Origin of the sequence: Methylobacterium sp. E-016 (genome assembly GCF_022829745.1) — a bacterium.
Classification (GTDB): Bacteria; Pseudomonadota; Alphaproteobacteria; order Rhizobiales; family Beijerinckiaceae; genus Methylobacterium.
On sequence record NZ_JAKSYF010000193.1, the window covers coordinates 1 to 56,671 of the forward strand.

The following is a 56,671-nucleotide window of genomic DNA, read 5'->3' on the forward strand; positions in this document are numbered from 1 at the left end:
CCTTGGCGATGGTCTCCACAATCAACATCCCGGCTGGCTCCCGCCCTGACTGGCTGGGAGCATGGAGGAGAAGCCGGGGGTGGGTCCCGATTGGACGCCGATCAACCCGTCAACCGGGTCCTTCTTCCACGCCGATTCTCAGCCTGCGTCTCGGCGAGCGTCAGCCCCATGCTGACGCGGCCGCAGGACAGGCAGCAGACCGCGCCGGGCATGGGATCGCTGAAGGAGTGATCGCCGCGCATCAGGCCGCCTCCGCCAGGGCGGTCGCCGCGACGGGACCGCCCTCGCGGGCCGCCACGTCGGCGAGGAGCTCCTGGATCTCGGGGATCGTCACGGGGCGGAAGGCCCAGACGTCCACGCCCACGTCGCAGGATATCGACGTTGCCAGGATCGCCCCGTGACTGTGGCCGAACAGGTGGATGCGGCCGCGGAATGCGTCCGGCCACGACAGGTGCGCGTAATGGCTCAGCCAGAGGTCGACGGGACGGCGCATGCCGCTGTCCTGAACGGTGATCCGAGCCACGTCCCGCACCGGCTCGGCCCACGGCAGGTCCTCGGAGCGCTGGTCGTGGTTGCCCCGGATCAGGAGCTTACGCCCGTTCAGCCGCTCGAAGATGGCACGGGCATGCGCCCTGCCGCACCCGTAGGCGAAGTCGCCGATGTGCCAGACCGTGTCGTTCTTGCGAACCCTGTTGTTCCAGGTCGCCACGATATGCTCGTCCATCTCCTCGACGGACCGGAAGGGTCGGGGGCGGCCCATGCGCGGGCTCATCATGCCGCCATGGCCGAAGTGGGTGTCGGATGTGAAGTAGGTCTGCACGGGGAAGCCCCCCTCGATACGAGAACGCGGCCGTCCGGAAAGCCGGACGATGGTGGTTGGCTTAGGCCAACAAGCGTTTCGCAAGAGGATGGGCGGTGCTCATGCCGTCAGCATTGCGGATCGGGGCGGTCCCGGCAAGTGGATCCTGCCGGGATGCTTGAGGCTTCCCTGGCCTTTGCCGTGGAGCCCAGGCGGTTAGAGCCGCCTGCCGTTAACCGAGGAGGTTCTTTGCCATTGCGGCCGGGAGTCCCGTGGGGGAGAATCGGTCATGCCCGAATACGAATTCAACCTCGGTCCGGCCTTCGACGGGCGCCCGCAGATCGCCGAGGAGGCACACCCTGAGGCGCCGCTCGATCTGGAGACGGCGACCTGGATCCCCGAGATCTGCCAGCCGGATCAGACCTTCGGCCGCATTCCGCTCTGGACGGCAGCCGCGCTGCGCGGAGCGATCGATCGTGGCGACCTCACCGTCGAGCGGCACGGTCGCAAGATGTACGTCAGCCGGCGCATGATCGCCGAGTGGAGAGACAGATGCCGGACGACGCCGACGCCCCGAAGCCCAAGCGCGTCCGTGCGCCCCGACGGGACGCCAAGCCACGGACGATCGGCAAGACCGGCCGCGGCGAGCCATACCTCGCATGGCGCCCCGGCCGCGTCGGCCCCGACGGCGCCGAGCGCGCCGGGCTCTGGTTCATCGTCCACAAGGGCCAGCAGCGCGGCACTGGCTGCGGCGCTGGCAAGGACGCGGAGCGTCAAGCGCTCGCTGCGCTAGACGACTACAAGGTCTCCCTCCACGTCGCCGCGACGGAGGCCGCCGGTCCGCGCAAGAACCGCCTCGCCTGCGACGTGCTCGTGGCCGAGGTGCTGGACAGGTATCTCGCCGCCAAGGTCGGAACCGTGTCCCGCGGCGATGAGCTCGCGCAGCGCGTCGAGACGCTCCTGCTCTGGTGGGGCCAGAAGTCCCTCGACCAGATCGACAGCGTCTCCTGCGCCGCCTACGTCGCCTCCCGTGTCGGTACGCCCTGGAAGGCCCATGCCCGGGCCGGGCTCGACCGCGACGGCAACCCGCGGGCCCCCGATGCCGGGCTAGTCCGGCGCGGCCACTCCAAGCCAGCCAAGCAGCGGGTCGTCACCGTGGGCGGGGCACGGCGGGAGCTGGAAGACCTGCGCGCCGCCGTCAACGTCGCGATCGGAGACGGCCTGACGCGCGAGATCGTCAAGGTGACGCTACCGCAGAAGGGCGAGGCCCGGGACCGCTGGCTGACCAAGGCCGAGGCCGCGCGCATCCTCATCGCCGCCTGGCGGAAGCGGGAGGTGCAGACGGTCCATAAGGGCGGGCGCAAGGGCGAGGAGGTTATCGGCCGCCGGTGTGCGCAGCACCTGGCGAGGTTCGTTCTGGTGGCGCTCCAGACCGGATCACGCTCCGGCCCGATCTGTAACGCCAGCTTCCTGCCCGAAGTCGGTCGGCCCTGGGTCGAACTGCGCATGGTCGGCGGCCGCCCGACGGCGACGTTCTACCGTAAGGCGCTCGGGGCGAAGGAGGCCAAGAACAAGAAGGCGCCGACGGTGCCGCTGCCCGACAAGCTGGCCGCGATGCTCTGGCGCTGGCACCACAAGCTCGGCCAGCGCTACGTCATCGAGTGGCGGGGCGAGCCGGTGAAGACGACCCGGCGCGCCTTCGCCAACCTCTGCTACGACCTCGGGTTCGGGGACGACGTCGTCCGGCACAGTCTCAGGCACACCGCGGTCACGTGGGGCATGCAGGAGGGGATCCCGATCTGGGAGCTCGCCGGCTACGTCGGCATGACGGTCGAAATGATCGAGCGCCGGTACGGCCACCACAGCCCGAAGCACATGGAGGAGGCGCGCGCTGGCCTCGGCCGGAGCCGCAAAAAAGCGGCCTAGCGGGAGTTCTTCCTCAACAGTTCGATCTCTTCCTTGATTGCCGTGCCGCACATCCAGACGAGCCGGCTGTACTTGGCCCATTCGGAGTGTGACAGGCGGGTCTTGCCCGAGTGGACGATCTCGGACCGGACCGCGTAGAGCCCCCGGAAATCGGACAGGACTTGCTCGCGGTCGGCTTGGCTCGTCCCGATGAGGTAGGCGAGGCGATTGCTAAGGAGCTCGCCGATGCCGACCATGTCGGTGGTCTTCTTGTCCCCGAGCAGGATCTCGACGGCGACCATCGCCTGGACGAAGGCCATGGTGCCGTTACGGCTCATGGAGCTCGTGGCCAGCCACTGCGCCGCCCGGTTGATCCGGGTAGCCTCCTTCGGGTGGGTGAAGCAGATACGCATCCTCTCGATGACGTCCGCGACGAGCATCTCCATTGGGAAGGCGGGGCCGTACTCCACGAACGCGAAGCCCTCCATGCCCATCAGCATGCTGGCCTCCAGGCCGAAGGCGGTGTCGTGGACGGCGCCCTCCCCGGCGTCGTGGCGATGGACGTGGTGGACGATCGCGGGCTGCGCGAACCCAAGCGGCGTGTAGCTCGGATCGTAGCGGAAGATCCGCAGCGCGATCCCCAGGCCGATGAAGGTCTGCATCGTCTCCACGGCCAAGCGCGCCGTACCGGACATGCCGTACTTGTCGGCGTACCCCTCCAGCGGGACCTGCAGGTAGACGGTGTCGCTCCCCCAACCGTGACCGCCCCCGAGGAGCGCGAGCCGGTTCAAGCCCTCGGGCAGAGGGAGGTAGCCGTCGAGCGCACGCTCGTCCGCGAGGGCGAGGCCGCCACCGATGTCCCGGCGCCCGGTGGCGTCGATCATCGCCCGCAGGACGGAACCGATCTTGTGGGGGAGCCGGAGACTGAAGGTGTAGCGCCAAGGGAGGCTGTTGAGCTCGCCGACGACCTCCCGCGCAAACCTGGCGGCGTCGGCGAACCGCGGCAGGTTGGTCAGCGGCTCTGGGGACGCATCGTCCTTCCAGTCCGCGCCGCCCTCCATCAGGATCCGCCCGATGCGGTCGGCCGCGAAGTCGGAGGCCGGGCGGTCGTCGATCATCGCCGTCAGGGACACGGGCTGCTTGTCCTGCCGGGGGAGCGCGTCGTCCAGCGAGGCCAAGGTGGCCAGGCTATGCCAGTCGAGGAACATGCCGTGGGTCACCCGCAGGTGTCCGAGGGCATCCCGCAGGACCTCAACCATGCGATCCTGGCATTGCGCATGCAGCTTCAACGGCACGAAGGGCCCCACGATTGACTGTGTGGCTTATCGGCAGATCCGCGGAATGGCTACGATTTTGTGGTCGAACTTGTGGTCGAGATTTTCCTCTGCGCCTCGGGAAGGCATTCTGCAGAGGGGAAAACTGGTCGGAGTGGCAGGATTTGAACCTGCGACCCCCACGTCCCGAACGTGGTGCGCTACCAGACTGCGCTACACTCCGAAGGCCGGCGGCTTCGCCAGCGAGCGGGGGTATAGCCGGCACCCGGGCGGGCCGCAAGCGGCATCTCGCGGAGCAGTGCGTTTCGCGGGCGATCAGCACGGGGGGCGGTCCGGCCAATCCGGCGGCAGGGCGCAGCGGGCGATGGCCGCGCCCGGCGCCCGGATCGCCGCGGCGCCGACCGTGCCGGGTCCGGGTTCGAGGTGGTGGAGGCTCCAGGCCTCCGGGTCGTCGCCGGCGATCGCGACGAGGCGGGGCGGCGCCGGCGGCAGGGTCAGGACGAAGCGGTCCAGCGGCAGCGACAGGCCGGCACCCAGCGCCTTCACCACCGCCTCCTTGCGCGTCCACAAACCGGTGAAGGCGAGACCGAGCGCCTCCGGCGGCAGGGCCGCCAGCGCCTCGGCTTCCCAGGGCGCGAAGTGCGCGCGGGCGATGCGCAGGACGTCCGGGATCGGGCGGACCGCCTCGACATCGACGCCGATCGCGGCCGTGGGCGAGACCCCGACGAGGGCGCGGGTGCCCGAATGCGACAGGTTGAAGCGCAGGCTCCCGGCCAGCGCGCCGGCCAGCTCCGGCTTGCCGGCCGGCCCCGCCGTAAAGGCGAGCGCGTCGCCCCCCAAGCCGAGGGCCGGGGCGAGGATCAGGCGCAGCGCCGCGTGGCTCGCGCGAAAACGGTCGCGGTCCTCCGCACGCAGGAAGCGATCCGCCCGGGCGGCCTCGTCGGGCGAGAGCCGCGCGTCGCAGCGCGCGAGCTGGCGCGCCGACAGGGCGAGATCGATGCTCCACACCCGGATCGCCATGCTGGGTCCGGGTTCGGTGACGACCCAGGCACCGTTCACAAGACATACGCCGAAGCCGGCAACGCGTACTTCCCTCCCCCCTCTGCGGGGGAGGGTGGCCCGCGAAGCGGGTCGGGAGAGGGGAGCGCCGTATCCGGTAAGGTCGCTCCCCTCTTCCGACCCTCGCTGACGCGAGGCCCTCCCTCCCCCGCAGAGGGGGGAGGGAGAAGCGCGCGTGCCTTGCCGCGCGTTATCGTATGGTCGGGGCCGGACGAGCGGGGCGGATCTGCGCGCAATGAGGAGCCTTCGGGAATGAGCGGCGCGGAGGATCCACCGGCGCGGGCGGCCCCGCAAGCCGGAAGCGCCGTCGCGATCGCAAGCTTCGGCATGCGGCTGCCGACCCTGCAAGATCGCGGCGCCCGCTACGGCGTGTTCTTCGCCACCTATCTCTACCAGGGGCTGGTCGCCGGGTTCTCGCTGACCGCGCTCGCCAACCATCTCGCGGCGCAGGGCGTGTCGAGCGCCGAGGTGGGCGTCCACTTCGCCATCGCCGGCCTGCCCTGGACAGTGCAGCCGATCCTGTGGGGGCCGCTGGTCGACCGGGCGAGCGGGTTCGCGATGGGGCGGCGCCGGGCCTGGAGCGTGCTCGCGATCCTCGGCTGCCACGCGGCGCTCGCCGGGCTGCTGCTGGTGCCGGACGCCCGCGCGCTCGGCGCTCTGGGGGGCGTCTTCCTCGTGCACAGCACCTTCGCCGCCCTGCTCGACACCGCCTGCGACCGGATGGTGATGGACCATGTCCCGCCGGGCGAGCTCGGGCGGATGAGCGCCTGCACGCGGGCCGGCTTCGTCGCCGGCACCAGCCTCGGCGCCGGCCTGTTCGGCTGGCTGCTCGCCGCCTACGGGTTCGGGTTCAGCACCGCCTGCCTGCTCGCGACCGCCATCCTCGCCGGTCTGCCGATCCTGCTGGTGCGCGAGGCGCCGGGCGACGCCCTGCTCTCGCCGGCGCGGCGGCCGAGCGCGGGGGGCGGGCGGAAGGTCCCGTTCGCGCGGTTCCTGCGCCGGCTGGCCCTGGGCCTGCGCCGGCCGAACGCCCTCCGGCTCGTCGCCCTGTGCTTCTCGGTCGACGGGGCGCTCGCGCTGTTCGAGCTGCCGTTCTCGGTCGATCTCGTCCAGGCGCAGGGCTGGGATGCCGCCGGGCTGTCGCGGCTCCAGGCCGGCATCGCCTTCGCCGGCGGAACCCTGGGAGCGCTCGGCATCGGCCTGTGGTGCGACCGCGCCGGGCCGTTGCCGGCCCTGCGCACCCTGTTCGCGGCGAGTGCCGCCGCGTTCTTCGCCACCGCGTGCCTGATCGCGGGCGGCTTCGCCGGATCGGCCGGCCCGCTGATCCTAGGCTTCACCAACGTCCTGCCCGGCCTGCTGATCGTCGCCCTGGTGCCGGCGCTGATGCAGGCGAGCCGAGGCCGGGCCGGCGCGGCGACGCAGTTCGAGGTGTTCATGGCGGTGATGAACCTCGGCTCCGTCGCGGGCGGGGCGGCCTCGGGTGTGCTGGCGCCGGTGCTGCCGCTGTCGGGGGTCGCCCTCCTTGCCGGGCTGGTCCTCGTCGGCGCGGCGGCGCTGGTCCGGCGCCCGGACCTGATCCTGCCGCGGCAACGGCCCGGCGATGCACGATCGCTGTGAATCGCGACGCTTCGGCTCGGTCTCCAAGTGATCCCGGCCGGGGGGAAATCGGTTAGAAGCCCGATCGCCCCCTGCGGAAGTCTCGAGCCCGATGCCGAAGCCCCAGCCTGCCGCCTCGAAGTCTGCCGCCCCGAAATCGGCCGGCGTCGAATCCGTCGCGCCGGAGGCCGACACGCTCACCGCCGAGGCGGCGCGGGCGCGCCACGCCGCGCTCTCCGCCGAGATCGCCGAGGCCGACCGGCTCTACCACCAGGAGGACGCGCCCGAGATCTCGGACGCCGCCTACGACGCCCTGCGCCGGGAACTGGAGACGCTGGAAGCGCAGGTCCCCGACCTTGCCGGCACCGGCATCGCCAGCGCGTCGGTGGGCGCGAAGCCCTCCGAGAAGTTCGCCAAGGTGCGCCATGCGGTGCCGATGCTCTCCCTCGGCAACGCCTTCGCCGACGCCGAGGTCGAGGAGTTCGTCGCCCGCGTGCGCCGCTTCCTCAACCGCCCGGAGGAACCGCTCGCCTTCACGGCCGAGCCGAAGATCGACGGTCTTTCGCTGTCGCTGCGCTACGAGGACGGGCGCCTCGTCACCGCCGCCACCCGCGGCGACGGGGAGACCGGCGAGAACGTCACGGCCAACGCCCGCACGGTCGAGGACATCCCCCAGGCGCTCGCCGGCAGCGGCTGGCCGGCGGTCTGCGAGGTGCGCGGCGAGGTCTACCTCTCGCACGCGGATTTCGCCGCGATCAACGCCCGCCAGGAGGCGGCGGGCAAGCCGCTTTTCGCCAACCCGCGCAACGCCGCCGCCGGCTCGCTGCGCCAGCTCGATCCGTCGATCACCGCCGCGCGGCCGCTGAAGTTCTTCGCCTACGCCTGGGGCGAGGTGGTGCCGCCGTTCGAGGGAACGCAATCGGGGGTGATGGACCGGTTCCGCGCGTGGGGCCTGCCGGTGAACCCGCTGACCGTCACCTGCACGGATGCGGCCGGCATGATCGCGCATTACCGCCGGATCGAGGCCGACCGGCCGACGCTGGGCTACGACATCGACGGCGTCGTCTACAAGGTCGACGACCTCGCCCTGCAGAAGCGGCTCGGCTTCGTGTCGCGGAGCCCGCGCTGGGCCCTGGCGCACAAGTTCGCGGCGCAGGAGGCGTTCACGGTGGTCGAGGGCATCGACATCAACGTCGGCCGCACCGGCTCGCTCAACCCGCTCGCGCGCCTGCGCCCGGTGACGGTCGGCGGCGTCGTGGTCTCGAACGCGACGCTGCACAACGAGGGCTACGTCAAGGGCGTCGGCGGCGACGGCGAGCCGATCCGCGACGGCCGCGACATCCGCGTCGGCGACACCGTGGTGGTGCTGCGGGCCGGCGACGTGATCCCGAAGGTGATGGACGTGGTGCTGGAGAAGCGCCCGGCCGACGCGAAGCCCTTCGACTTTCCCGAGACCTGCCCGGCCTGCGGCAGCAAGGCGGTCCGCGAGATCAACCCGCGCACCGGCAAGCCCGACGCGGTGCGGCGCTGCACCGGCGGGCTGATCTGCCCGGCCCAAGGGGTCGAGCGGCTGAAGCACTTCGTCTCGCGCAACGGCTTCGACCTCGAAGGCTTCGGGCAGACCTACATCGAGGTGCTGTTCGAGGCCGGGCTCGTGACACAACCGGCCGACCTGTTCACCCTCGAATTCGATCCGCTGAAGGCGGCGATCGTCGCGCGGCGCGAGGCCCTGTCGGCGGAGCGCCGGGCGGAGGGGGCGCCGGCGCCGAAGAAGCCGACCAAGAAGAAGGGCGAGGAGGAGGACAAGGCGATCCACAACCTGCTCGCGGCGGTCGCCGAGCGCCGCAGCTTGCCGATGAACCGCTTCCTGTTCGCCCTCGGCATCCCCGACATCGGCGAATCGACCGCCAAGGCCCTGGCCAAGCGGTTTTCGGACTTTTCGGAGCTGAAGGCGGCGCTGCGGGCGGCGGCCGACGCGCAGGCCGGGCCGGACTGGATCGAGCTCTCCGCGGTGCCGCGGATCGGGCCGACCACCCGCGACCGGCTGCTCGAGGCCGGCCTGCCGGGCGAAGCGGCACATTCGGCTGACGCAGAACCTCCGGCGGAAGCGGGCGATGCCGAGGAGGGCGAAGCCCCGCCGGCGGACGCCGGCAGGATCCGGTTCAGCACCAGCCAGCGCGCCAGCCTGATCGCCCATTACGGCAGCCTGGACGCCGCTCGGGCGGCGATCGCGCGCGCGGCCGAGCAGCGACCCGGGGACGCCTACCGGGTCTTCGCCGACGACGGCGAGATCGGCCCGGTGGCGACCGACTCGCTGATCGCGTTCTTCTCCGAGCCGCACAACGACGCCGCGGTCTCGGCGCTGCTCGCCGAGGTGACGGTGGCGCCGATGGAGGCGGCCGCGCGCACGGCGGCGTTCTCGGGCAAGACCGTGGTCTTCACCGGAACGCTGGAGAAGATGACCCGCAACGAGGCCAAGGCCACCGCGGAACGTCTCGGGGCGAAGGTCTCGGGCTCGGTCTCGGCGAAGACCGACCTCGTCGTCGCCGGCCCCGGCGCCGGCTCGAAGCTGAAGGATGCCGAGAAGCACGGGGTGCGCGTCGTCTCGGAAGACGAATGGCTCGCGATGGTCGCAGGCGCTTGAAGCGCGAGTCCGCGGGTCATAGACCTGGGTCATGACACCCCCGCGGCCGTCCCGTTCAGGCACATGACCGTCGTCGCCCTCGATTTCGAGACCGCCAACGAGCGGCGCGACAGCGCCTGCGCGATCGGGCTCGCCTGGATCGAGGGGGGCCGCGTGGTCCGGCGCGCGTCCCGGCTGATCCGGCCGCCGGAGCTGCGGTTCTCGCCCGGCAACATCCGCGTCCACGGGATCGTCCCGGCCGACGTGCGCGACAAGCCGAATTTCGGCGAGGCGGTCGCCGAGTTCCTGCCCGACCTCGCCGGCGGGCTGATCCTCGCCCACAACGCGAGCTTCGACATCGGCGTGCTGCGGGCCTCGCTCCAGGCCTGCGGGCTGCCGGCGCCCCCCTTGCGCTACCTCTGCACGGTGCAGGTCGCCCGCCGCGTGTTCCCGGACCCGGAGGGCTGCGGCCTCGGCAAGGTCGCCCGCCGCCTCGGCATCCGGTTCGAGCACCACGACGCCGGCGAGGACGCCTATGCCTGCGCCGAGATCGCGCTCGCGGCCGTCCGGCAGACGGAGGCCGCGGACGTGCCCGACCTGTCGCGGGTGCTGTCGCTGCCGGCGACGCGGATCGACGGGACCGCCGCGATCCCGCGGGCGGGCGCCGGCGCGATCAGCGGCCGCATCCTGCGGGCGCTCAAGCCGGCCGAGCCGGACGCGCTGCGCTTCGCCATGCGCGGCAGCACCGGCAACCGCTACGAGGTCTCGCTGGAGGACCGCAGGAGCGGCTTGATGCTGCGCTGCACCTGCATGGCCGGCCGCCACGGAGTGCGCTGCCGCCACGTGAAGGCGCTCGTCGTCGGCGACATCACCGACCTGCTGTCGAACAACCACGCCGACGTCGAGGTGCTGCGGCGCCGGCTGGCCGCGGTGGGGTGAGACGGGACGCCGTCTTGAATCCAAACGCCCACGATGCCGTGAGCTCCCTCCCCCTGAAGTGGGGGAGGGAAAGGGCGATCACGCCGCCTGCTTCGCCGCCTCGCCGTAGAACGTGCCGCCGCTCTCGGCCATGGCGCGCAGGTTGTCGGGCACCGCGAAGCGCGGGCCGTGCTTGGCCTCAAGCCCCTCGGCCAGGGCGACGAAGTCCTTCGCGCCCATGAAGTCGATGTAGGACAACGCGCCGCCGGTGAACGGGGCGAAGCCGAAGCCGAGGATCGAGCCGACGTCGGCCTCGCGCGGATCGGTGATGACGCCCTCGCCCACCGTGCGCGCGGCCTCCAGCGCCTGAACCACGAGGAGCCGGTGCTTCAGCTCGGCGATGTCGAGGGTGTCCGGGTCGAGGTGGGTCGGCTGCAGGTCCTTCAGCCCGGGCCATAGGCGCTTCGGCGCGCCCTCCGGGTAGTCGTAGAAGCCCTTCCGGTTCTTGCGCCCGAGCCGCCCCTGGTTCTCGACGAGCTCGACGAGCAGCGCCTTCTGCGCCGGGTCGACCGCGTCCGGGCCGAGCTGCGCCTCCGTCGCCTTGGCGATCTTCAGGCCGAGGTCGAGGGCGACCTCGTCGTTGAGCGAGAGCGGGCCGACCGGCATGCCGGCCATCTTGCCGGCGTTCTCGATCATCGCGGGCGGCACGCCCTCGTTGAGCATCTTGTGCCCTTCCAGGATGTAGGCGCCGACGCAGCGGTTGGCGAAGAAGCCACGGGCGTCGTTCACGACGATCGGCGTCTTCTTCACCGTGCGGACGTAGTCCAGCGCGGTGGCGAGCGCCCGGTCGCCGGTGGCCTCGCCCTTGATGATCTCGACGAGCATCATCTTCTCGACCGGCGAGAAGAAGTGGATGCCGACGAAGGCTTCCGGGCGCGAGGACGCCTTGGCGAGGCCGGAGATCGGCAGCGTCGAGGTGTTGGAGGCGAAGATCGTGTCGGGGCCGATCACCGCCTCGACCTTGGCGATCACCTCGGCCTTCACCTTCGGGTCCTCGAACACCGCCTCGATGACGAGGTCGCAATCGGCGAGATCCGCGTAGTCGGCCGACGCCTGGATGCGGGCGAGCAGCGCGTCGCGGTCGGCGGTCTTGGCGCGACCCTTGTTGATCTGCCCGGTGATCAGCGCGTGGGCGTAGGCCTTGCCCTTCTCGGCCGCCTCGGTCGACTGGTCGACGAGCACCACCTCGAGGCCGGCATTGGCGGTAACGTAGGCGACGCCGGCGCCCATGAAGCCGGCGCCGACCACGCCGACCTTGCGCAGGCTGGTGGCGGGCACGTCCTTCGGGCGGCGCGCGCCCTTGTTCAGCTCGCCCATCGAGATGAACAGCGTGCGGATCATCGCCGCCGCCTCCTTGGTGCGCAGGATCATCGCGAAGTAGCGGCTCTCGACCTTGAGGCCGAGGTCCATCGGCAGCTGCAGGCCCTCGTAGACCGAGGCCAGGATCGCCTTCGCCGCCGGGTAGTTGTCGTGCGTCTCGCGCCGGTAGATCGCGTTGGCCGGGGGCCAGATCATCATGCCGGCCGGCGAATAGACCTTGCCCGACGGGGCCTTGAACTTCGGCACATCCCAGGGCGCCACCGCCGAGCCGCCGGCGAGGATCCAGGCCTTGGCCTTGGCCACGATCTCGTCCTTGCCCGCGACCTCGTGGACGAGGCCCATGCTCCTGGCCATCGCCGGGCGGATCTGCTCGCCCTTGAACAGCATCTGCAGGGCGTCGCCGGTCTGCATCAGCCGCGCCACGCGCTGGGTGCCGCCGCCGCCGGGAAACAGCCCGACCTTGATCTCGGGCAGGCCGACCCGGGTCTTCGGGTCGGCCGAGACCACGCGGTGATGGCAGGACAGCGCCAGCTCGAACGCGCCGCCGAGGCAGAGCCCGCTCACCGCCGCCGCGAAGGGCTTGCCGCAGGTCTCGAGCTTGCGGAACACCAGCGAGAGCCGGCGCGACGCCTCGAAGAAGTGGCGCATGGCGGGCTCCTCGCCCTGCTCGCGCTTGAGCTTCTCGTATTCGAGCCCGAGGCCCTGCAGCATCGTAAGGTCGGCGCCGCCCGAGAAGTTGTCCTTGCCCGAGGTGATGACGCAGCCCTTCACGGCCGGATCGGCGACGACCGCGTCGACGATCGCCTCGATCTCGTCGATCACGGCCTGCGTGATGACGTTCATCGAGCGGCCGGGGCAATCCCAGACGGCCAGGGCGACGCCGTCGGCATCGGTCTCGAAGCGAAAGTTCTGGAGATTCATCGCTGATCCTCGGATGACCGAACGCATGTAGTCCGGCGCGTTAACAGTGTGGAGATACTTGCTCTTCAGAAGGCTTGAGGGGGTCGAGCAACGGAAACTAGCCCATGATCGTCGATGCCGAGCGTGCCGATGCCAGACCAGCCGACGCCGCGCCGGCCGACGGGAAGGCGACCGCCGGGAAGTGCCGGGCCTGCCGCAACGGCGAGGAACTCGGCTTCGCCTTCACCATGGCGTTCCAGCCGATCCTGGACACGGTCGACGGCCGCGTCTGGGGCTACGAGGCCCTGGTCCGCGGGCCGGAAGGACAGTCGGCGGCCTCGATCCTCGACCGCGTGACCGACGAGACGCGCTACCGCTTCGACCAGGCGGCCCGGGTCAAGGCGATCGAGCTCGCCGGGCGCCTGTTCCCGAAGGACGACCGGACGCGCCTGTCGATCAACTTCATGCCCAACGCCGTGTACGAGCCGGCGGCCTGCATCCGCGCCTCGCTCGAGGCCGCGCGCCGGGTCGGCTTCGAGCACCGCCGGATCATGTTCGAGTTCACCGAGAACGAGCGCTTCCGCGACATCGCCCACGTGAAGCGCATCATCGCCGAGTACCGGCGCCAGGGCTTCCTCACCGCGCTGGACGATTTCGGCGCCGGCTATGCCGGGCTGAGCCTGCTGGCGAACTTCCGCACCGACCTGATCAAGATCGACATGGACCTGCTGCGCGGCATCGACGCCGATGCCGGGCGCGGCGCGATCGTGGCGGGCCTCGTCGCCATCGCGCGCGGCCTCGACGTCTCGGTGCTGGCCGAGGGCGTCGAGACGCAAGCCGAGTTCGACGCCCTGCGCCACCTCGGGATCACGCTGTTCCAGGGCTATCACTTCGCCAAGCCCCGGTTCGAAGGCCTGCCGGAGGTGGCGGGCTTTCCCGGGTCGGAGCGATCCGCGCAGGCCGCCTGAGCTGGGCTGGGGGGCCATGCCCGGATCGCTCCGCCGCCGACGTCAGCGCGCCGGGGCCGGCGCGGGCGCCGGGGCGGGTGCCGGAGTCGGCGCAGGCATCGGAGCCCCGGCCTTCGGCGTGTTGTCGCCGGCCGCCGCGATCGCCAGCATGTTGAGCAGCTTCGTCACCGAGGCCTGCGAGATCGCCGTCACCGACGAGGATGGGTCGGCGTTGATGGCCTGGAACTTGAGGTAGGTCTTGTCCTCGTAGATCTCGTTGAGGTGTTTGAGCTCGGCCAGCGTGAACTTGGTCGCGTATTCCTTCGACAGGCCCTCGACCATGATGCCGCTCTGCTTGTCGAACTCGGCCATCAGCTCCTTGCGGACGGAGTCCGACTTGTCGTCCGGCATCGCGGCGACGGTCTTCTCGAGCGCGGCGTCGAAGCCGGTCTTCAGGTTCTTGATCAGCGTCTTGCTGACGAGCGTCTTGGCCTCGGCGACCTTGTCGGCCGCCTCGTCCGCGCGGGCGGCGATGGGCAGGGCGAGCGCGGTCGTCAGGCACAGGGTGGCGAGAAGGCGGGTCATCGTTTCTCCCAAAAGTTCGTGTCGTCCCCGCCGTTTCCCGGCACGGGTCGGGGCCGGCTCTAGCAGCGTTCGCGCCGAATAGGGAACGCGCCGGCCGGTTCGAGACCGCGTCAGACCCGCTCGATGATCGTCGCCGTGCCCATGCCGGCGCCGATGCACAGGGTCACCAGGGCGCGCTCCTTGCCGGTGCGCTCCAGCTCGTCGAGGACGGTGCCCAGGATCATCGCGCCGGTGGCGCCGAGCGGATGGCCCATGGCGATGGCGCCGCCGTTGACGTTGACCTTGGCCGGATCGAGGTCGAACGCCTGCTGGAAGCGCAGGACCACGGCGGCGAAGGCCTCGTTGACCTCGAACAGGTCGATGTCGGAGAGCTGCATCCCGGCCCGCGCCAGCACCTTCCTCGTCACGTCGACCGGGCCGGTCAGCATCAGCGCCGGATCGGAGCCGATGTTGGCGAAGGCGCGGATTCGTGCACGCGGCTTCAGGCCCGCGGCGACGCCCGCCTCTCGCGAGCCGATCAGCACCGCGGCGGCGCCGTCGACGATGCCCGACGAGTTGCCGGCATGGTGGACGTGGTCGACCGTCTCGACGTCCGGATGCGCGTCGACTGCCACCGCGTCGAAGCCGCCCATCTGGCCCATCTGCACGAACGAGGCCTTCAGCTGCCCGAGCGACTGCATGTCGGTCGCGGGCCGCATGTGCTCGTCGCGATCGAGCAGGGTGATGCCGTTCACGTCGCGCACCGGCACGACCGAATCCTTGAACAGGCCGTCGGCCCAGGATCTGCCCGAGCGGGTCTGGGACTGCACGGCGTAGGCGTCGCAATCGTCGCGGCTGAACCCGTACTTGGTGGCGATCAGGTCGGCGGAGACGCCCTGGGGCATGAAGTAGGACTTGATCGCGATCGCCGGGTCGACCGGCCAGGCGCCGCCCGAGGCGCCGAGGCCGACGCGGCTCATCGACTCGACGCCCCCGCCCACCGTCATGTCGTGCTGGCCGGCCATGACCTGGGCGGCGGCGAAGTTGATCGCGTCGAGGCCCGAGGCGCAGAAGCGGTTGATCTGCACGCCCGGCACGTGGTTGCCGTAGTCGGCGACCAGCGCCGCGGCCCGGGCGATGTCGCCGCCGGCCTCGCCGACCGGGTCGACGCAGCCGAGCACCACGTCGTCGACCTTCCGGGTGTCGAGGCCGTTGCGGTCCTTGAGCGCGCGCAACGCCGTCTCGGCCAGGCGGAGCGCCGTGACCTCGTGCAGCGAACCGTCCGGCTTGCCGCGGCCGCGGGGGGTGCGGACGTGGTCGTAGATGAAGGCCTCAGTCATGGCGTTTCCCTTGATTTTTCCTGCTTGCGCAGCCGCACCGCGAACCCTCTCCCCTCTGCGGGAGAGGGTGGCCCGCGAAGCGGGTCGGGAGAGGGGAGCGCGTTGTCCGGAGAGGTCGCTCCCCTCTACCGACCCTCGCTGACGCGAGGCCCACCCTCCACCGCGAAGGGGGGAGGGAAGATGCGTTGCACCGTCGCGCTCGACCGGAGGCCGCATGAGCCCGAACGCCAAACCGCTCTGGAGGGCGGCCGAACTTGAGGCCGCCACCGGGGGAACGCTCCAGGGCGAGCGCGGCGCCGTCACCGGCGCTTCGATCGACACCCGCACGCTGCAGCCGGGCGACTTGTTCTTCGCGATCCGGGGCGAGGCTCGCGACGGGCACGACTTCGTCCGCGCGGCGCTCGACAAGGGCGCGGGCGCAGCGGTGGTCGCCGCCGACCGCGCCGCGTCGTTCGACGGACCCGTCCTGGCCGTGCCGGGGGAGGGCCCCGATCCGGTCCTCGACGCGATGACGCGCCTCGGCCGCGCGGCCCGCGCCCGCACCGCGGCCCAGGTCGTGGCCGTGACCGGCTCGGTCGGCAAGACCGGCACCAAGGAGGCCCTGCGCCACGTGCTGTCGGCGCAAGGGCAGACCCACGCCTCCGTCGCCTCCTACAACAACCACTGGGGCGTGCCGCTGACGCTGGCGCGGATGCCGGCCGAGAGCCGCTTCGGCGTGTTCGAGATCGGCATGAACCACCCGCGGGAGATCGTGCCGCTCGTCGCGCAGGTCCGCCCGGAGGTGGCCCTCGTCACCACCGTCGAGCCGGTCCACATCGAGCACTTCGCCTCGCTGTCGGCGATCGCCGACGCCAAGGGCGAGATCTTCTCGGGCCTCGCGCCCGGCGGCGTCGCGGTGCTCAACCGCGACAACCCGAGCTTCGCCCGCATCCACGCCCATGCCCTCGCCTCGTCGGCCGGGCGCATCGTCACCTTCGGCGAGCACGAGGAGGCCGACGTGCGTGCGCGCCGGATCGTGCTGCGCCCCGACCTCTCGGTGGTCGACGCCGTGGTGATGGGCCAGCCGGTGACCTACCAGCTCGGCACCCCCGGCCGGCACACCGCGATGAACTCGCTCGGCGTGATGGCGGTGATCCACAGCCTCGGCGCCGACCTCGCGCGCGCCGCCCTGTCGCTCGCGGCCCTGCGGCCGCCGGTCGGGCGCGGCGAGCGCACCGCGCTCCAGCTTCGCGACGGCGAGGCCTTCCTCGTCGACGAGAGCTACAACGCCAACCCGGCCTCCGTGCGCGCCGCGCTCTCGACGCTGGCGGCGATCGAGACCGGTCCGCGCGGGCGCCGCATCGCCGTGCTCGGCGACATGCTGGAGCTCGGGGCGGCCGCGGACGCGCACCACCGCGACCTCGCCGGCGCCGTCGCCGACCACGGCGTCGACCTCGTCTTCACCGCCGGCGCCCTGATGGGCCACCTGTTCGAGGCGCTGCCGGTCGCGCGCCGGGGCATCGCGGCGGCCGCCTCGGCCGACCTCGTCGAGCCGCTGGCCGCGATCCTGCGGCCGGGCGACGCCGTGATGGTCAAGGGCTCGAACAGTATTCGCATGGGTCGGATTGTCGAGGCGCTCAAAGCCCGCTACGCGAACCCCCCGGCGCGCCACGACGCGTCGGCCCTGTCCGCCGGGCCGTGACCGGCACCTGATCGTCCGCCGAGGCCCCGGGACCGTTCGCGTCCCGCCGGCGCCCTTTCTTCGTGTGAGCCAAGCCGCCGAGCCCCCGGATGCTGTATCTCCTGTCGGACCTGAGCGGCACGCTCTCGGCCCTCAACGTCTTCCGCTACATCACCTTCCGGACGGGAGGCGCGCTGTTCACGGCGGGCCTGTTCGTGTTCTGGTTCGGGCCGCTGATCATCTCGCTGCTGCGCCTGCGCCAGGGCAAGGGCCAGCCGATCCGCGAGGACGGGCCGCAGACCCACCTGCTGACCAAGCGCGGCACCCCGACCATGGGCGGCCTGATGATCCTGGCCGGCGCCATCGTCGCGATCCTGCTCTGGGCCAACCCGCGCAACCACTACGTCTGGATCACCCTCACGGTGACGCTGGGCTTCGGCGCGATCGGCTTCTACGACGACTACCTCAAGGTGACGAAGCAGTCGCACAAGGGCTTCTCGGGCAAGCTCCGCCTCGGGCTCGAGGCCCTGATCGCGATCACGGCCTGCTACGCGATCTCGTACTTCTCGCCGTCCACGCTGCAGAACCAGCTCGCCTTCCCGGTGTTCAAGGACGCGCTGCTGAATCTCGGCTGGTTCTACGTGCTGTTCGGCGGCTTCGTCATCGTCGGCGCGGGCAACGCGGTGAACATGACCGACGGCCTCGACGGGCTCGCCATCGTCCCCGTGATGATCGCCTGCGGCACCTTCGGCGTCATCGCCTACCTCGTCGGCAACTCGTTCACCGCGAGCTACCTCCAGGTGAACTACGTGCGCGACACCGGCGAGCTCGCGGTGGTGGCCGGCGCGGTGATCGGGGCGGGGCTCGGCTTCCTGTGGTTCAACGCGCCGCCGGCGCAGATCTTCATGGGCGACACCGGCTCGCTCGCGCTGGGCGGCCTCCTCGGCGTCGTCGCGGTGGCCACCAAGCACGAGATCGTCCTGGCGATCGTCGGCGGCCTGTTCGTCCTCGAGATCATGTCGGTGATCATCCAGGTCGCGTCGTTCAAGCTCACGGGCAAGCGCGTCTTCCGCATGGCGCCGATCCATCACCACTTCGAGCAGAAGGGCTGGAAGGAGCCGCAGGTCGTGATCCGGTTCTGGATCATCGCCGTCATCCTGGCGCTCGCCGGCCTGGCGACGCTCAAGCTGCGGTGAGCTGTGGTAGACTTTGCGCAACCGACGCTTGTCCCGCCCCCGCCCTCATCCTGAGATGCGCCCGCGAAGCGGGCGCCTCGAAGGAGTCCTCCAGCGACCGCCATGTGTTCTGGAGGTCGCCTTCGAGGCTCGCCGACGCGGGCACCCCAGGATGAGGGGGGAGGGGCGGGACAACCCCGATTGCCGACCTGTTCCGAGTTTCCGATGACCCCAGCCACAACCTACGCCGGCCGCGCTGTCGCCCTGTTCGGGCTCGGCGCCTCCGGCCTCGCCACCGCGCTCGCCCTGAAGGAAGGCGGCGCCCGCGTGATCGCCTGGGACGACAACGCCGAGGGCGTCGCCAGGGCCGCCGCGCAGGGGATCGAGACCGCGGACCTGCGCGCGGCCGACTGGTCGGGCTTCGCGGCGCTGATCCTCTCGCCCGGCGTGCCGCTGACCCATCCGGTGCCGCACTGGACGGTCGCGCTCGCCAAGGCGGCCGGCATCGAGATCGTCGGCGACATCGAGCTGTTCTGCCGGGAGCGGCGTGCGATCGCGCCGGGCGCGCCGTTCGTCGCGATCACCGGCACCAACGGCAAGTCGACCACCACGGCGCTGATCGCGCACATCCTGCGCGCGGCCGGGCGCGACGTGCAGATGGGCGGCAACATCGGCACCGCGATCCTGTCGCTGGCGCCCCCGGCGCCCGATCGCATCCACGTCGTCGAGCTGTCCTCGTTCCAGATCGACCTGACGCCCTCGCTCGATCCGAGCGTCGGCGTGCTCCTCAACATCACCCCCGATCACCTCGACCGCCACGGCACCTTCGCGCAATACGCCGCGATCAAGGAGCGGCTGATCCAGGGCTCGGACCGCGCGGTCGTCGGCGTCGACGACGGGCCGAGCCGCGCCATCGCGGACCGGTTCGCGGAACGGGGCGGCGACCGGCTGACCCGCATCCACGTGCCCCGCGACGCGGCGCTCACCGCCGACGCCGTCACCGTCCGCGACGGGGTGATCGCGGACCGTGATGGTGCGCCGATCGCCGACGTGTCCGCGATCCGGTCTCTGCGCGGCGCGCACAACTGGCAGAACGCGGCCGTGGCGGTCGCGGTCGCCCGCGCGCTCGGGCTCTCGCCCGACGACATCCAGGCCGGACTCGCGAGCTTTCCCGGCCTGCCGCACCGGATGGAGGAGGTCCGGGTCCACGGCGGCGTGCTGTTCGTCAACGATTCCAAGGCGACCAACGCCGATTCCACCGAGAAGGCGCTCACCGCCTTCCGCGACATCCACTGGATCCTCGGCGGCAAGGCGAAGGACGGCGGCATCTTCCCGCTGGTCCCGTATTTCGAGCGCATCGCGCACGCCTACCTGATCGGCGCCGCCTCCGACGCCTTCGCCGCGACGCTGGAAGGCGCCGTGCCCTACACCCGCTGCGAGACGCTCGACATCGCCGTCCGGGCGGCGGCAGAGGGCGCGGCGGCCTCGGGCGCGCCCGAGCCGGTGGTGCTGCTCTCGCCGGCCTGCGCCTCCTACGACCAGTTCCGCAGCTTCGAGCAGCGCGGCGACGTGTTTCGCGAGCTGGTGCGCGCGCTGCCCTGAACGGCCGGACGCCGGCGCCGGCGGGCGAGCCCCGCGCCGGACGTCGCCCTACCGGGCGAGCACGCGAGCCGCTTCGCGCGTCGTCGCCACCGCGACGGAGACCTCCGTCACCGAGCCCGAGATCGTGCTGATGTTGGCCGTGATCGCCGCGACGGCCTGGGCCGCCGCCTGCATGCTCTGCGACAGGTCGCGCGTGACGATGCTCTGCTCCTCGACCGCGCTCGCCGTGGCGACGACGTTCTCGCGCATGATGTCGACCGAGCCGCTGATCGAATCGAGGGCGCCGACCACCTCGCTCGACAGGCCCTGCAGGCCGTTGATCTCGGCGCCGATCTGCTCCGTCGCACGGGCGGCTTGGTTGGCGAGGTTCTTGACCTCGCTCGCGACGACCGCGAAGCCGCGTCCGGCTTCTCCGGCACGCGCCGCCTCGATGGTGGCGTTGAGCGCGAGCAGGTTGATCTGTGCGGCGATCGACTGGATCAGCCCGACGATGCCGCTCATCGACCCGGCAGCCTCCGAGAGGCGCTGGGTGAACCCGCCGGCCGCCTGGACCCGCTCGAAGGCGGCGTCGGTCGCGCCGCGCGAATATCCCATGCTCTGGGAGATCTCGGCGACGGAGGCGGCCAGTTCCTCCGCCGCCGCCGCCATCGTCGCCACATTGCCCGACGTCGTCTCCGCGGCCGCGAATGCCGCGCCCGACCCGTCCGCCGAGCGGGTGATCGCCTGGTCGATCTCGGAGAAGTTGCGCTCGATCAGCCTGCGGAGGTTGGCCAGCAGCATGACCTGATCGGTGATGTCGGTGGCGAGCTTCACGACCTTGTAGGGGCGGTTCGAGGCGTCGAAGATCGGATTGTAGGTCGCCTGGATCCAGACCTCGCGGCCGCCCTTCGCGATGCGCTTGTACTGCGCCGCCTGGTACTCGCCGCGCTTCAGCGCCGCCCAGAACGCCGCGTAGTCCGCGCTCTGCCCGTAGGCCGGCTCGACGAACATGCTGTGCGGGCGGCCGCGGACCTCGGACAGGTCGTAGCCCACCACGGCGAGGAAGTTCGCGTTGGCCTCGAGGATGGTGCCGTCGAGATCGAAGGCGATCACCCCTTGCGCCTTGTCGATCGCCGCGATCTGGCCGGCCCGGTCGGCATCCTCGGCCTTCTGCCGCGTGATGTCGGTGGCGAACTTCACCACCTTGTAGGGCTTGCCGTCACGCCCGATCATCGGGTTGTAGGAGGCCTCGATCCAGATGTCGCGGCCGCCCTTCGCCATCCGCCGGAACTGGCCCGCGCTGAACGCGCCGCTGCGGAGACGCTCCCAGAACGCCTTGTACTCCGCCGAGTCCCGGTACTGCGGATCGACCAGCATCGCATGCGGCTGCCCGACCAGCTCGGGCAGGCTGTAGCCCACAGCTGCGAGAAAATTCGCGTTGGCGTCGAGGATGCGGCCCGAGAGGTCGAACTCGATCACCCCCTGCACCCGGTCGAGGGCGGCAAGCTTGGCGGCGGCTTCGACAGTCTTGCGTGCAGCGAACATGGGCGGATCGTCCCGGCGCGGCATCTTCGCAATGCGATGCCGAAGTGAACACAATCCAAGATTGCGTTTTTGCTGTTAAGATTTCGTATTCGGTCGACCGTGGCGCGACCGATCGGCGAGGAGGCGCCGGGGGTTGACGGGACGGGCGGCGGCTCCGGCGCGGTTTCGCAAGGATGCGTTTACCATTCGCGGACAGGATCGCTCTCGACCGTCGCGTGCCCCTGCGCGACCGCTCGCAAGGCCGTCGCACGCCCATGATCTCCCGCGCGGAACGCACGCCCCTGACCGACTGGTGGTGGACGGTCGACCGCGGCCTGCTCGCGGCGCTCGCCGCCCTGATGGTCGCCGGCCTCGTCTTCCTGATGGGCGGCGGGCCGCCGGTGGCCGAGCGCATCGGCCTGCCGACCTTCTACTTTCTCAACCGCCAGGCGATGTACCTCGCGCCGACGATCCTGCTGATCTGCGCGGTCTCGTTCCTGAGCTTGCGCGGCATCCGCCGGCTGGCGCTCGGCACCTGGCTCGCGGGCGTCGCGCTGTGCCTCCTCGCCGGCAAGTTCGGGCCGGAGATCAAGGGCGCCCACCGCTGGATCCAGTTCGGCTCGTTCGGCCTGCAGCCCTCGGAGTTCGTCAAGCCCGCCTTCGTCGTGGTCGCCGCCTGGGCGTTCTCGGAGGGCGCGCAGCGCCGCGACATGCCGGGCGGCTTCCTTGCGATCCTGCTCCTGCCGATCACCATCGTCCCGCTGCTGCTGCAGCCCGATTTCGGCCAGACGATGCTGATCACGCTGGTGTGGTGCGCGCTGTTCTTCGTCGCCGGCCTGCACCTGATCTGGGTGGCGGTGCTCGGCGTGCTCGGCCTGACCGGGGTGTTCGCCGCCTACACCTTCTTCCACCACGTCCGCGAGCGCTTCAACCGCTTCCTCGACAAGGATTCGGGCGACAGCTTCCAGACCTTCTGGTCGCAGGAATCGTTCCGCTCCGGCGGCTGGTTCGGCACCGGCCCGGGGGAGGGGATCGCCAAGCGCCACCTGCCCGACGCCCATACCGACTTCATCTTCTCGGTGACCGGCGAGGAGTTCGGCGTGCTGGTCTGCCTCTGCCTCGTCGCTTTGTTCGCCTACATCGTGCTGCGCGGGCTCAAGCTCGCGCGCCGCACCGACGACACCTTCTCGAGGCTCGCCATCACCGGTCTGATCACGCTCTTCGGCCTCCAGGCCTGCATCAACATGGCGGTGAACACCCAGCTCATGCCGGCCAAGGGCATGACGCTGCCGTTCGTCTCCTACGGCGGCTCGTCGCTGATCTCGCTCGCGCTCGGCATGGGCTTCCTCGTGGCGCTCACCCGCAAGCGCCCGCGCACCACGATGCTGAGCCAGAAGCCGCCCGGCACGGCGCCGGCCACCGTCGCCGGAGTCATGCGGTGACGGTGTTCACGCCGACCATCCTGCTCTGCGCCGGCGGCACCGGCGGCCACCTGTTCCCGGCCGAGAGCCTCGCCCACGCGCTGCGGGCGCGGGGCATCCGCGTGGTGCTCGCCACCGACGCGCGGGTCGACTCGATCAGCGGCGGCTTCCCGGCCTCCGAGATCGTCACCATCACCTCGGCGACCCCGTCCGGCCGCTCGATGCTGCGCCGGGCCGGCGCGGTGCTGACGCTGGGCCGCGGCTTCGCGGAGGCGGCCAAGGCGGTCAAGCGCATCAACCCGGCGGCGATCGTCGGCTTCGGCGGCTACCCGACCGTGCCGCCGATGCTCGCCGGCCAGATCCTGCGCGTGCCGACGATCATCCACGAGCAGAACGCGGTGATGGGGCGGGCCAACGCCTTCCTGGCGCGCGGCGCCCGCACCATCGCCACCGGCTTCAAGGAGGTCCGCGGCGTCCCCGACAAGGCGCGTGCCCCCCGCGTCCACACCGGCAACCCGTTGCGCCCGGCGGTGATCGAGGCCGCGAAGGTCGCCTATCCGCCGCTCGGGCCGGCGGACGCCCTGCACCTCCTCGTCTTCGGCGGAAGCCAGGGCGCGCGGGTGATGGGCGAGGTCGTGCCGAAAGCCCTGGCGCAGCTTCCGGCCGACCTGCGGGCCCGCCTCCACCTCGTGCAGCAGGTCCGCCCCGAGGACCTGACGGCGGTGCAGAACGACTACCTCGCCATGGGGCTCGCCGGCATCGAGGCGGCGCCGTTCTTCAAGGACCTGCCGGGGCGGATGGCGGCGAGCCACCTCGTGGTCGCCCGCTCGGGCGCCTCGACGGTCTCGGAGCTCGCCGCCATCGGCCGGCCGTCGATCCTGGTGCCGCTGCCCGGGGCGCTCGATCAGGACCAGGCCGCCAACGCCGCGACGCTGGCCAAGATCGGCGCGGCCCTGGCCGTCGCGCAGACCGCGTTCACGCCGGACCGGCTCACCGCGGAGCTGGTCGACGCCTTCGCGAATCCTAAGAAATTGACCGCGGCGGCGCAAGCCGCGAAAAGCGCCGGCATCCACGACGCCGCCGAGCGGCTCGCCGCGGTGGTCGTCGACACGGCCGCCCGCACCTGATTCTTCCGGGACGCATGCCTCCGCGCAGTCCCGTCATCGAACGGTTCCTCCCATGAAGCTGCCCGACAAGCTCGGTCCCATCCACTTCATCGGCATCGGCGGCATCGGCATGTCCGGCATCGCCGAGGTGATGCACAACCTCGGCTACACGGTGCAGGGCTCCGACGCCTCGGACAACGCCAACGTGCGGCGGCTGGCCGACAAGGGCATGAGGACCTTCGTCGGCCATGCCGCCGCCAACGTCGAGAATGCCGGCCTCGTGGTCGTCTCGACCGCGATCCAGCGCGACAACCCCGAGTTGATGGCCGCGCGCGAGGCCCGGCTGCCGGTGGTGCGCCGGGCCGAGATGCTGGCCGAGCTGATGCGCTTCAAGTCCTGCGTCGCCATCGCCGGCACCCACGGCAAGACCACGACGACCTCCCTCGTCGCGACGCTGCTCGACGCCGGCAACATGGACCCGACGGTGATCAACGGCGGCATCATCAACGCCTACGGCACCAACGCCCGCATGGGCGAGGGTGAGTGGATGGTGGTGGAGGCCGACGAATCCGACGGCACCTTCCTGAAGCTGCCGGCCGACGTCGCCATCGTCACCAACATCGACCCGGAGCATCTCGACCATTTCGGCTCGTTCGACGCGGTCAAGGACGCCTTCCGGCGCTTCATCGACAACATCCCGTTCTACGGCTTCGCGGTGATGTGCATCGACCATCCCGTCGTCCAGGACCTCGTCGGCCACATCGAGGACCGCCGCATCATCACCTACGGCGAGAACCCGCAGGCCGACGTGCGCCTCATCGACGTGGACCTGCGCGGCGGTCAGAGCCGCTTCCGCGTGATGATCCGCGACCGGCGTCCGGGCTTCCGCATGGAGATGGAGGACCTCGTCCTGCCGATGCCGGGCAAGCACAACGCGCTCAATGCCACCGCGGCGCTGGCCGTCGCGCACGAGCTCGGCGTGCCGGCGGACGCGATCCGCAAGGCGCTGGCCGGGTTCGGCGGCGTCAAGCGCCGCTTCACCCGCACCGGCGAATGGAACGGCGCCCAGATCTTCGACGATTACGGGCACCATCCGGTGGAGATCAAGGCGGTGCTCAAGGCCGCCCGCGCCTCCACCGACGCGAAGGTGATCGCGATCGTGCAGCCGCACCGCTACTCGCGCCTCGCCTCGCTGTTCGACGATTTCTGCACCTGCTTCAACGATGCCGACACGGTCATCGTCGCCCCCGTCTACGCGGCGGGCGAGGCGCCGATCGAGGGCATCGACCGCGACGGCCTCGTCGCCGGCCTGCGCTCCCGCGGTCACCGCGACGCGCAGGCGCTCGAGCGCCCGGAAGACCTCGCCGGGATCGTGGCCGCGCACGCGACCGAGGGCGACTACGTCGTCTGCCTCGGCGCCGGCAACATCACGCAATGGGCCTACGCGCTGCCGGCGGAGCTGGCGGCGTTCAAGGGGTGAGCTCGAATGAGCCCGGCCGACAGCGAGCGCACGGCATTTCGGCGGCGCCTTCGGCAGGGGCAGACCGAGGCCGAACGGACGCTGTGGTATCGCTTGCGCGATCGGCGGCTGGCCGGGTTCAAGTTCGTTCGGCAGGAGAGCATCGGCCGCTACGTGGCCGATTTCTGCTGCTGTGAGCCGAAGCTGATCATCGAGATCGATGGCAGCCAGCACGCCGACAATGCCTACGACCGCGCTCGCGATGCATGGCTGGCCGATCTGGGCTACCGCGTCCTGCGGTTTTGGAACGCGGAGATCATGAGCAGCCCGTCAGTCGTTCTCGATACGATCTTCAGCGCGCTCCCCCCCTCTCCCCGCACGCGGGGAGAGGGCCGCGACGACCTCGTCGTCGGCGTGGCTAGCCCGAAGGGCGATGGTGAGGGGACGTCGCCGGACGCACCCGTCCTGACCCCGCCCCCTCACCCTCGGCTGCCGCCTCGCTTCGTCGACGACGGGGTCGACGAAGCCCTCTCCCCGCGTGCGGGGAGAGAGGGAGCGAACCGATGACCGCCTTCCCCGACATCACGCCGGCGATCCGCGCCGCCGCGCCGGCCCTGCGGGGGCGGCTGCTGGTGAACGCGGCGTTGTCCGACCTGACCTGGTTCCGCGTCGGCGGCCCGGCGCAGGTGCTGTTCACGCCGGCCGACGAGGAGGATCTCGCCCACCTCCTGGCCGGTCTCGATCCCGAGATCCCGGTGACGGTGATCGGGCTCGGCTCGAACCTGATCGTGCGCGACGGCGGCATTCCCGGCGTGACGATCCGGCTCGGCGGCAAGGCGTTCGGAGCGGTGGAGGTCGACGGCGACCGCCTGCAGGCCGGCACCGCCTTGCCCGACATGCGCCTGGCGAAGGCGGCGGCCGAAGCGTCGCTCGACGGGCTCGCCTTCTTCCGCGGCATCCCGGGCTCGGTCGGCGGCGCCCTGCGCATGAACGCCGGCGCCCATGGCGGCGAGACCACCGACGTGCTCCTCGAGGCGCGCGGGGTCGACCGGCGCGGTGCGCTCCGCCGCTTCGGCCATGCCGAGATGGGCTTCACCTACCGCCATGCGGCGGCGCCCGACGACGTGATCTTCACGAGCGCCCTGTTCCGCGGCCGCCCCGGCGAGCGCGCGGCGATCGAGGCGGAGATGGCGCGGGTGACCGCGGCGCGGGAAGCCGCGCAGCCGATCCGCGAGCGCACCGGCGGCTCGACCTTCAAGAACCCGCCGGGCGGCAAGGCGTGGCAGCTCGTCGACGCCGCCGGCTGCCGCGGCCTGACGCGGGGCGGCGCGCAGGTCTCCGAGATGCACTGCAACTTCCTGATCAATCGCGACGGCGCCACGGCCGCCGACATCGAGGGCTTGGGCGAGGAGGTGCGCCGGCGGGTGCGCGAGACCAGCGGGATCGAGCTGCACTGGGAGATCAAGCGGATCGGAATCTCCGTCGACAGATCGACGCCTACGCTGACCGGCGATCCGTTCGGCATCTTTTCCGAGTGGGCAGGTCCCGAAGACGGGAAGGCCTATCGTGACCTCTGACCCCTAGTCCGCGTTCGCAAACAGCGTGGGCTGGGCAGAGGCTATCTGAACACGGGCGCCGGCCGCCCGTTCGTCCCCCTTCGACACGCGCCCCGGAGCCCTCCATGTTTAAGCACGTCGCCGTCCTGATGGGCGGCACCTCCTCCGAGCGCGAGGTCTCGCTGAATTCGGGTACCGCCTGCGCCGACGCGCTGGAGGGAGAGGGCTATCGCGTCACCCGCGTCGACGTCGGGGCCGACATCGCATCGGTGCTGACCGAGCTTCGGCCCGATGCGGCCTTCAACGCGTTGCACGGGCCGGCGGGCGAGGACGGCACGATCCAGGGCCTGCTCGAGATCCTGCGCATTCCCTACACGCATTCGGGCGTGCTCGCTTCCGCGCTCGCCATGCACAAGGAGCGGGCCAAGGTGGTGATGCGGGCGGCCGGCGTCAGCGTCCCGGAAGGGCTGGTCGTTAACCGGCATGATGCCGCGAAGTCACACCCGATCGCCCCGCCCTACGTCGTCAAGCCGGTCTCCGAAGGCTCCTCGATGGGCGTGATCATCGTCCGCGACGGGCGCTCGCATCCGCCCCAGATCCTGGCCTCGGACGAATGGGCGTTCGGGGAGGAAGTCCTTGTGGAGACTTACGTTGCGGGCCGCGAGCTCACCTGCGCGGTGATGGGCGACCGGGCCCTCGGCGTGATCGAGATCAAGGCCGCCTCGGGGGGGTGGTACGACTACGACGCGAAGTACGCGCCGGGAGGCTCGATCCACGTCCTGCCGGCCGAACTTAAACCAAATGTTTACCAGCGTGTCCAAGAGTTGTCGTTAACGGCGCATCAAGCACTGGGCTGCCGGGGCGTCAGCCGTGCCGACCTTCGCTACGACGACACACCGGGTGGAACCGGTGCCCTCGTCGTCCTGGAGGTCAACACGCAACCCGGCATGACCCAGACCAGCCTTGTGCCGGACATGGCCGCCCATGCTGGGTATCGTTTCGGTGAGTTCGTGCGATGGATGGTGGAGGACGCGTCTCTGGGCCGCTGAGCCCCGCTGGGTTTCCCGGCGCGACCGGTCCAGCCGCGCGCCTCGTCGGCGGCGTTCTCGCCCGGCTTCCGCGCTTCCTGCGCCGGTCCGACTCGATGCGCCGCGGCCGGCCCGGGCCGTCGATGGCCGAGCGCCTGCCGCGCGGCATCGGCGCCCTCGGCCTCAGCACGGCCTTCGGTGCGCTGGCGCTCGCCGGCTTCGTCGCCAGCGGCCGCTACGACGCCTTCGTCATCGAGAACGGCCGCCCCCTCGACATCCTCGCCCGCGTCGCCGGCTTCGGCGTCGAGCGCGTCACCATCTCGGGCATCTCGCGGATGTACGAGCGCGAGGTGCTCGCCGCCGCCGGCATCGACTGGCGCTCGTCCGTGCCCTTCCTCGACGTCGCCGAGGTGCGCGCCCGCCTGCTCCGGGTGCCGCTGATCGCCTCCGTCTCGGTGCGCAAGATCTATCCCCGCGAGATCGTCATCAACCAGGTCGAGCGCGAGCCCGCCGCCCTGTGGCAGATGAACGGCGAGATCAGCGTCATCGCCGCCGACGGCACGATCATCGATACGATGCGCGACGACCGCTACGCGAGCCTGCCGCTGGTCGTCGGCGACGACGCCAACACCAAACTCGGCGAGTACCTCGCCCTGGTCGCCGCGGCCGGCCCGCTCGCCGACCGCATCCGCGCCGGCACCTACGTCTCCGGCCGGCGCTGGACCCTGAAGCTCGACGGCGTCGACATCCGCCTGCCGGAAATCGAGCCCGGAGCCGCGCTGGCCCGGCTGGTCGAGCTCGAGCGCGCCAACCGCCTGCTGGAGAAGGACATCATCGCGGTCGATCTGCGGATGCCCGACCGGGTCGTGGTCCGCCTCACCGAGGAGGCCGCGGCCGCCCGAGCCGAGGCGCAGAAGAAGACGAAGAAGGGGACCGCGACGTGAGCGCAGTCCGGTCCACCCGCCGCCCCGCCCGTTCCCCGTCCTTCGTCGGTAAGCGCTGATGCATTCCCAACACGGCCTGACGCCCCGCCTGAAGCCGCTCTCGGCGCGCCGCAGCACCACGCTGTCGGTGCTCGACATCGGCACCAGCAAGGTCGTCTGCCTCATCGCCGAGCTGCAGCCGGCCGAAGCCCTCACCACGCTGAAGGGCCGGACGCACCTCGCCCGCATCATCGGCATCGGCCACCAGCGCTCGCACGGGCTGAAGGGCGGCGCGATCGTCGACCTCGAGGCCGCCGAGGGCGCGATCCGGCAGGCGGTGCACGCCGCCGAGCGGATGGCCAAGGTCGAGGTCCAGTCGGTCATCGTCAACATGAGCGGCGGGCGCCTCGCCTCGCAGCACTTCCAGGCGCGGGTCAACGTCCGCACCGGCACCGTCACCGGCGCCGACGTGGAGCGCGTGCTGGAGACCGCGAGCGCCCACGGCGTCAGCCCCGGCCGCGCCGTGCTGCACGCGCTGCCGACCGGCTACGCCCTCGACGGCCAGGGCGCGGTGATCGACCCCTCGGGGATGATCGGCGAGGCGCTCGGGGTCGACCTCCACGTCGTCACGGCGGAAGCCGCGGCCGCCCGCAACGTCATGCTCGCGATCGAGCACTGCCATCTCGGCGTCGAGGCGGTGATCGCCACCCCCTACGCCGCGGGCCTCTCGGCGCTGGTCGACGACGAGGCCGAGATGGGCGTCTGCGTCGTCGACATGGGCGGCGGCACCACGAGCTTCGGCGTGTTCTCCGGGGGGCACCTCGTCCACACCGATGCGATCGCGGTCGGCGGCCACCACGTCACCATGGACATCGCCCGCGGGCTCTCGACCCGGGTCGCGGCGGCCGAGCGGCTGAAGACGCTCTACGGCTCGGCCATCGCCACCCCGTCGGACGAGCGCGACATGATCGCCGTCCACGGCGTCGGCGAGGACGAGGGCGAGACCCCGAACCACGTTCCGCGCTCGCAGCTGGTGCGGATCATCAAGCCGCGGGTCGAGGAGGTGGTCGAGCTCGTCCGCGACCGCCTGCGCGCGGCCGGCTTCGCCGCCCAGGCGGGGCGCCGGGTCGTGCTCACGGGCGGCGCGAGCCAGCTCGTCGGCCTGCCCGAGGTCACCCGCCGGGTGATGCAGGGCCAGGTCCGGATCGGGCGCCCGCTCGGCATCCGCGGCCTGCCCGAGGCGGCTAAGGGTCCGGCCTTCTCGGCCGCGGTCGGCCTGCTGGTCTACCCGCAGGTGGCGCATGCCGAGCACTTCGAGCCGCGGGGGCAGCGCGCCTTCGCCGGCACCGGCACCGACGGTTACATCGGCCGCGTCTACGAGTGGCTGAAGCAGGGTTTCTAGGCGTTTTCCCGGGCGCCCTCTCGCGCCCGGCCTCGACGAATCGGCGCTTCCTCCACGGAGGCGCTCCGGACAACGCGTTAAAGGTCACGAAGGGCTCGACACCATGGCCATCTCTCTCCAGGCGCCTGACATCCGCGAACTCAAGCCCCGCATCACCGTGTTCGGTGTCGGCGGCGCCGGCGGCAACGCCGTCAACAACATGATCGAGTCGGGCCTGCTCGGCTGCGAGTTCGTCGTGGCCAACACCGACGCCCAGGCGCTGACCTCGTCGAAGGCCGAGCGCGTGATCCAGATGGGGCTGGGCGTGACGCAGGGCCTCGGCGCCGGCTCCCACCCCGAGGTCGGCTCGGCCGCCGCCGACGAGGTGATCGACGAGATCCGCGACCAGCTCTCGGGCGCGCACATGTGCTTCATCACCGCCGGCATGGGCGGCGGCACCGGCACCGGCGCGGCCCCCGTCATCGCCCGCGCCGCCCGCGACATGGGCATCCTCACCGTCGGCGTCGTGACGAAGCCGTTCCAGTTCGAGGGCCTGCGCCGCATGCGCACGGCGGAAGCCGGCATCCAGGAGCTGCAGGCGGCCGTCGACACGCTGATCGTGATCCCGAACCAGAACCTGTTCCGGGTCGCCAACGAGAAGACCACCTTCGCCGACGCCTTCGCGATGGCCGACCAGGTGCTCTACTCGGGCGTCGCCTGCATCACCGACCTGATGGTCAAGGAAGGCCTGATCAACCTCGACTTCGCCGACGTGCGCGCGATCATGCGCGGCATGGGCAAGGCGATGATGGGCACCGGCGAGGCGTCCGGCGAGAAGCGCGCCAGCCGCGCGGCCGAGGCCGCGATCGCCAACCCGCTCCTCGACGACGTCTCGATGAAGGGCGCCCGCGGCCTGCTGATCTCGATCACCGGCGGCGCCGACCTGACCCTGTACGAGCTCGACGAGGCCGCCACCCGCATCCGCGAGGAGGTCGACCAGGAAGCCAACATCATCCTCGGCGCGACCTTCGACGAGAGCCTCGACGGCATCATCCGCGTCTCGGTCGTCGCCACTGGGATCGAGCCGGCGCTGATCTCGGCCAACTCGCCGAACAACAAGGAGATCGCCGAGACCGAGCAGCGCATCGCCGAGGTGGCCGAGCGCCTGCGCTCCGAGGCCCGCTCGCGCGCCGCCCAGAACGCCCCGAGCTTTCGCGCCGCGGCCGAGCCGGCCGTGACGCAGGCTCAGCCGGCCCCCGTCCAGCCCGCGCGCCCGGCCCCCGAGCCGGTGCAGCACGCCGAGCCCCGCATCGAGGCGGCTCCGGTGATGCGCGACGACATCATGCTGACCCAGTCCCAGCCCCGCGCCGCCGCCCCGTTCGTGCCGGCCCCGGCGCCGGCCCCCGAGCCGGTCGCCCAGCACCATGCCGGCCCGTTCATGCCGCCGCGCCCGGCAGCTCCCGTCGCCGCCCCGCTCGCCCGCGCCCCGCGGATGCCGCAGATCCACGAGCTGCCGCCGATCGCCCAGACCCAGATCGCCGCCAGCCGCGGCGAGCCGGTCGACAACCAGGGCGACACCAAGCGCACCAGCCTGCTCCGCCGCCTCGCGACCGTCGGCTTCGGCGGCCGCCGCGAGGAAGCCGAGCCGGCGCCGGCGCCCCGCGCCCAGCCGCAGGTCCAGGCCCCGATGCCGCCGGCCCCGCGGGTCCAGGCTCCGGTCGCCCCGACCTACCGCCCGGCGCAGGGCAACCTCGACGCGCAGGGCCGCATGGCGCCCCAGCCGCGGATGATGGACGACGACCAGCTCGAGATCCCGGCCTTCCTCCGCCGGCAGGCCAACTGATCCGACGCTCACCGAGACCCCGCGGGCGAAGGCCCGCGGGACTTATCCGCGCGATTCGCCGCCCGGCCGGGATGCCGCCCGGGCGCCTGTCGCACCGCAGCATGGATCCGCCGCTCCGCGAGGGCCGGCGGGTTCTTTCGTCGTTCCGGGCGCCGTTTCCGGTCCCGTCGCGCGGCCTCGGACCCGGTCATGGTGCCTCGAAGACACAGCGCGCCGCGGTTGTAGAGGGCTTGTTAACCATTCGTTAACATGTTGAGCAGGAACGATATTCCCGAGATCGCGGCGCAAGCGTGTCTGTAACACAGCGTAAGAAAGCGTGATTTGGCCGTGCTGTGCGCCGCAGCTATAAAAATCTCGGACCAACGAATAGCGGCGCGGTTTTCGGACCGACGCCGCACGCAGGGGCTTCAAGCAGCGGACGGATCGGAAGGCGTCGTCACCACGCGAAATGCGGGGTGGCGTGGCCGGATCGCGGCCGAGGGCTAAGGAATGCGGACGAACCAACAAACAACCCTCAAGGGCGCGACCGTGCTGAGCGGCATCGGCGTCCATTCCGGAAACCCGGTTGCGATCACGCTGCGCCCGGCTTCTGCGAACCACGGCATCGCTTTACTCCGCACCGGAATGGCCTCCGGCAACGACCGTCTGATCAAGGCCCACCACGCCTGCGTTTCCGCGACTGAGCTCTGCACCGTGATCGGCGACGTCGAATCCGGTGCGGTCGCCACGATTGAGCACCTGATGTCCGCCTTTTACGGCCTGGGCGTCGACAACGCGCTGGTCGAGATCGACGGACCGGAAATGCCGATCCTCGACGGAAGTGCGCTCCCCTTCGTCAAGGCGATCGACGCGGTCGGCATCGCGCAGACCGGCACCGCCCGCCGCTGGATCAAGGTGCTGCGCCACGTCCGCATCGAGGCGGGCACCGCCTTCGCCGAGCTGCGCCCGATCGACCGGGGCTTCCGCCTCGACGTCGAGATCGATTTCGAAAGCCCGGTGATCGGCCGCTCGCGCAAGGCGATGGACCTCACCGCCGCCGCCTACCGCCGCGAGATCGCCCCCGCCCGCACCTTCGGCATGATGAAGGACGTGGAGCGCTACTGGAAGGCGGGCTTCGCCCTCGGCGCCTCCCTCGAGAACACCGTCGCCGTCGGCGAGACCGACGTGGTCAACCCGGAAGGCCTGCGCTTCGCCGACGAGTTCGTCCGGCACAAGTTCCTCGACGCGGTCGGCGACCTCGCCCTCGCCGGGCTGCCGCTCCAGGGCGCCTACCGCTCCTATTGCGGCGGGCACCGCATGAACGTCGGCATCCTCGAGGCCCTGTTCGCCGACCGTGCGAACTACGCGATCGTCGAGGCCCAGGGCACCCGCCGCGAGACCGCGCTCGCCGAGTTCGGCGCCGGCCTCGGCATCGCCGCCTTCGCCGGCGACCTCTGAGATCTCTCCGGCAAACCGCCTGCCGCCCGCGGGCGATGTGGCCTGCAAGACACAGCCGCCCGCCGATCTGCGCGGGCGTGGAACCGCCGCTTTCATGCCCGAATCTGGCGCCACGGTGAATCGTCCGTGAAGAGCGCGGCAGTCCGGGATGCGGTGGCACCTCGGACCCGGTAGAGTGCCGGCGCCGACACGACGTCATGATGGCTCAACGGCGCGCTGCGACGCAGGACGCGCCCGTTCGGGGGAAGAACCGCCAATGCCTGTCACCCTTCGGACCCGCGGAGCGGCGGCGGCCGTGCTCATCACCGCCTTCGGCCTCGGTCTCGGCGGCTGCGACGCGCTCGACCCGACCAACCTGTTCGCCGACAAGTACAAGCCCGAGGTCGTGCAGGACACGCCGGCCGACAAGCTCTACAGCGAAGGCTTGGCGAAGATGGAAGACAGCGACTACGAGGGCGCCGTCAAGAAGTTCGATTCGCTCGACAAGCAGTACGCCTATTCCGACTGGTCGCGCCGCGCGCTGCTGATGACGGCCTACGCGAACTACGAGGGCCAGAAGTACGACGACGCGATCACCGCCTCGAAGCGCTACCTGCAGCGGCACCCGGCGAGCAAGGACGCGGCCTACGCCCAGTACCTGATGGCGATGTCGCAGTATAAGCAGATCCCCGACGTCACCCGCGACCAGGACCGGTCCGAGAAGGCGCTCGTCGCCCTGCAGGAGCTCGTCCAGAAGTATCCGACCTCGGAATACTCGACCGACGCGAAGGCCAAGATCCAGATCACCCGCGACCAGCTCGCCGGCAAGGAGATGGAGGTCGGGCGCTACTACCTCGAGCGCCGCAACTTCCCTGCCGCGATCAATCGCTTCCGCGACGTGGTGAGCAAGTATCAGACGACGCGTCACGCCGAGGAGGCGCTGGAGCGGCTGACCGAGGCCTACATGGCGCTCGGCATCACCGCCGAGGCGCAGAACTCGGCCGCCGTGCTCGGGCACAACTTCCCCGACAGTCCCTGGTACAAGGACGCGCACGCCCTCCTGCAGAACGGCGGCCTCGAGCCGCGCGAGGAGAAGAGCTCGTTCCTCAGCAAGATCTACTCCTCGGTGATGGGCCGCACGGCCGCCGCCCAGTAGGCTGCCCGCGCATCACGACGGGACGCGACTCGCGGGCGGGGCTTCGGCTCCGCCCGTTTCGCATTTCGGGGGTGCGGTCGGCCCGGCATCGGCCTACATGACGGCTTCGTATTTCCCTTAAGTTTGGGTTGCCCGGCCGGACGACGGCCGGCGCCCCGGAGGCTCGAAGGCGCGGCATGCTGGTGCAGCTCGCGATCCGCGACATCGTCCTGATCGACCGGCTCGACCTGAACTTCTCCGGCGGGCTCAGCGTGCTCACCGGCGAGACCGGCGCGGGCAAGTCGATCCTGCTCGACGCGTTCAGCCTGGCGCTGGGCGGGCGCGGCGACGGCTCCCTCGTGCGCCACGGCGAGGCGCAGGGCGGCATCACCGCGGTGTTCGACGTCGGCCTCGACCATCCCGCCCGGCGGATCGCCGCGGAATCGGAGATCGACACCGAGGGCGACCTGATCCTGCGGCGCACGCAGATGGCCGACGGGCGCACCCGCGCCTTCGTCAACGACCAGCCCGTCGGCGTGCAGGTTCTGCGCGCGATCGGCGCGGCCCTGGTCGAGATCCATGGCCAGCACGACGACCGCGCGCTCGCCGACGTCACCACGCACCGCGCCATCCTCGACGCCTTCGGCGGCCTGAGCGGCCCGCTCGACGCGGTCGCGAAGGCGGCCAAGACCGTCCGGGTCGCCCGCACGACGTTGGCCGAGCATCGCGCCCGCGTGGAGACCGCGCGCCGGGAGGCCGACTTCCTGCGCCACGCGGTCGAGGAGCTGGCGGCCCTCGATCCGAAGCCCGGCGAGGAGGCGACCCTGGCCGAGCGCCGCACCGTGATGCAGCAGAGCGAGAAGGTCGCGCGCGAGCTGAACGACGCGCTCGCCGCCGTCGGCGGCTCGCATTCGAGCGTGCCGCAGCTCTCCTCGGCGATCCGCAAGCTCGAGCGCCGGGCGGCGCAGCTGCCGGCTTTGGTCGAGCCCTGCGTCGCGGCGCTCGACGCCGCCCTCGTCGCCCTCGACGAGGCCCGCGCCGTCCTCGACGCGGCGGTGGCCGAGGCCGAGTTCGACCCGCGCGAGCTGGAGCGGGTCGAGGAGCGGCTGTTCGCCCTGCGCGCGGCCTCGCGCAAGTACGACGTCGCCGCCGACGACCTCGCCGCCCTGCGCGAGCGCTACGAGGCGGACGTCGCCGCGATCGATGCCGGCGAGGAGGCGCTCGCCGGCCTGGAGGCGACGCTGCAAACGGCCGAATCGGCCTACGCCAAGGCCTCCGAGAAGCTCAGCGCGGGGCGTCGGCGCGCGGCCAAGGCGCTCGACGCCGCCGTGCAGGCCGAGCTGCCCCCGCTGAAGCTCGAGCGCGCCCGGTTCATCACCGAGATCGTCACCGATCCCGAATCGCGCGACGCCGCCGGCATCGACCGGGTCGCGTTCTGGGCGCAGACCAATCCCGGCACCAAGGCCGGCCCGATGATGAAGGTGGCGTCCGGCGGCGAGCTGTCCCGCTTCATGCTCGCCCTCAAGGTGGTGCTCGCCGACAAGGGCTCGGCGCCGACGCTGATCTTCGACGAGATCGACACCGGCGTGGGCGGCGCGGTCGCCGACGCGATCGGCGCGCGGCTGGCGCGGCTGTCGCAGGACGTGCAGGTGGTGGCGGTGACGCACGCGCCCCAGGTCGCGGCGCGCGCCGGCACGCATTTCCTGATCGCCAAGGACGCGGTGAAGGGGGCTGGCCGCGTCGCCACCCGCGTCGCCTCGCTCCCCGTCGCGGCCCGCCGCGAGGAGATCGCCCGCATGCTCGCCGGCGCCACCGTCACCGACGAGGCCCGCGCCGCCGCCGCCCGCCTGCTCGAAGGCGCGGCGGTCTAGGATCGGATACCGATGAGCGCGCAGAACGGTCGGTTAAGGTTAATCCCTCCTTAACCATCCGGACCGACACTGTTGGGATCCGGTGGCGAAACCGATTCGCGGACGCCGGCGCTTCCATGTTCCGGGGGGGACCATGCATCAGGCCGCAGCCAAGTTCGAAGTCCTCGCGTCGCATCGCAACGGCGCCAGCGTCGACACCCATCATCTCGGCCAGACCCTGCGCACCGTCTACGAGGGCAGCGTCGACAAGCAGCCGATCCCCGATTCCCAGGTCGACCTCCTGCTGCGCATGCGCCAGAAGGAGCGCGACCGCCGCCGCAGCGCCTGAGGCTGGGAGGCGGCCCGCACGCGGCTCGCCGCGGGGGACGACCCGTCGATCGTGGGGCGAAGTGGCGAGGTTCGCCCGATCGCCGCGAGACGCGGGACCCAGCCGAGACAGGCTACCAGCGGCGGGCGCCCGGGCGACGCTGGTATTCGGCCGCGCGGATGCGCGTCAGCACCCGGTCGAGGCTCATCAGCATCGACGCCTCGTCGGCGCGGGCCCGCTCGGCCTCGCCCGGCTCCGTGCTGAAGTTCTGCCGTGCCTTCGCCAGCGCCAGGTCGCGCTCCAGGGCCTCGCGCTCGGCGTGGAGCGCCTGGTAGGCGTGGTCGTCGGGGAGCGGCGCACGCGTCGGCGCCGCAGGCGAATCGTGGGACACGGGATCGACCTTCCGATCCGGCGAGCCGCGGCGGGATGCTCGCGACAGGGCCCGGATCGCAATGAGAACGCGCCAACACCGTAAAGCGTGCCATCGCCACAGCATTCGCCGGCCGCGTTCGCGCTCGCCTCAAGCCCTGGTTGCGCCGTGTCATGCGGCTGTCATCTGCGTGCCCTAACGGCGGCGGTGTCGAGCGATGCGGCCGCGGCCGCCGGGTCGCCGGGTGGCCCGCGCGAATGCGAACGCGCGGATCGCGCTGCCCGGCACGCTCGACGGATGACGGAGATCGATGTGAAACCCTTCACCTACGCGCTCGCCCTCGGCCTCGCGACGGCGCAGCTCGCCTTTCCGGCGCTCGCCGCCGACATCACCGGCGCCGGTGCGACCTTCCCGTTCCCGGTCTATTCCAAGTGGGCGGAAGCCTACCGCAAGGACAGCGGCACCGGCTTGAACTACCAGTCGATCGGCTCTGGCGGCGGCATCAAGCAGATCCAGGCCAAGACGGTCGATTTCGGCGCCACCGACGCGCCGCTGAAGGGCCCCGCCCTGGAGAAGGACGGCCTCGTCCAGTTCCCGACCGTGATGGGCGGCGTCGTCGCCGTCGTGAACATCCCCGGCGTCGAGCCGGGCAAGCTCAAGCTCACCGGCGACGTGATCGCCGACATCTACGCCAACAAGATCACCAAGTGGTCGGACCCGAAGATCGCCGCGCTCAACGAGGGGCTGAAGCTCCCCGACGCGAACATCACCCCGGTCTACCGCTCGGACGCCTCGGGCACGACGAACATCTTCACCACCTATCTCAGCCAGGTCTCCGAGGGCTGGAAGAAGGAGTTCGGCGCCGCCACCACCGTGAGCTGGCCCGCCGGCCAGGGCGGAAAGGGCAACGAGGGCGTCACCGCCACCGTCAAGCAGGTCCCGAACGCCATCGGCTACGTCGAGTCGGCCTACGCCAAGCAGAACAAGCTCAGCTACGCGCTGATCCGCAACAAGGCCGGCAAGTTCCCGCAGCCGGACGACAAGGCGTTCCAGGCGGCCGCGGCCAGCGCCGACTGGAAGAGCGCGCCCGGCTTCGGCATCACGCTCACCGACCAGGCCGGCGACGACGCCTGGCCGATCACGGCGGCGACCTTCATCCTCGTCCACAAGGAGGCCGCCGATCCGGCCAAGTCCGCCGACGTGCTGAAGTTCTTCGACTGGGCCTACAAGAACGGCGACAAGCTCGCCTCCGACCTCGACTACGTGCCGCTGCCGGACGCCGTCGTCGGCCTGATCCACGAGGAGTGGAAGCAGGTGAAGGGCAAGGACGGAAAGCCCGTCCTCGGCATGTGAGGCCGAACCCGCGGGGCCGCACGCGGCCCCGCGGCCGATCGCGACGAGCGGACGGCCCGCGCGAAGCGCGAGGGCTGCCCGTTCCCCGAGCGGGCGCAGCGTCCTCGCCGGATCTCGCCCGCGCGTCCGGCCCCGCCCTCGCGCTCGGCCGTTCGGCACGCTACCACGCCAGCCGGTGAAAAGAACCGCGGATGACCGCCTTGACTGAACAGATCGCCGTGACGCGCGCCGCCTCGGGCGCGCGCCTGCGCAAGGGGCCGAGCAAGGGCCTCGACGCCCTGTTCCGCGCCGCCGCCTACGGTTCGGCCCTGCTGGTGCTGCTGGTGCTCGCCGGCATCATCGGCTCGATCCTCTACGGCGGCTGGCCCGCCTTCCGCGAGTTCGGCTTCGGCTTCCTCACCTCGAGCGCCTGGAACATCGGCACCGAGCAGTACGGCGCCCTGGTCGCCGTCACCGGAACGCTCGCCTCCGCGGTGCTCGCCCTGGTGATCGGCGTGCCGATCTCGCTCGGCATCGCGATCTACCTGACGCAGCTCTGCCCCGGCTGGGCGCGCAAGCCCGTCGGCATGACGATCGAGCTGCTCGCCGCCGTGCCCAGCATCATCTACGGCATGTGGGGCCTGTTCATCTTCGCGCCGCTCTTCGCCCGATTCGTGCAGATGCCGGTGTCGAACCTGGTCGAGGGCATGCCGATCGTCGGCACGCTGCTCTACGCCCGCGTGCCCTCGGGCGTCGGCGTGCTCACCGCCGGCATCATCCTGGCGATCATGATCGTGCCGTTCGTGGCCTCGATCGCCCGCGACATGCTCGACCAGATCCCGACGATCCTGCGCGAGAGCACCTACGGCATCGGCTGCACCACCTGGGAGGTGGTCCGCCACGTGCTGCTGCCGCAGGCCTCGGTCTCGATCATCGGCGCGATCATGCTCGGCCTCGGGCGCGCCCTCGGCGAGACCATGGCGGTGACCTTCGTGGTCGGCAACGCCAACCGCCTCTCGGCCTCGGTGTTCGATCCCGGCTCGACCATCGCCTCGCGCATCGCCAACGAGTTCAACGAGGCCGACGGCCTGCAGCTGAACTCCCTGATGGCGCTCGGCTGCATCCTGTTCGCGATCACCTTCGTCGTCCTGATCATCGCCCGCTTCCTGACGCGCCGCGTCAAGGTCGCCTGAGGGACCCGCCATGGACGCTCCCAACACGATCCGTCCGGCGCCGGCCCTGAAGCCGGCCCGCATCCGCGGCAGCCGCCGGGTCGCCGACCGCACGCTGCGGATCGCCTGCCTGGCGGCCACCGTGCTCGGCGCCTTCGTCCTCGGCTCGATCCTGCTGATGCTCATCGTCGAGGGGGCGCGCGGGTTCTCGCCGCTGCTGTTCACCCAGCCGACCCCCGGCCCCGGCTCGGAAGGCGGCGGCATCGCCAACGCCATCCTCGGCAGCCTCGTGCTCACCGGCATCGGCATCCTCATCGCCACGCCGATCGGGCTGATGGCCGGCACCTACCTCGCCGAGTACGGCCGCGGCTCGAAGCTCGCCGAGGTGATCCGCTTCCTCAACGACATCCTGCTCTCGGCTCCCTCGATCCTGATCGGCCTGTTCGTCTACACCCTGATGGTGCGGCCGATGGGGACCTATTCCGGCTGGGCCGGCGGCGTCGCGCTGGCGATCATCGCGACCCCTGTGATCGTGCGCACCACCGAGGACATGCTGCGCCTCGTCCCCGGCACGCTGCGCGAGGCCGGCGTCGCGCTCGGCGCCCCGATGTCGACGGTGATCCGCAGCGTGACCTGGCGGGCGGCCTCGGCCGGCATCGTCACCGGCATCATCCTCGCGCTGGCCCGCATCGCCGGCGAGACCGCGCCGCTCCTGTTCACGGCGCTCAACAACAACTCGTGGTTCAGCCCGGACCTGATGGGCGGCGTCGCGAACCTGCCGGTGATGATCTACCAGTTCGCCCTCTCGCCCTACCCGAACTGGCAGCAGCTCGCCTGGGCCGGCGCGCTCCTGATCACCATGACGATCCTGCTGCTCTCGGTCGTCGCCCGCTTCGTCATCAAGCCGCAGCGCGCCCGCTGATCCGCCGCCGGCATCCACGAGGAACACGACGATGAACGCCGCTCCCGCGATCAACGCCACCCGGTTCGACGGCCGCAACCCGGCCGACGAGCACGCGCCGATCCGCATCAGCGCCCAGGCCCTGAACTTCTACTACGGCCAGTTCCACAGCCTGAAGAACATCAACCTCGACTTCCACGACCGGCAGGTGACCGCGCTGATCGGCCCCTCGGGCTGCGGGAAGTCGACCCTGCTGCGCACCTTCAACCGGATCTACAGCCTGTACCCGGAGCAGCGCGCCGAGGGGCAGGTGCTGCTCGACGGCCAGAACATCCTCGATTCCGGCGTGGACCTGAACGAGCTGCGCTCGCGCATCGGCATGGTGTTCCAGAAGCCGACGCCGTTCCCGATGTCGATCTACGACAACGTCGCCTTCGGCCTGCGGCTCTACGAGAAGCTGCCGAAGTCCGAGCTCGACGGCCGCGTCGAATCGGCCCTGCGCAAGTCCGCGCTGTGGGACGAGGTGAAGGACAAGCTCAAGCAGTCCGGCATGGGCCTCTCCGGCGGCCAGCAGCAGCGCCTGTGCATCGCCCGCACGGTGGCCCAGAGCCCGGAGGTGATCCTGTTCGACGAGCCGACCTCGGCCCTCGACCCGATCTCGACCGGCCGCATCGAGGAGCTGATCGAGCAGCTGCGCAGCGAGTTCACGATCGTCATCGTGACGCACAACATGCAGCAGGCGGCCCGCATCTCGCAGTTCACCGCCTTCATGTATCTCGGCGAGGTCATCGAGGTCGGCCCGACCAACCGCATCTTCATGAACCCGACGGTGCGCCAGACCCAGGACTACATCACCGGCCGCTTCGGCTGAGCCGCACCCGGATCGTTCGAGGACCCACGCCCATGCCCGGCCACATCGTCACGTCCTACGACACCGACCTCGAAGACCTGCGCCGCTCGATCTCCGAGATGGGCGGCGTCGCCGAGAAGATGATGACCGAGGCGACCGACGCGCTCGTCCGCCGCGACACCCAGCTCGCCCAGGCGGTGATCGTCGCCGACAAGCGCCTCGACACGCTGCAGCGCGAGATCGAGGAGCGCGCGGTGCTGCTCATCGCCCGGCGCCAGCCGATGGCGATCGACCTGCGCGAGACGATTTCGGCGATCCGCGTCTCGGGCGACCTCGAGCGCATCGGCGACCTCGCCAAGAACATCGCCAAGCGCGTCGTCGCGATCAGCGACCAGGCCCAGGCCCAGAAGATCGTGCTCGGCGTGCAGCACATGAGCGACCTCGTCCAGGAGCAGCTTAAGGACGTGCTCGACGCCTATGCCAGCCGCGACGTCAACGCGGCCCACAACGTGTGGGAGCGGGACGGCGAGATCGACGCGCTGTACAACTCGCTGTTCCGCGAGCTGCTGACCTACATGATGGAAGACCCGCGCAACATCTCGTTCTGCACGCATCTGCTGTTCTGCGCCAAGAACGTCGAGCGCATCGGCGACCACACCACCAACATCGCCGAGACGATCCACTACCTGTCCACCGGCGAGAACCTCGCGGGCGACCGCCCGAAGAACGACGCCTCGAACTACGCGACGGTGGCACCGGGCGCCTGAGGGCTGCCGTCTCTTCCCTCCTCCTGTGCGGGGGAGGGTGGGCCTCGCGTGAGCGGGGGTCGGGAGAGGGGAGCGACCGCTCCGGATACGGCGCTCCCCTCTCCCGACCCGCTTCAGGGGGGAGGGAGGTCCGTGGCGATGGATGAGAAAGTCGGGCGGTCCGCCCGGGAGTGCCCTGCATGCGTACGCGGATCCTGATCGTCGAGGACGAGGAGGCGCTGACCACCCTCCTGCGCTACAACCTCGAAGCCGAGGGCTTCGAGGTCGATTCCGCCGCCCGCGGCGACGAGGCCGAGCTGCGCCTGCAGGAGCAGGTGCCCGACCTGATCCTGCTGGACTGGATGCTGCCGGGGCTCTCCGGAATCGAGCTGTGCCGCCGGGTGCGGGCGCGGCGCGAGACGGTGTCCCTGCCGGTCATCATGCTCACCGCCCGCGGCGAGGAGGGCGACCGCATCCGCGGCCTCGGGACGGGGGCCGACGACTACATCGTCAAGCCGTTCTCCGTGCCGGAACTGCTGGCGCGAGTCCGCGCGCTGCTGCGGCGCGCCAAGCCCAGCCACGTCGCGAACCTGCTGGAAGCCGGCGACATCGAGCTCGACCGCGACAGCCATCGCCTGCGCCGGGCCGGCGGCGAGATCCACCTCGGGCCGACCGAGTTCAAGCTGCTCGAGTTCCTGATGCAGAGCCCCGGCCGGGTCTATTCCCGCGAGCAGCTCCTCGACGGCGTATGGGGCCACGACGTCTACATCGACGAGCGCACCGTCGACGTGCATGTCGGCCGCCTGCGCAAGGCCCTGAACCGCGCCGGCGAGACCGACCCGATCCGCACCGTCCGCGGCTCGGGGTACGCCTTCGACGAGACGTTCTCGGGCGAGGATTGAGTTCGGCTTTCGGTGGACGGCTCAAGCGACCGCAACGATCCGCGACCTGCCGTGGGTCCCTTCTCCCATGGGGAGAAGGACAGGATGAGGGGCGTGAGTCATTCGGGTCGGTCACGACCCTCACCCCAACCCTCTCCCCATGGGAGAGGGAGCCGTCGCGCACACTGAAGTGATGTCAGTCCTACGAAAATTATATTTTTACCAAGCTTCAGGGGACCTTCGTCCCCCCGCCGTCGAGCCCCGCGCTGCGGCCCGTCGCCTTCACGGCGTCCAGCGCGCTCAGCATCGTCCCCTCGGTGAGGATCTGCGGCAGCACCGTCGGCTCTCCGGCACCCGCATAGAGCAGGTAGAGCGGCACGCCGCTCCGGCCGTGGCGCTCGAGCAGGCGGGTGATCTCCGGGTTCTGGTTGGTCCAGTCGCCCTTGAGATACGTGACGTCGCGCGCGCGCATCGCCGCGCCGACCGCCGCCGTCCCGAGCGAGGTGCGCTCGTTGACCTGGCAGGTGATGCACCACGCCGCCGTCATGTCGACGAAGACCGGCCGGCCGCTCGCCAGCAGCGCGTCGAGGCGGGCCTGCGTGAACGGCTCGATCCCCTCGGCCCGGGCCTGGGCCCCCGGTGCGACGCGGTCGTGGTCGAGGGTGAGGGCGAGCCCCGCCACGCCGGCGACGGCGAGCACCGCGAGGCCGCGGGCGAGCTGCGCCCGGACCGGTCGCGCGTCGCGGCCGAGCTCCCACGCCCAGGCGGCGAAGCCCATCAGCACCAGCCCGATCAGCGCCGCGAGCAGGCCCTGCGGCCCGACCTGCTGCGCCAGCACCCAGACCAGCCAGGCGACCGTGGCGTAGATCGGGAAGGCGAGGGCCTGCTTCAGCACGTCCATCCACGCGCCGGGCCGGGGCAGGGCGCGCAGCGCCGGCGGCCACAGGGTGAGCGCCAGGAAGGGCAGGGCGAGGCCGAGGCCGAGGCTCGCGAACACGACGAGGCCGGCAACGGTCGACTGTGTCAGCGCGAAGCCCACGGCCGAGCCCATGAACGGGGCGGTGCACGGCGTCGCCACGACCGTCGCGAGCACGCCGGTGAAGAACGAGCCCTGGAGCCCGGCCCGCCGGGTCAGCCCGTCGCCGAGCCCGGACAGCCGCCCGCCGAGGTGAAGCATGCCCGACAGGCTCAGGCCCATGGCGAAGAGCAGGTAGGCCAGCGCCGCCACCACGGTCGGCGATTGCAGCTGGAAGCCCCAGCCGATCCCGGCGCCGCCCGCCTTCAGGGCGATCAGCAGCGCGGCCAGCGCCAGGAAGGCCGCCAGCACCCCCGCGGTGTAGGCGAGCCCGTGCAGCCGGACCCGCGCCGGCGCCTCGCCGGAATGCCTCACCAGGCTCAGCACCTTGATCGACAGCACCGGGAAGACGCAGGGCATCAGGTTGAGGATCAGGCCGCCGAGCAGCGCGAGGCCGGCCGCGGTCCACAGGGTCAGCGCCTCGGCCGGGTCGGTGCGCGCCACCGCCGGCGCCGCGATCGGCATCGCGCCGCCGCCGGCGAGCGGCGCCTCCTCGCCGAGCGCGAAGGCCTCCCGAACGAGGCCCCCGCCGGTGTCCTCGTCGATCGCCAGCACGCCGGGCAGCGATTCGGGCGCGGGGTCGGCGGGCGTCGCGCGGGTCAGCGTCAGGTGGAGGCCCGAAGCGTCGACGGTGAAGGGCTGCGGCGCGGCGTTGTCGATCGCCGTCTCGGAATAGGGGAAGAACGCCACCGCGCGGACCGTGTCCGAGGCGAGGCCCGGAGCCTCGAGGTCGAGGGCGAGCCGGTCGCCCTGGCTCGACAGCCGCACCGGCCACGGCGCGCGCTTGGGCAGGGCGGCACGGGCGCGGGCGAACAGGTCGACGTTGCCGGGATCGGCCGTGGCCTCGCGCGCGACCGGCAGCGTCAGGGCGAGATCCGCCGAGCCGGGAATGCACTCCGTCTCGCATACGAGATAGGTGAGCTTGCCCGCCAGCGTCACCGGCGCGGCCGGGTCGAGGCTCGGCGGCGGGGTGACCCGCACGAGCAGGATCGCCTCCCCCTCGTAGCCGAAGTTCATCAGCGTCGCGATCGGGATGCGGTGCGGCGCCGGCCACTGGATCGCCGAGGCCGAGAAGCCCGCCGGCAGGGTCCAGGTCACCTCCGGCGGCAGGCCGGAATCGCCGGGATTGCGCCAGTAGACGTGCCAGCCCGGCTTCATCGCCATGCGGATGGCGACGGTGAACGGCGTGGCCCCCGCCACCGCCGCGGGCTCCGCCGCGAGGCTCGCCCGCACGAGGTCGGCCGGCGGCTTGAAGCCCTGGGCCGCGACCGGCCACGCGAGCAGGGACAGGAGGAGGGCGGCTGCGCGGATCATGCGGTCCTTATCGCGCGACCGACGACGACGGTTTCACGCCGCCATTCTCATAGGCCCGAACCGGCGGAGGGTAAAATCGCGGGCGTGCGACAGGTTGGAACGGAGGCGCCGCCGGATCGCGCATTCGAAGCGCGACGCGGCTCCCCCACTCGGGAGAGGGGACCCGCGTCAGGCTGGATGTTCTCGCGGATGCGCGGTTCGATCGTTCGAACTCTTTAGGACCCGCTGCTCAACGCCGCCGTCGCCCGCTCCAGCCAGGCCCGCGTCTCCGGGTCGAGGTCCGCGGACAACACGTCGCGGACGCGGGCGTGGTAGGCGTCGACCCAGGCGCGCGCGTCCGGGCTCAGCATCTCCGGCACGATCAGGCGGCGATCGTAGGGGACGAGCGTCAGGGTCTCGAAGCCGAGCACCGGGCGCTCGCCGCCGGGCACCGTGCGGGGCTCGACGAGGACGAGGTTCTCGATGCGGATGCCGTAGGCGCCCGCTCGGTAATAGCCCGGCTCGTTGGAGAGGATCATGCCCGGCTCGAGCGCCACCGTCCCGGTCTTGGCGATGCGCTGCGGGCCTTCGTGCACCGACAGGAAGGCGCCGACGCCGTGGCCGGTGCCGTGGTCGAAGTCGAGGCCGGCCTCCCAGAGCGGCAGGCGCGCCAGGGTGTCGATCTGCGCGCCGGTGGTGCCCTTGGGGAAGACCGCGCGGCCGATGGCGACGTGGCCGCGCAGCACGCGGGTGTAACGATCGCGCATCTCCGCGCTCGGCGCGCCCACCGCCACCGTGCGGGTGATGTCGGTGGTGCCGTCGGGGTATTGCGCGCCGGAATCGATCAGGAACAGCTCGCCCGGCGCCGCCCTCCGGTCCGTGGTGCGCGTCACCCGATAATGCACGATCGCCCCGTTCGGCCCGGAGCCGGAGATCGTGGGGAACGAGACGTCGCGCAGATCCCCGCCGGCCGCGCGAAAATCCTCCAGCACCTCCACCGCGGCGATCTCGCTCGGCGCGTCCTGCCCGTCGAGCCAGGCGAGGAAGCGCACCACGCTCGCCCCGTCGCGCCGGTGCGCGGCGCGGGCGCCGGCGATCTCGGCCTGGTTCTTCACCGCCTTCATCGCGGTGATCGGGTCCGGGCCGACGTCGGCGGTGCCGCCCACCGCCGCGACGCGTTCCTTCAGCGCGACCGCGCCCGTCGCCGCATCGAGGCGCACGCGCTTGCCCGCGAGCTCGCCGAGCGCCGGCTCGAACGCGTCGCGCCCGTCGATGTCGGCGATCGGTCCGAGCGCGTCGCGCGCCTCCGCCGTCACGTCGCCGGAGGCGAGGAAGAGCCGCGGCCGGCCCTCGCGCGGCAGGACGGCGTAGCCGAGCGCGAGCGGCGTGTGGCCGACGTCGGCCCCGCGCAGGTTGAACGCCCAGGCGAGGTTGTGCGGATCGGAGATTACCAGCGCATCGCACTGGCCGGTCTCGAGCTCGGCGCGGATGCGCGCGATCTTCTCGCTCGCGGCCTCTCCGGCGAAATCCAGCGGATGGGCGGCGACGCGTCCGGCCGGAGGCTTCGGTCGCCCGGCCCAGACCGCGTCCACCGGGTTCTCGGAGAGCGCCTTCACCTCCGCGCCGGCCTTGGCGGCCGCGCGTTCCAGGCGGGCGACGCCATCGGGCGTGTGCAGCCAGGGATCGTAGCCGAGCACCGCGCCGCGCCGCAGCGTCCGGGCGATCCAGGCCTCGGCGGTGCTCTCGGCGAGCGGCACGATCGCGACCACGCCGGGATCGACCTGTTCCGGCGCCTGCAGGGTGTAGCGTCCGTCGACGAACAGCGCCGCGGCATCCGCCAGGATCACGGCGGTGCCGGCCGAGCCGGTGAACCCGGTCAGCCAGGCGAGACGCTCGGCATTGGCCGGGACGTATTCGGACTGGTGCTCGTCGGCCCGCGGCACGACGAAGCCGTCGACGCCGGCTTCCCGAAGGGCGGCACGAAGGGCGGCGACGCGCTCTGCCGCCTTGCGGTGGCTCGAATCGTCGAAGGTCTGGAAGCGGGTGCGGCTCATCCGGCCAAGGTATCGCCGGCGCGGGTCGGCGGGCAACCGACCTCAGCGGGTATCGATGCGATCTCAGCCGCCATCCATCGGCGGGTCGGGAGCGCGATCGCCGGGTGTGCCGTCGTAGCCTTCGAGCCAGGCTCTGCGCGCATCGGACCCGACCGGGTAGGGACATGCATCCTTCGGGCGGCCGTGGCTGCGGGCGCGGGCGCCTTCGGTGATCGGATCGGCGGGCGGTTTCGCGGGCGTGTCGGTCATGCCGGGAAAATGCGGGCGCCCGCGTTCGGTTCAGCGATGCGGAAAACCGCCGCGCGCGCCACGGGCGAGCGGCCGCGGCGCCGCCCCGCCGCGGCGGAGCACCAGGGCGACCCAGCCCTCGATCGTGCCCTTCGAAGCGAGATGGAAACCGCGGTGGCGGTAGGCCGAGAGCACGCCGGCGACGTCGCGCTCGATCAGGCCCGAGAGCACCAGCACGCCGCCCTCGGCCACCACGGCCGACAGCGTCGGCGCGAGCCGCCGCAGCGGGCGCGCGAGGATGTTGGCGAAGACCACGTCGAAGTGGCGCGGCCGCGCGGCCAGGGCGTTGCGCACGCCGGGCGCCTCGTAGAGCTTGAGGTACGGCCCGAGGCCGTTGGCATGGGCGTTGGCGCGGGCGGTCCTGACCGCCTCGCCGTCGAGGTCGCCGGCGATCACCGGCCGGCGCAGAGCCTTGGCGGCGGCGAAGGCGAGGATGCCGGTGCCGGTGCCGACGTCAAGCACCCGGCCGGGGCGCCCGCGCTTCAGCACGTCGACCAGCGCCTTGAGGCAGCCGAGCGTGGTGCCGTGATGGCCGGTGCCGAAGGCGAGCGCCGCCTCGATCTCGATGGCGAGCTCGTTCGGCCGCACGGTGGCGCGGTCGTGCGAGCCGTGGATGCGGAAGCGGCCGGCCCGCACGGGCACGAGGCCTTCGAGCGAGGCGCGGACCCAGTCCTTCTGGTCGATGGTGCGGAACTCCGCCGCGTCCGCCTGCGCGCCGACCACGGGGCGGATCAGGTCGCGGATGAAATCCTCGTCCGGCGCGTCGGCGAAGTAGGCTTCCAGCCGCCACGTCACCCCGTCCTCCGCCTCGAAGGCGGCGACCGCCGTCTCGGTCGGGTCGAACATCTCGCCGAGCAGGTCGGTCATCGTGCGCGCCGACCGCTCGTCGGTCATCAGCTGCAGGACGTGGGTCGGGCGGTTCGGGTGCAGGCCTTCGAGCATGGCCGGCCTTACCACCCTCGGCCGCGTTCCGCGACGTGTGGCGCAGTCCGCGGCGGAAATGTTGTGGCCCGTCCGGTCCCGCGATGGCCGAGGTCGGCAACCGCGGCAAAATCGCCTGCCAATGCGGCAGATTGTTTACCCGTTCATCATATGGACCCCCGGAACCGGGGTTACCGTGCAGCGTTTTCGGTCACTTCTCCGCGTCGTCCGAGTCGTTCGACCATCGAGGGTGCGTCCGCGTGACCAATTCGAGACCATCCGTTCGTCGGCCGGTCGTCCTTAACGGCGTCTCGCGCCGCCGTCGCCAACCGGTCCGCGCCCGCGACACGTTGCTCGGGGCCGAAGCCCTCGACACGCCCCTGCCGGGCCAGCTCCTCGTGCTGCTGAGCCGGCTGCACCGCGCCGAGGACGCGAAGCCCCGCGGAGACGAGTTCGACGCCTGAGCGGCTTGCGCACGGCATCGTCCGCGTCCAAGCCTGCGGCGTGAGGGGCCGCGACGAGCCGCGGCGCCCGGACGGGACGCGCCATCCTTGCTCGACCTGACGCCCGACGAGTGGACCGCGGTGGCACTGAGCCTGAAGGTGGCCGCCGTCGCGACGCTTGCGAGCCTCGGGCCCGGCCTGCTGGTGGCCTGGCTGCTCGCCAAGCGCACGTTTCCGGGTCGCGCCGTCCTCGACGGCCTCGTGCACCTGCCGCTGATCCTGCCGCCGGTCGTGACCGGCTACCTGCTGCTCCTGACCCTCGGGCGACGCGGCCTCGTCGGCGCGTGGCTCGCGGAGGCGGGCATCGTGTTCGCCTTCCGCTGGACCGGGGCAGCGCTCGCCTGCGCGGTGATGGGCTTCCCGCTGATGGTGCGGGCGATGCGCCTGTCGATCGAGGCGGTGGACGCCCGGCTCGAGCAGGCGGCCGCGACGCTGGGCGCCCGGCCGATCGCGGTGTTCCTCACGGTGACGCTGCCGTTGAGCCTGCCCGGCATCCTCGCCGGCGCGGTGCTCGCCTTCGCCAAGGCGATGGGCGAGTTCGGCGCGACCATCACCTTCGTCTCGAACATTCCCGGCGAGACACAGACGCTGCCCTCGGCGATCTACACCTTGACGCAGGTGCCGGGCGGCGAGGCCGGCGCCTTGCGCCTGACGCTGATCTCGGTCGCCCTGTCGATGACCGCGCTGCTGCTCTCGGAGGTGCTGGCCCGCCGCATCGGCCGGAAGCTGGGAGCGGGGTGATGGAATCCCCGTCGCATGCCAGGGGCACCCTCCCCCGCGGAGGGGGGAGGGGAAAGCCCCACAGCCGCGCCTCACGCATAGGCGTACGGCCCACCGCGCTCCAGCGCCCGCTTGTAGGCCGGGCGGGCATGGATGCGGGCGAGCCAGCCGGTCAGCTTGGCGCCGGCTCCGGTGCCGCGTGCGGCGAAGGCTTCGAGGGGAAAGCTCATCTGGATGTCGGCGGCGGTGAAGTCCGCGCCGCAGAACCACGGCCGGGCGGACAGCTCCTCCTCCCAATAGGCGGCGTGGCGGCGCAGCTCCGGGTCGACGAACTTGGCCGTCACCGCCTTGGCGATCCCCCTCGCGAGGGGGCGCACCAGGGCGGGGCTGCCCGGCGCCAGCCGGGAGAACACCAGCTTCAGCAGCAGCGGCGGCATCGCCGAGCCTTCCGCGTAATGGAGCCAATAGATGTAGCGGCGATGCGCTTCCGTGCCCGGCGCAGGCACCAGCGCGCCGCCGCAGCGGGCGGTGAGGTATTCGACGATGGCACCGGACTCGGCCACCACGATGTCGTCGTCGGTGATCACCGGCGACTTGCCGAGCGGGTGGATCGCCCGCAACGCCGGCGGCGCCAGCATCGTCTCGCGGTCCCGGGCGTAGCGCTTCACCGTGTAGTCCAGGCCGAGCTCCTCGAGCAGCCAGAGCACCCGCTGCGAGCGGCTGTTCTCCAGGTGGTGGACGGTGATCATGCGCGGCCTTCCGTGAGGGTATCGCTGCACAACGCCGGTCCGCGCCGATCGAGCCGCCCGGCATGACGCTCGACGTCGCCGTCGCCCTGCGCCGGGGCGCCTTCACGCTCGACGCCGCCTTCGCCGCCGGGGCCGGGCTCACCGCCCTGTTCGGGCGCTCGGGCTCGGGCAAGACCACGCTGATCGACCTGATCGCCGGGTTGAGCCGGCCCGATCGAGGCCGCATCGTCGTCGCTGGCGAGACGCTGGTTGACACCGACCGGCGCATCGCCCTGCCGGTGCACCGGCGCCGGATCGGGCTGGTGTTCCAGGATGCCCGCCTGTTTCCCCACCTCAGCGTGCGGAGCAACCTCGGCTACGGCCGCTTCTTCGCGGGCCGCCGGGCGGAACGGGCCGAGCACGACGCCGTCGTCGACATGCTCGGCATCGGCCACCTGCTCGACCGGCAGCCCGCGGGTCTCTCCGGCGGCGAGCGCCAGCGCGTCGCCATCGGCCGGGCGCTGCTGGCGAGACCCCGCCTGCTGCTGATGGACGAGCCGCTGGCGGCACTGGACGAGGCGCGCAAGGGCGAGATCCTTCCCTATATCGAGCGCCTGCGCGACGAGGCCGGAATCCCGATCGTCTACGTCAGCCACGCGGTCGGCGAGGTCGCGCGGCTCGCCAACACCGTGGTGGTGCTGGAGGCCGGCCGCGTCGCCGCCGCGGGCCCGGCGGAGGCGATCCTGCGCCGGGCCGACCTCGTCCCGGTCCACGAGGCCGAGGCCGGCGCGCTGCTCGACATGACGGTCGCCGGGCACGACCCGGCGGCCGGCCTGACCCGGCTCGAAGGTGCGGCCGGGCGGCTGCTCGTCCCACTCCTGCCGCGCGCGATCGGCAGCGTCGTGCGGGTGCGCGTGCCGGCCCGCGACGTGCTGATCGCGACCGCGGTGCCGTCGGGCCTCAGCGCGCGCAACATCCTCTCCGGCCGGGTCGCGGCGCTGATCCCGGCGGGCAACGCGGTGATGGTCGAGGTGGCGTGCGGCGGGGCGGTGCTCGCGGCCCGCCTGACCGGGGCCGCCGTGCGCGACCTCGACCTCGCGGTCGGCCGCCCCGTCCACGCGGTGATCAAGAGCGTCGCCCTCGATCCCGCCGGAATGGGCGGGCGCCGGGCGATCGAGATTTGAGGCATGGTCTGACTCGGCCCGTTTCCGAGCGCAGCAGCCGATTGCTGCGCTCGGAAACGGGCGTTCATGGGCCGTGCGCTCCGAGTGTGTTCGGCGCGGTTTGCGCACCCAAAATCAAAGTTATTCTAGGAGTAAAATCAGCATCCGGTAGTTTTTAATCGATTGGATTGACTGTAACACAAGTTTAATTCGATCCGATTAACGTGACATATTGCTTCTTCGCAATGCGTGGATTCCATTGAGCTGAAGTGATGACCGACATCGACGCGACCGAGCAAGCATTCGGTTCTCACGACCCCGTCTCGTCGGAGACCGCGTTGGCGGGCGCCGTGGGACTCGCGCGGGCCGCCACGTATGCGTTCATCGCCAACGACGGCACCGGTCGGATCACCTTCGTGAACGAGGCGGCCGAGGCGCTCTTCGGATACGGACCCGGCGCGATGCTGGGCCAAAACGTCGATCTCGTCGTTCCCGAACGGTTTCGCGCCAGCCACGCGGCGGGTTTGGCGCGCATCGCCCGCAACGAGCCCTCCCGGATGGCCGGTCGAACGATCGAGGTCACCGCCAGACGTTGCGACGGCAGCGAGTTTCCGGCCGAGTTCACGTTGTCGATCTGGAGAGACCGCTTCGGCCTCGGCTTCGGGGCGATCATGCGCGACATCTCGGAATGGCGCGCCCGCGACGAGCATCTGGTCAGGCTCGCGCATCACGACACGCTCACCGGGTTGCCCAACCGCGCTTCCTTCGAAGAGACGCTCGACGCGAGGCTCGCCGCCGGTCAGGCCACGTGCGTCCTCATGCTCGACCTCGATGGATTCAAGGAGGTGAACGACAGCTGGGGGCACGGCACCGGTGATGCCGTGCTCCAAACCCTCGCCATCCGTCTGCCGGCCTGGCTCGATCAGGATGCGATCGTCGCCAGGTTCGGCGGCGATGAGTTCGCGGTGATGCTGCCGGGCGCCACCGATCCCCTGCAAGTCGCAGCCAGTGCCGCCGCGCTTCTCGACGCCTTCGCGGCACCGTTCTGCGTCTTAGGTCATACCTTCCACCTGGGCGCCAGCATCGGAGGCGCCATCAGCCCGACGCAGGGCCTGTCGGCAGGCGAGCTCGTCGGCAATGCGGACTTGGCGCTCTTTCGCGCGAAACAGGACGGCAAGCGTCGCTTCCGCTTGTTTCAGCCCGACATGCGGAGCGCGCTGCTTTCGCGACTGGCGCTGCAGTCGGAGTTGCGCAGGGCGGTCGCGGCTGGTGAGTTCGTGCTCCACTACCAACCGCAGGTGGCTCTGGATACCAGGCGCATCAACGGTGCGGAGGCCCTCCTGCGATGGCAGCACCCCGAACGCGGTCTGCTGTTTCCGGGCGCCTTCCTGTGTCAGCTCGAGGAGCACCCCCTGGCACTCGAGGTCGGACGCTGGATCCTCGACGAAGCCTGCCGGCAGATGGCGGCTTGGCGCGACGCAGGGCTCCCGATCCGGAAAATGGGCGTCAACCTGTTTACCGCCCAGGTCCGGTCGGGGACGCTGACGTCGGATGTCGCCGACGCTCTCCAGCGGCACCGGCTGAGCCCGGAGATGCTGGAGCTGGAAATCACGGAAACGATCTTCCTGAAGGTCGACGAGCCTGTCCTCCGCCCGTTTCGCGACCTGCATCGTCGCGGGGTCGGCATTTCCTTCGACGATTTCGGCACCGGCTACGCCTCCTTGAGCTCGCTCAAGCGTTTCCCCCTGACGCGCCTCAAGATCGATCGCGGATTCGTCCGGGACCTGATGATCGATCAGCACGATGCGGCGATCGTGCGCTCCATCATCCAGATCGGGAACGACATCGGATTGGACATCATCGCAGAAGGAATCGAGACGTCGGACCAGGAGGCGCGGCTGCTCGAGATGGGCTGCAAGCAGGGTCAGGGATTCCTGTACGCCAAGGCGCTGCCGGCGGCCCGGTTCGAGGATCTTCTCCAAGGTCTCGGGCGCCTTGAGAAGATCGCGAGCTGATCGACGAGCAGGAAACCTGCAAGCGCGTTCGCGGAGCCCGTTCCGATCCGCGTGTCAGGTGGTCTGCCCGGCGCGGCGAGACGGGGGAGATGTCGGGCCGTTTCACTGTTCGCCCGGAAGCGGCCCGGCCAGGAATGACCGATTCCGGGCGGCTGCAGTCTGTGGCAAACGACGGGTTTCGGCCCTCAGGCCCGCCCCTCGACGAAGGCGCGCATCAGCACGTGCGCGATCGCCATCGCCGGTGGGGCGAAGAGGTTGTCCGGGTGGCGCCGCTCCAGCATCGCCAGCACCTCGGCGCGGTCGAACCAGCGGGCGTCGGCGAGCTCGGTCGGGTCGGTGACGATGGTCTCGTCCAGGGCTTCCGCCGTGCAGCCGATCATCAGCGAGGACGGGAACGGCCAGGGCTGCGAGGTGTGATAGCCGACCGCGCCGACCCGCACCCGCGTCTCCTCGTAGGATTCGCGCGCGACCGCGGCCTCGATCGTCTCGCCGGGCTCGAGGAAGCCGGCGAGGCAGGAGTACATCCCCTCCTTGAAGTGCGGGCCGCGCCCGAGCAGGCAGCGTTCGCCGCGGCGGATCAGCATAATCACCACCGGGTCGGTGCGCGGGAAGTGATGGGCGGCGCAGGTCGGGCATTCCCGCCGGAAGCCGCCGGCGCGGACCAGGGTCTGCGTGCCGCAATTGGCGCAGAAGCGGTTGCGCGCGTGCCAGCCGAGCATCGACTTCGCGGTGGCGAGCAGGCCGAGCTCGTCCTGCGGCACGGCGCCCTCGGTGGCGATGGTGCGCAGGTCGAGCGTCCGGAAGCCGTCGCCGGCATAGGCCTCGGCCGCCTCCGGCGCCGCCACCGCCGCGAAGATCGGCCGCCCGTCGAGATGCCCGAGGAAGATCCGCTCCTGGGTGATCAGGGGGTTCGCGCGGACGCCGTCCTCGGCCTCCAGGATCGCGCTCCCGCCCCGAAGCACGAGCGCGTCGCCGGCCAGGAGCACCAGCCGGGTGCCCGGCGCGTCGGGGGGCGGCACCGCGTCCTCCGCCTGCTCCGAGGAATGGCGGACGAGCCGGCTCTGCGTGAAGCCCAGGGTGGCGAAGGGGTCGGTCATCGCCACCTCAGGCTGCTGCGAACAGGGCGCCGGCCCGCTCGGCGAGCTGCGCGCGGGCATGGTGCGGATACGGCTTTCTCGCCTCGAAGCCCCAGACCGGGCCGGGCCAGGCCGGGTCCGACAGGAAGCGCCCGACCACGTGGACGTGGAGCTGCGCCACCACGTTGCCGAGCGTCGCGACGTTGACCTTGTCGGGCTTGGCCAGCGCCAGCATCACCCCGATGGCGAGGTGGACCTCCCGCCACAGGGCGGCGGCATCCTCGGCGGCGAGATCGGTGAGCTCGCTCAAATTAGCCCGGCGCGGCACCAGGATCAGCCACGGGAAGCGGGAATCGTCCATCAGCAGGACGGAGCAGAGGCCGAGGTCGCCGACCGGCACGGTGTCGGCGGCGAGCCGGGAATCGAGAAGAAAATCGGTCATGCCGGGCGATGTAGCGCGGGCGCGCGTCCCGGCGCCATGCCCGCGCTCACGGGCCGCCGGCCCGAACCGGCCGGCGGCGTCGCGCTGTGCGCGATGTCACAGCGTCGGCTCGGTTCCCGCGCGGCCGACCGCGACGAGGTCGGCGTTGACGAGACCGTCGGCGTCGGTGCGCGCGAGCACCACGACGTCGGCGCCGGGCACGAGCAGAGCCCTCTCGCCCGGGGCGATCTGCGCCGTCGGCGTCCCGGGCGGGATGGTGAAGGACTTGCTGCCGCCGTCGTAGACCAGCTCGACCTGCCGCGGCGGATCGAGCGACAGGCCGCCGATCCAGCCCGCGGTGAGCCGCGCGTCGGGGGCCGCGTCCCAGGGCTTGGTGCCGGCCTCGAAGCCGCGCTCGGACGGCGAGTAGATCGCGACCTTGATCGGCTTCGGCTTGCCGTCGGCGCCGGGCACCGAGACGATGCTGACGTAGCTCTCCGGCTTGATGTCGCGGAGGCGGCCTGCGGTCGCGATGAACAGGCGCGTCTTCACGTTCATCAGGACGGTGACGGACCCGCCGGCCGCGCGCCGGATCGTCAGCGTGTCGGCGTCGCGGGCCTCGACGGTGCCCTGGTAGCGCGCGAAGAGTTCCGCGGCCTGCGCCGCAACGGAGGTCGCACCCATCGCGAGCGCGATCAGACAAGCTCGGATCACTGTCGTCAGCCCCTCACTCGACCGGGATGGCCGGCGAGGCGCGAACGTCGGGCGAACGGTCGAGGTTCCCGCTTCGCGCGCGGCACACGCCGTCAGTGCGCCATGAGCATCGGCAGGTCGGCGTGGGCGAGCAGGTGGCTCGTCGGGCCGCCGAAGATCATCTGCCGCAGCCGGCTCTGGGTGTAGGCGCCCTTGATCAGCAGGTCGGAGCCGAACTCCTTCGCCTCGGCGAGGAAGGTCTCGCCCGGCGTCCGGCGCCCGGCGGGAAGCGCCTTATGGTCGGCGGCCACGCCCTCGCAGGCGAGCGAGCGGGCGAGGTCCTCGGCGCTCGGGCCCGGCACCGTGCCGCCCTCGACGCTGAGCACCAGCACGCGGGAGGCGGCCCGCAGCAGCGGCATCGCGAAGGCGACGGCGCGCGCGGTCTCGGTCGAGCCGTTCCAGGCGACCAGGATCGCGTCGCCGAACCGGGTCGGCGGGGTCGGCGGCGCCACCAGGATCGGGCGGCCGCCCTCGAACAGCGCCGTCTCCAAGGTGGTCATGCGCGGCGTGCCGTCGGCGGCGCCGGGGCGGCCGACGACGGTGGCCGAGAACAGGCGCGCGTACTGCCCGAGGAAGGCGTCGCCCGCCGGCACGTCCTGCCGCCAGCGATAGCGCGCGCCGGCGCCGGCGACGTTCTCGGGAACGCACAGGCCGTCGCGGGCGTGGCGCGGGATGCCGGCCCCGTCCATGAAGGCGACGAAGCGCCCGCCCGCCTCCT

General features: G+C 71.2%; 48 protein-coding genes and 1 tRNA gene (1 of these 49 cut by a window edge). 31 read left to right on the forward strand and 18 right to left on the reverse strand.

Annotation, left to right across the window (positions count from 1 at the left end):
• Window positions 1–241: 241 nt before the first annotated feature.
• Window positions 242–820 (reverse strand): metallophosphoesterase, encoded by a 579-nt coding sequence (locus tag MKK68_RS26995; protein ID WP_244033492.1) that lies wholly within the window; start codon window positions 818–820, stop codon window positions 242–244.
• A gap of 531 nt (window positions 821–1,351) precedes the next feature.
• Here MKK68_RS26995 and MKK68_RS27000 point away from each other — a divergent pair.
• Entirely contained in the window at window positions 1,352–2,725 is a 1,374-nt protein-coding gene (locus MKK68_RS27000) for a site-specific integrase (protein ID WP_244033493.1), read from the forward strand.
• Here the strand turns inward: MKK68_RS27000 and MKK68_RS27005 are convergent.
• The 3 genes from MKK68_RS27005 to MKK68_RS27015 form a co-directional block, all read right to left on the reverse strand.
• Entirely contained in the window at window positions 2,722–3,963 is a 1,242-nt protein-coding gene (locus MKK68_RS27005) for a HEPN domain-containing protein (protein WP_244033494.1), read from the reverse strand. The two genes, MKK68_RS27000 and MKK68_RS27005, sit on opposite strands and share 4 nt — an antisense overlap.
• 161 nt (window positions 3,964–4,124) lie before the next feature.
• Window positions 4,125–4,201 (reverse strand) — tRNA-Pro (locus MKK68_RS27010).
• A 92-nt stretch (window positions 4,202–4,293) separates the two neighbouring features.
• On the reverse strand, window positions 4,294–4,998 hold the full coding sequence (locus MKK68_RS27015; RefSeq protein ID WP_244033495.1) for a 4'-phosphopantetheinyl transferase family protein: 705 nt from the start codon (window positions 4,996–4,998) through the stop codon (window positions 4,294–4,296).
• A 291-nt stretch (window positions 4,999–5,289) separates the two neighbouring features.
• Here MKK68_RS27015 and MKK68_RS27020 point away from each other — a divergent pair, with 291 nt between their 5' ends.
• The 3 genes from MKK68_RS27020 (at window position 5,290) to MKK68_RS27030 (ending at window position 10,195) form a co-directional block, all read left to right on the forward strand.
• Window positions 5,290–6,654, forward strand: a complete 1,365-nt coding sequence (locus tag MKK68_RS27020) for an MFS transporter (RefSeq protein WP_243934080.1) — start codon at window positions 5,290–5,292, stop codon at window positions 6,652–6,654.
• Between the two features lie 91 nt (window positions 6,655–6,745).
• A complete protein-coding gene (gene ligA, locus MKK68_RS27025; protein WP_244033496.1) occupies window positions 6,746–9,277 on the forward strand; it encodes an NAD-dependent DNA ligase LigA in 2,532 nt (843 codons plus the stop codon).
• A 63-nt stretch (window positions 9,278–9,340) separates the two neighbouring features.
• A complete protein-coding gene (locus tag MKK68_RS27030) occupies window positions 9,341–10,195 on the forward strand; it encodes a 3'-5' exonuclease (RefSeq protein WP_243931738.1) in 855 nt (284 codons plus the stop codon).
• A gap of 78 nt (window positions 10,196–10,273) precedes the next feature.
• Here MKK68_RS27030 and MKK68_RS27035 read toward each other — a convergent pair whose 3' ends face one another.
• The gene (locus MKK68_RS27035; RefSeq protein ID WP_244033497.1) at window positions 10,274–12,475 is read right to left on the reverse strand and encodes a 3-hydroxyacyl-CoA dehydrogenase NAD-binding domain-containing protein; all 2,202 of its coding nucleotides are present in this window, start codon (window positions 12,473–12,475) and stop codon (window positions 10,274–10,276) included.
• A gap of 227 nt (window positions 12,476–12,702) precedes the next feature.
• Here MKK68_RS27035 and MKK68_RS27040 point away from each other — a divergent pair, with 227 nt between their 5' ends.
• Window positions 12,703–13,422 (forward strand): EAL domain-containing protein, encoded by a 720-nt coding sequence (locus MKK68_RS27040; RefSeq protein WP_244033524.1) that lies wholly within the window; start codon window positions 12,703–12,705, stop codon window positions 13,420–13,422.
• Window positions 13,423–13,464: 42 nt separating this feature from the next.
• Here the strand turns inward: MKK68_RS27040 and MKK68_RS27045 are convergent, their stop codons facing one another.
• On the reverse strand, window positions 13,465–13,986 hold the full coding sequence (locus tag MKK68_RS27045) for a hypothetical protein (RefSeq protein WP_243931742.1): 522 nt from the start codon (window positions 13,984–13,986) through the stop codon (window positions 13,465–13,467).
• Window positions 13,987–14,096: 110 nt separating this feature from the next.
• Window positions 14,097–15,305 (reverse strand): acetyl-CoA C-acetyltransferase, encoded by a 1,209-nt coding sequence (locus tag MKK68_RS27050; RefSeq protein WP_244033498.1) that lies wholly within the window; start codon window positions 15,303–15,305, stop codon window positions 14,097–14,099.
• Window positions 15,306–15,519: 214 nt separating this feature from the next.
• On the opposite strand from MKK68_RS27050, the gene MKK68_RS27055 reads away from it, so the two are divergent.
• The 3 genes from MKK68_RS27055 (at window position 15,520) to murD (ending at window position 19,742) form a co-directional block, all read left to right on the forward strand.
• Window positions 15,520–16,986, forward strand: a complete 1,467-nt coding sequence (locus tag MKK68_RS27055) for a UDP-N-acetylmuramoylalanyl-D-glutamyl-2,6-diaminopimelate--D-alanyl-D-alanine ligase (RefSeq protein WP_244033499.1) — start codon at window positions 15,520–15,522, stop codon at window positions 16,984–16,986.
• An 89-nt stretch (window positions 16,987–17,075) separates the two neighbouring features.
• On the forward strand, window positions 17,076–18,161 hold the full coding sequence (mraY, locus tag MKK68_RS27060; protein ID WP_147729392.1) for a phospho-N-acetylmuramoyl-pentapeptide-transferase: 1,086 nt from the start codon (window positions 17,076–17,078) through the stop codon (window positions 18,159–18,161).
• Between the two features lie 204 nt (window positions 18,162–18,365).
• Window positions 18,366–19,742: a UDP-N-acetylmuramoyl-L-alanine--D-glutamate ligase gene (gene murD, locus MKK68_RS27065; RefSeq protein WP_244033500.1), complete on the forward strand. Its 1,377-nt coding sequence runs from the start codon at window positions 18,366–18,368 to the stop codon at window positions 19,740–19,742.
• A 48-nt stretch (window positions 19,743–19,790) separates the two neighbouring features.
• On the opposite strand, the gene MKK68_RS27070 is transcribed toward murD, so the two are convergent.
• On the reverse strand, window positions 19,791–21,266 hold the full coding sequence (locus MKK68_RS27070) for a PAS domain S-box protein (protein ID WP_243935745.1): 1,476 nt from the start codon (window positions 21,264–21,266) through the stop codon (window positions 19,791–19,793).
• A gap of 254 nt (window positions 21,267–21,520) precedes the next feature.
• Between MKK68_RS27070 and MKK68_RS27075 the strand changes: the two genes are divergently transcribed.
• From MKK68_RS27075 to MKK68_RS27135, 13 genes are all read left to right on the forward strand, one after another.
• Window positions 21,521–22,687, forward strand: coding sequence for an FtsW/RodA/SpoVE family cell cycle protein (locus MKK68_RS27075; protein ID WP_147727664.1), 1,167 nt, complete (start codon window positions 21,521–21,523; stop codon window positions 22,685–22,687).
• Complete coding sequence (gene murG, locus MKK68_RS27080) at window positions 22,684–23,793, forward strand: undecaprenyldiphospho-muramoylpentapeptide beta-N-acetylglucosaminyltransferase (RefSeq protein ID WP_244033501.1); 1,110 nt, start codon at window positions 22,684–22,686, stop codon at window positions 23,791–23,793. Before MKK68_RS27075 ends, murG begins: the two co-directional genes overlap by 4 nt.
• Before the next feature lie 52 nt (window positions 23,794–23,845).
• Window positions 23,846–25,252 carry a UDP-N-acetylmuramate--L-alanine ligase gene (murC, locus tag MKK68_RS27085; RefSeq protein WP_147727666.1) on the forward strand — a complete coding sequence of 469 codons (1,407 nt, stop codon included), beginning with the start codon at window positions 23,846–23,848 and terminating at the stop codon, window positions 25,250–25,252.
• Window positions 25,253–25,258: 6 nt separating this feature from the next.
• Complete coding sequence (locus tag MKK68_RS27090) at window positions 25,259–25,798, forward strand: endonuclease domain-containing protein (RefSeq protein WP_243951370.1); 540 nt, start codon at window positions 25,259–25,261, stop codon at window positions 25,796–25,798.
• Window positions 25,795–26,808: a UDP-N-acetylmuramate dehydrogenase gene (gene murB / locus MKK68_RS27095; RefSeq protein ID WP_244033502.1), complete on the forward strand. Its 1,014-nt coding sequence runs from the start codon at window positions 25,795–25,797 to the stop codon at window positions 26,806–26,808. The genes MKK68_RS27090 and murB overlap by 4 nt, the downstream gene beginning before the upstream one ends.
• 104 nt (window positions 26,809–26,912) lie before the next feature.
• A complete protein-coding gene (locus tag MKK68_RS27100; RefSeq protein WP_244033503.1) occupies window positions 26,913–27,836 on the forward strand; it encodes a D-alanine--D-alanine ligase in 924 nt (307 codons plus the stop codon).
• Window positions 27,803–28,759 carry a cell division protein FtsQ/DivIB gene (locus MKK68_RS27105; RefSeq protein WP_147858990.1) on the forward strand — a complete coding sequence of 319 codons (957 nt, stop codon included), beginning with the start codon at window positions 27,803–27,805 and terminating at the stop codon, window positions 28,757–28,759. Before MKK68_RS27100 ends, MKK68_RS27105 begins: the two co-directional genes overlap by 34 nt.
• A 58-nt stretch (window positions 28,760–28,817) precedes the next feature.
• Window positions 28,818–30,140: a cell division protein FtsA gene (gene ftsA / locus MKK68_RS27110; RefSeq protein WP_147729212.1), complete on the forward strand. Its 1,323-nt coding sequence runs from the start codon at window positions 28,818–28,820 to the stop codon at window positions 30,138–30,140.
• A 103-nt stretch (window positions 30,141–30,243) separates the two neighbouring features.
• The gene (gene ftsZ, locus MKK68_RS27115) at window positions 30,244–31,962 is read left to right on the forward strand and encodes a cell division protein FtsZ (protein WP_243933164.1); all 1,719 of its coding nucleotides are present in this window, start codon (window positions 30,244–30,246) and stop codon (window positions 31,960–31,962) included.
• Window positions 31,963–32,451: 489 nt separating this feature from the next.
• Window positions 32,452–33,399 carry a UDP-3-O-acyl-N-acetylglucosamine deacetylase gene (gene lpxC / locus MKK68_RS27120; RefSeq protein ID WP_244033504.1) on the forward strand — a complete coding sequence of 316 codons (948 nt, stop codon included), beginning with the start codon at window positions 32,452–32,454 and terminating at the stop codon, window positions 33,397–33,399.
• A 256-nt stretch (window positions 33,400–33,655) separates the two neighbouring features.
• Window positions 33,656–34,534, forward strand: a complete 879-nt coding sequence (locus MKK68_RS27125; RefSeq protein ID WP_147728111.1) for an outer membrane protein assembly factor BamD — start codon at window positions 33,656–33,658, stop codon at window positions 34,532–34,534.
• A 176-nt stretch (window positions 34,535–34,710) separates the two neighbouring features.
• Window positions 34,711–36,384: a DNA repair protein RecN gene (recN, locus tag MKK68_RS27130; RefSeq protein WP_147843379.1), complete on the forward strand. Its 1,674-nt coding sequence runs from the start codon at window positions 34,711–34,713 to the stop codon at window positions 36,382–36,384.
• Window positions 36,385–36,517: 133 nt separating this feature from the next.
• Complete coding sequence (locus tag MKK68_RS27135; RefSeq protein WP_147728113.1) at window positions 36,518–36,712, forward strand: hypothetical protein; 195 nt, start codon at window positions 36,518–36,520, stop codon at window positions 36,710–36,712.
• A 112-nt stretch (window positions 36,713–36,824) separates the two neighbouring features.
• Here MKK68_RS27135 and MKK68_RS27140 read toward each other — a convergent pair whose 3' ends face one another.
• The gene (locus MKK68_RS27140; RefSeq protein ID WP_147728114.1) at window positions 36,825–37,082 is read right to left on the reverse strand and encodes a hypothetical protein; all 258 of its coding nucleotides are present in this window, start codon (window positions 37,080–37,082) and stop codon (window positions 36,825–36,827) included.
• Window positions 37,083–37,373: 291 nt separating this feature from the next.
• Here MKK68_RS27140 and pstS point away from each other — a divergent pair, with 291 nt between their 5' ends.
• The 6 genes from pstS to phoB all read left to right on the forward strand — a co-directional run bounded on the left by pstS (window position 37,374) and on the right by phoB (window position 42,964).
• The gene (gene pstS / locus MKK68_RS27145) at window positions 37,374–38,414 is read left to right on the forward strand and encodes a phosphate ABC transporter substrate-binding protein PstS (RefSeq protein WP_147728115.1); all 1,041 of its coding nucleotides are present in this window, start codon (window positions 37,374–37,376) and stop codon (window positions 38,412–38,414) included.
• A 191-nt stretch (window positions 38,415–38,605) separates the two neighbouring features.
• Window positions 38,606–39,586 carry a phosphate ABC transporter permease subunit PstC gene (pstC, locus tag MKK68_RS27150; protein ID WP_244033505.1) on the forward strand — a complete coding sequence of 327 codons (981 nt, stop codon included), beginning with the start codon at window positions 38,606–38,608 and terminating at the stop codon, window positions 39,584–39,586.
• Window positions 39,587–39,596: 10 nt separating this feature from the next.
• Window positions 39,597–40,487: a phosphate ABC transporter permease PstA gene (gene pstA / locus MKK68_RS27155; RefSeq protein WP_147843377.1), complete on the forward strand. Its 891-nt coding sequence runs from the start codon at window positions 39,597–39,599 to the stop codon at window positions 40,485–40,487.
• Window positions 40,488–40,518: 31 nt separating this feature from the next.
• Entirely contained in the window at window positions 40,519–41,337 is an 819-nt protein-coding gene (gene pstB / locus MKK68_RS27160; RefSeq protein ID WP_147728562.1) for a phosphate ABC transporter ATP-binding protein PstB, read from the forward strand.
• 32 nt (window positions 41,338–41,369) lie between these two features.
• Window positions 41,370–42,083, forward strand: coding sequence for a phosphate signaling complex protein PhoU (phoU, locus tag MKK68_RS27165; RefSeq protein ID WP_147728561.1), 714 nt, complete (start codon window positions 41,370–41,372; stop codon window positions 42,081–42,083).
• 179 nt (window positions 42,084–42,262) lie between these two features.
• A complete protein-coding gene (gene phoB, locus MKK68_RS27170; RefSeq protein ID WP_147728560.1) occupies window positions 42,263–42,964 on the forward strand; it encodes a phosphate regulon transcriptional regulator PhoB in 702 nt (233 codons plus the stop codon).
• A gap of 208 nt (window positions 42,965–43,172) precedes the next feature.
• Here phoB and MKK68_RS27175 read toward each other — a convergent pair whose 3' ends face one another.
• From MKK68_RS27175 to MKK68_RS27190, 4 genes are all read right to left on the reverse strand, one after another.
• Window positions 43,173–45,332: a protein-disulfide reductase DsbD family protein gene (locus MKK68_RS27175; RefSeq protein WP_244033506.1), complete on the reverse strand. Its 2,160-nt coding sequence runs from the start codon at window positions 45,330–45,332 to the stop codon at window positions 43,173–43,175.
• 215 nt (window positions 45,333–45,547) lie between these two features.
• A complete protein-coding gene (locus tag MKK68_RS27180) occupies window positions 45,548–47,365 on the reverse strand; it encodes an aminopeptidase P family protein (RefSeq protein WP_244033507.1) in 1,818 nt (605 codons plus the stop codon).
• A 63-nt stretch (window positions 47,366–47,428) separates the two neighbouring features.
• On the reverse strand, window positions 47,429–47,614 hold the full coding sequence (locus MKK68_RS27185; RefSeq protein ID WP_147729957.1) for an Rmf/CrpP family protein: 186 nt from the start codon (window positions 47,612–47,614) through the stop codon (window positions 47,429–47,431).
• A gap of 30 nt (window positions 47,615–47,644) precedes the next feature.
• Complete coding sequence (locus MKK68_RS27190; RefSeq protein ID WP_243933187.1) at window positions 47,645–48,595, reverse strand: 50S ribosomal protein L11 methyltransferase; 951 nt, start codon at window positions 48,593–48,595, stop codon at window positions 47,645–47,647.
• Window positions 48,596–48,834: 239 nt separating this feature from the next.
• Between MKK68_RS27190 and MKK68_RS27195 the strand changes: the two genes are divergently transcribed.
• Both MKK68_RS27195 and modB read left to right on the forward strand, forming a co-directional pair.
• Window positions 48,835–49,038: a hypothetical protein gene (locus MKK68_RS27195; protein WP_147729157.1), complete on the forward strand. Its 204-nt coding sequence runs from the start codon at window positions 48,835–48,837 to the stop codon at window positions 49,036–49,038.
• Between the two features lie 87 nt (window positions 49,039–49,125).
• Window positions 49,126–49,818 (forward strand): molybdate ABC transporter permease subunit, encoded by a 693-nt coding sequence (gene modB / locus MKK68_RS27200; protein WP_147729156.1) that lies wholly within the window; start codon window positions 49,126–49,128, stop codon window positions 49,816–49,818.
• A 71-nt stretch (window positions 49,819–49,889) separates the two neighbouring features.
• On the opposite strand, the gene MKK68_RS27205 is transcribed toward modB, so the two are convergent.
• Entirely contained in the window at window positions 49,890–50,546 is a 657-nt protein-coding gene (locus MKK68_RS27205; protein ID WP_243935691.1) for a glutathione S-transferase, read from the reverse strand.
• 62 nt (window positions 50,547–50,608) lie between these two features.
• Here MKK68_RS27205 and modC point away from each other — a divergent pair, with 62 nt between their 5' ends.
• Window positions 50,609–51,709, forward strand: a complete 1,101-nt coding sequence (gene modC / locus MKK68_RS27210; RefSeq protein WP_243933191.1) for a molybdenum ABC transporter ATP-binding protein — start codon at window positions 50,609–50,611, stop codon at window positions 51,707–51,709.
• Between the two features lie 251 nt (window positions 51,710–51,960).
• Entirely contained in the window at window positions 51,961–53,703 is a 1,743-nt protein-coding gene (locus MKK68_RS27215; RefSeq protein ID WP_244033508.1) for a putative bifunctional diguanylate cyclase/phosphodiesterase, read from the forward strand.
• 185 nt (window positions 53,704–53,888) lie between these two features.
• Here MKK68_RS27215 and nudC read toward each other — a convergent pair whose 3' ends face one another.
• From nudC to MKK68_RS27235, 4 genes are all read right to left on the reverse strand, one after another.
• Entirely contained in the window at window positions 53,889–54,800 is a 912-nt protein-coding gene (gene nudC, locus MKK68_RS27220; protein WP_147728438.1) for an NAD(+) diphosphatase, read from the reverse strand.
• Between the two features lie 7 nt (window positions 54,801–54,807).
• Window positions 54,808–55,221: an HIT domain-containing protein gene (locus MKK68_RS27225; RefSeq protein WP_244033509.1), complete on the reverse strand. Its 414-nt coding sequence runs from the start codon at window positions 55,219–55,221 to the stop codon at window positions 54,808–54,810.
• A 96-nt stretch (window positions 55,222–55,317) separates the two neighbouring features.
• The gene (locus tag MKK68_RS27230) at window positions 55,318–55,914 is read right to left on the reverse strand and encodes a hypothetical protein (RefSeq protein WP_244033510.1); all 597 of its coding nucleotides are present in this window, start codon (window positions 55,912–55,914) and stop codon (window positions 55,318–55,320) included.
• A 92-nt stretch (window positions 55,915–56,006) separates the two neighbouring features.
• Window positions 56,007–56,671, reverse strand: partial view of a universal stress protein gene (locus MKK68_RS27235; protein ID WP_147728435.1) — the 3' portion only. Its footprint extends 199 nt past the window's final position; 665 of the gene's 864 nt are visible here — the last part of the coding sequence; its start codon lies beyond the right edge, outside the window — the gene reads right to left on this strand; its stop codon occupies window positions 56,007–56,009.

Excerpts from the sequence above, each read along its gene's own strand:
- MKK68_RS27015 (WP_244033495.1), bottom strand. The coding sequence starts at position 4,998 with ATGGCGATCCGGGTGTGGAGCATCGATCTCGCCCTGTCGGCGCGCCAG.
- MKK68_RS27000 (WP_244033493.1), top strand. The coding sequence starts at position 1,352 with ATGCCGGACGACGCCGACGCCCCGAAGCCCAAGCGCGTCCGTGCGCCC.
- MKK68_RS27135 (WP_147728113.1), top strand. The coding sequence starts at position 36,518 with ATGCATCAGGCCGCAGCCAAGTTCGAAGTCCTCGCGTCGCATCGCAAC.
- MKK68_RS27075 (WP_147727664.1), top strand. The coding sequence starts at position 21,521 with ATGATCTCCCGCGCGGAACGCACGCCCCTGACCGACTGGTGGTGGACG.
- MKK68_RS27205 (WP_243935691.1), bottom strand. The coding sequence starts at position 50,546 with ATGATCACCGTCCACCACCTGGAGAACAGCCGCTCGCAGCGGGTGCTC.
- MKK68_RS27090 (WP_243951370.1), top strand. The coding sequence starts at position 25,259 with ATGAGCCCGGCCGACAGCGAGCGCACGGCATTTCGGCGGCGCCTTCGG.
- MKK68_RS27020 (WP_243934080.1), top strand. The coding sequence starts at position 5,290 with ATGAGCGGCGCGGAGGATCCACCGGCGCGGGCGGCCCCGCAAGCCGGA.
- MKK68_RS27035 (WP_244033497.1), bottom strand. The coding sequence starts at position 12,475 with ATGAATCTCCAGAACTTTCGCTTCGAGACCGATGCCGACGGCGTCGCC.
- murD (WP_244033500.1), top strand. The coding sequence starts at position 18,366 with ATGACCCCAGCCACAACCTACGCCGGCCGCGCTGTCGCCCTGTTCGGG.
- ftsA (WP_147729212.1), top strand. The coding sequence starts at position 28,818 with ATGCATTCCCAACACGGCCTGACGCCCCGCCTGAAGCCGCTCTCGGCG.
- phoB (WP_147728560.1), top strand. The coding sequence starts at position 42,263 with ATGCGTACGCGGATCCTGATCGTCGAGGACGAGGAGGCGCTGACCACC.
- MKK68_RS27040 (WP_244033524.1), top strand. The coding sequence starts at position 12,703 with ATGGCGTTCCAGCCGATCCTGGACACGGTCGACGGCCGCGTCTGGGGC.
- MKK68_RS27100 (WP_244033503.1), top strand. The coding sequence starts at position 26,913 with ATGTTTAAGCACGTCGCCGTCCTGATGGGCGGCACCTCCTCCGAGCGC.
- MKK68_RS27105 (WP_147858990.1), top strand. The coding sequence starts at position 27,803 with ATGGATGGTGGAGGACGCGTCTCTGGGCCGCTGAGCCCCGCTGGGTTT.
- lpxC (WP_244033504.1), top strand. The coding sequence starts at position 32,452 with ATGCGGACGAACCAACAAACAACCCTCAAGGGCGCGACCGTGCTGAGC.
- MKK68_RS27045 (WP_243931742.1), bottom strand. The coding sequence starts at position 13,986 with ATGACCCGCCTTCTCGCCACCCTGTGCCTGACGACCGCGCTCGCCCTG.
- ligA (WP_244033496.1), top strand. The coding sequence starts at position 6,746 with ATGCCGAAGCCCCAGCCTGCCGCCTCGAAGTCTGCCGCCCCGAAATCG.
- MKK68_RS27125 (WP_147728111.1), top strand. The coding sequence starts at position 33,656 with ATGCCTGTCACCCTTCGGACCCGCGGAGCGGCGGCGGCCGTGCTCATC.
- MKK68_RS27030 (WP_243931738.1), top strand. The coding sequence starts at position 9,341 with ATGACCGTCGTCGCCCTCGATTTCGAGACCGCCAACGAGCGGCGCGAC.
- MKK68_RS27050 (WP_244033498.1), bottom strand. The coding sequence starts at position 15,305 with ATGACTGAGGCCTTCATCTACGACCACGTCCGCACCCCCCGCGGCCGC.
- MKK68_RS27190 (WP_243933187.1), bottom strand. The coding sequence starts at position 48,595 with ATGCTCGAAGGCCTGCACCCGAACCGCCCGACCCACGTCCTGCAGCTG.
- murC (WP_147727666.1), top strand. The coding sequence starts at position 23,846 with ATGAAGCTGCCCGACAAGCTCGGTCCCATCCACTTCATCGGCATCGGC.
- pstC (WP_244033505.1), top strand. The coding sequence starts at position 38,606 with ATGACCGCCTTGACTGAACAGATCGCCGTGACGCGCGCCGCCTCGGGC.
- ftsZ (WP_243933164.1), top strand. The coding sequence starts at position 30,244 with ATGGCCATCTCTCTCCAGGCGCCTGACATCCGCGAACTCAAGCCCCGC.
- MKK68_RS27055 (WP_244033499.1), top strand. The coding sequence starts at position 15,520 with ATGAGCCCGAACGCCAAACCGCTCTGGAGGGCGGCCGAACTTGAGGCC.
- MKK68_RS27070 (WP_243935745.1), bottom strand. The coding sequence starts at position 21,266 with ATGTTCGCTGCACGCAAGACTGTCGAAGCCGCCGCCAAGCTTGCCGCC.
- MKK68_RS27215 (WP_244033508.1), top strand. The coding sequence starts at position 51,961 with ATGACCGACATCGACGCGACCGAGCAAGCATTCGGTTCTCACGACCCC.
- phoU (WP_147728561.1), top strand. The coding sequence starts at position 41,370 with ATGCCCGGCCACATCGTCACGTCCTACGACACCGACCTCGAAGACCTG.
- MKK68_RS27175 (WP_244033506.1), bottom strand. The coding sequence starts at position 45,332 with ATGATCCGCGCAGCCGCCCTCCTCCTGTCCCTGCTCGCGTGGCCGGTC.
- pstB (WP_147728562.1), top strand. The coding sequence starts at position 40,519 with ATGAACGCCGCTCCCGCGATCAACGCCACCCGGTTCGACGGCCGCAAC.
- MKK68_RS27185 (WP_147729957.1), bottom strand. The coding sequence starts at position 47,614 with ATGACCGACACGCCCGCGAAACCGCCCGCCGATCCGATCACCGAAGGC.
- nudC (WP_147728438.1), bottom strand. The coding sequence starts at position 54,800 with ATGACCGACCCCTTCGCCACCCTGGGCTTCACGCAGAGCCGGCTCGTC.
- modC (WP_243933191.1), top strand. The coding sequence starts at position 50,609 with ATGACGCTCGACGTCGCCGTCGCCCTGCGCCGGGGCGCCTTCACGCTC.
- mraY (WP_147729392.1), top strand. The coding sequence starts at position 17,076 with ATGCTGTATCTCCTGTCGGACCTGAGCGGCACGCTCTCGGCCCTCAAC.
- recN (WP_147843379.1), top strand. The coding sequence starts at position 34,711 with ATGCTGGTGCAGCTCGCGATCCGCGACATCGTCCTGATCGACCGGCTC.
- murB (WP_244033502.1), top strand. The coding sequence starts at position 25,795 with ATGACCGCCTTCCCCGACATCACGCCGGCGATCCGCGCCGCCGCGCCG.
- pstA (WP_147843377.1), top strand. The coding sequence starts at position 39,597 with ATGGACGCTCCCAACACGATCCGTCCGGCGCCGGCCCTGAAGCCGGCC.
- MKK68_RS27005 (WP_244033494.1), bottom strand. The coding sequence starts at position 3,963 with ATGGTTGAGGTCCTGCGGGATGCCCTCGGACACCTGCGGGTGACCCAC.
- MKK68_RS27225 (WP_244033509.1), bottom strand. The coding sequence starts at position 55,221 with ATGACCGATTTTCTTCTCGATTCCCGGCTCGCCGCCGACACCGTGCCG.
- MKK68_RS27180 (WP_244033507.1), bottom strand. The coding sequence starts at position 47,365 with ATGAGCCGCACCCGCTTCCAGACCTTCGACGATTCGAGCCACCGCAAG.